Source organism: Actinoplanes sp. NPDC049599 (assembly GCF_044465625.1).
Lineage (GTDB): Bacteria > Actinomycetota > Actinomycetes > Mycobacteriales > Micromonosporaceae > Actinoplanes.
On record NZ_JBITLX010000001.1, the window covers coordinates 557,111 to 611,814 of the forward strand.

General features: G+C 68.8%; 64 protein-coding genes, 4 tRNA genes and 1 pseudogene (1 of these 69 cut by a window edge). 60 read left to right on the forward strand and 9 right to left on the reverse strand.

The window, feature by feature from the left end; all coding sequences use genetic code 11:
- The 8 genes from ACIBQZ_RS02605 to ACIBQZ_RS02640 form a co-directional block, all read left to right on the forward strand.
- Window positions 1-249 (forward strand): hypothetical protein (locus ACIBQZ_RS02605; RefSeq protein WP_396086682.1); only part of this gene is annotated, 249 nt, incomplete at its 5' end.
- Between the two features lie 1,221 nt (window positions 250-1,470).
- Window positions 1,471-2,409, forward strand: a complete 939-nt coding sequence (htpX, locus tag ACIBQZ_RS02610) for a zinc metalloprotease HtpX (RefSeq protein WP_396086683.1) — start codon at window positions 1,471-1,473, stop codon at window positions 2,407-2,409.
- Between the two features lie 120 nt (window positions 2,410-2,529).
- On the forward strand, window positions 2,530-3,795 hold the full coding sequence (locus ACIBQZ_RS02615; protein WP_396086684.1) for an MFS transporter: 1,266 nt from the start codon (window positions 2,530-2,532) through the stop codon (window positions 3,793-3,795).
- Between the two features lie 72 nt (window positions 3,796-3,867).
- Window positions 3,868-4,332 carry a DUF1707 domain-containing protein gene (locus ACIBQZ_RS02620; RefSeq protein ID WP_396086685.1) on the forward strand — a complete coding sequence of 155 codons (465 nt, stop codon included), beginning with the start codon at window positions 3,868-3,870 and terminating at the stop codon, window positions 4,330-4,332.
- A gap of 63 nt (window positions 4,333-4,395) precedes the next feature.
- Complete coding sequence (locus ACIBQZ_RS02625) at window positions 4,396-4,989, forward strand: TetR family transcriptional regulator (RefSeq protein ID WP_396086686.1); 594 nt, start codon at window positions 4,396-4,398, stop codon at window positions 4,987-4,989.
- The gene (locus tag ACIBQZ_RS02630; RefSeq protein ID WP_396086687.1) at window positions 4,986-6,002 is read left to right on the forward strand and encodes an LLM class flavin-dependent oxidoreductase; all 1,017 of its coding nucleotides are present in this window, start codon (window positions 4,986-4,988) and stop codon (window positions 6,000-6,002) included. The genes ACIBQZ_RS02625 and ACIBQZ_RS02630 overlap by 4 nt, the downstream gene beginning before the upstream one ends.
- 36 nt (window positions 6,003-6,038) lie before the next feature.
- On the forward strand, window positions 6,039-6,863 hold the full coding sequence (locus ACIBQZ_RS02635) for a GNAT family N-acetyltransferase (protein ID WP_396086688.1): 825 nt from the start codon (window positions 6,039-6,041) through the stop codon (window positions 6,861-6,863).
- Complete coding sequence (locus ACIBQZ_RS02640) at window positions 6,860-7,522, forward strand: MOSC domain-containing protein (RefSeq protein ID WP_396086689.1); 663 nt, start codon at window positions 6,860-6,862, stop codon at window positions 7,520-7,522. Before ACIBQZ_RS02635 ends, ACIBQZ_RS02640 begins: the two co-directional genes overlap by 4 nt.
- 10 nt (window positions 7,523-7,532) lie before the next feature.
- Here ACIBQZ_RS02640 and ACIBQZ_RS02645 read toward each other — a convergent pair whose 3' ends face one another.
- Together ACIBQZ_RS02645 and ACIBQZ_RS02650 are read right to left on the reverse strand one after the other, a co-directional pair.
- Window positions 7,533-7,904, reverse strand: coding sequence for an ArsR/SmtB family transcription factor (locus ACIBQZ_RS02645; protein ID WP_396086800.1), 372 nt, complete (start codon window positions 7,902-7,904; stop codon window positions 7,533-7,535).
- A pseudogene (locus ACIBQZ_RS02650) lies at window positions 7,878-8,180 on the reverse strand (ArsR/SmtB family transcription factor); the annotation flags it as partial. The pseudogene ACIBQZ_RS02650 and the gene ACIBQZ_RS02645, both read right to left, overlap by 27 nt.
- A 97-nt stretch (window positions 8,181-8,277) precedes the next feature.
- On the opposite strand from ACIBQZ_RS02650, the gene ACIBQZ_RS02655 reads away from it, so the two are divergent.
- Together ACIBQZ_RS02655 and ACIBQZ_RS02660 are read left to right on the forward strand one after the other, a co-directional pair.
- A complete protein-coding gene (locus ACIBQZ_RS02655) occupies window positions 8,278-9,777 on the forward strand; it encodes an FAD-dependent oxidoreductase (protein ID WP_396086690.1) in 1,500 nt (499 codons plus the stop codon).
- Entirely contained in the window at window positions 9,774-11,012 is a 1,239-nt protein-coding gene (locus tag ACIBQZ_RS02660; protein WP_396086691.1) for an MFS transporter, read from the forward strand. The genes ACIBQZ_RS02655 and ACIBQZ_RS02660 overlap by 4 nt, the downstream gene beginning before the upstream one ends.
- On the opposite strand, the gene ACIBQZ_RS02665 is transcribed toward ACIBQZ_RS02660, so the two are convergent.
- The 4 genes from ACIBQZ_RS02665 to ACIBQZ_RS02680 are packed head-to-tail and all read right to left on the reverse strand — an operon-like array spanning window position 10,993 to window position 13,377.
- Window positions 10,993-11,466, reverse strand: coding sequence for a hypothetical protein (locus ACIBQZ_RS02665; RefSeq protein ID WP_396086692.1), 474 nt, complete (start codon window positions 11,464-11,466; stop codon window positions 10,993-10,995). The two genes, ACIBQZ_RS02660 and ACIBQZ_RS02665, sit on opposite strands and share 20 nt — an antisense overlap.
- A gap of 26 nt (window positions 11,467-11,492) precedes the next feature.
- Window positions 11,493-12,293 carry a hypothetical protein gene (locus tag ACIBQZ_RS02670; RefSeq protein WP_396086693.1) on the reverse strand — a complete coding sequence of 267 codons (801 nt, stop codon included), beginning with the start codon at window positions 12,291-12,293 and terminating at the stop codon, window positions 11,493-11,495.
- Window positions 12,294-12,307: 14 nt separating this feature from the next.
- A complete protein-coding gene (locus tag ACIBQZ_RS02675) occupies window positions 12,308-12,628 on the reverse strand; it encodes a hypothetical protein (protein ID WP_396086694.1) in 321 nt (106 codons plus the stop codon).
- 2 nt (window positions 12,629-12,630) lie between these two features.
- Window positions 12,631-13,377, reverse strand: coding sequence for a hypothetical protein (locus ACIBQZ_RS02680; protein ID WP_396086695.1), 747 nt, complete (start codon window positions 13,375-13,377; stop codon window positions 12,631-12,633).
- Between the two features lie 245 nt (window positions 13,378-13,622).
- On the opposite strand from ACIBQZ_RS02680, the gene ACIBQZ_RS02685 reads away from it, so the two are divergent.
- Entirely contained in the window at window positions 13,623-15,866 is a 2,244-nt protein-coding gene (locus tag ACIBQZ_RS02685) for a galactose oxidase-like domain-containing protein (protein ID WP_396086696.1), read from the forward strand.
- 101 nt (window positions 15,867-15,967) lie between these two features.
- Here the strand turns inward: ACIBQZ_RS02685 and ACIBQZ_RS02690 are convergent, their stop codons facing one another.
- Both ACIBQZ_RS02690 and ACIBQZ_RS02695 read right to left on the reverse strand, forming a co-directional pair.
- Window positions 15,968-16,192 carry a hypothetical protein gene (locus ACIBQZ_RS02690; RefSeq protein WP_396086697.1) on the reverse strand — a complete coding sequence of 75 codons (225 nt, stop codon included), beginning with the start codon at window positions 16,190-16,192 and terminating at the stop codon, window positions 15,968-15,970.
- Window positions 16,193-16,581: 389 nt separating this feature from the next.
- Window positions 16,582-16,665: transfer RNA gene (locus ACIBQZ_RS02695), tRNA-Tyr, on the reverse strand.
- Between the two features lie 149 nt (window positions 16,666-16,814).
- Between ACIBQZ_RS02695 and ACIBQZ_RS02700 the strand changes: the two genes are divergently transcribed.
- Genes ACIBQZ_RS02700 through ACIBQZ_RS02710 form a run of 3 tightly spaced genes read left to right on the forward strand, consistent with a single transcriptional unit; the run spans window position 16,815 to window position 18,517 of the window.
- Window positions 16,815-17,309 (forward strand): YajQ family cyclic di-GMP-binding protein, encoded by a 495-nt coding sequence (locus ACIBQZ_RS02700; RefSeq protein ID WP_396086698.1) that lies wholly within the window; start codon window positions 16,815-16,817, stop codon window positions 17,307-17,309.
- A 30-nt stretch (window positions 17,310-17,339) separates the two neighbouring features.
- Window positions 17,340-17,654 carry a hypothetical protein gene (locus ACIBQZ_RS02705; RefSeq protein WP_396086699.1) on the forward strand — a complete coding sequence of 105 codons (315 nt, stop codon included), beginning with the start codon at window positions 17,340-17,342 and terminating at the stop codon, window positions 17,652-17,654.
- A 14-nt stretch (window positions 17,655-17,668) separates the two neighbouring features.
- Window positions 17,669-18,517, forward strand: coding sequence for a sulfurtransferase (locus ACIBQZ_RS02710; RefSeq protein ID WP_396086700.1), 849 nt, complete (start codon window positions 17,669-17,671; stop codon window positions 18,515-18,517).
- 147 nt (window positions 18,518-18,664) lie between these two features.
- Here ACIBQZ_RS02710 and ACIBQZ_RS02715 read toward each other — a convergent pair whose 3' ends face one another.
- Window positions 18,665-19,060 (reverse strand): hypothetical protein, encoded by a 396-nt coding sequence (locus ACIBQZ_RS02715; protein ID WP_396086701.1) that lies wholly within the window; start codon window positions 19,058-19,060, stop codon window positions 18,665-18,667.
- Between the two features lie 257 nt (window positions 19,061-19,317).
- Here ACIBQZ_RS02715 and ACIBQZ_RS02720 point away from each other — a divergent pair, with 257 nt between their 5' ends.
- The 46 genes from ACIBQZ_RS02720 to ACIBQZ_RS02945 all read left to right on the forward strand — a co-directional run.
- Window positions 19,318-19,488, forward strand: a complete 171-nt coding sequence (locus tag ACIBQZ_RS02720) for a hypothetical protein (RefSeq protein WP_396086702.1) — start codon at window positions 19,318-19,320, stop codon at window positions 19,486-19,488.
- Window positions 19,489-19,553: 65 nt separating this feature from the next.
- On the forward strand, window positions 19,554-22,088 hold the full coding sequence (locus ACIBQZ_RS02725) for a putative bifunctional diguanylate cyclase/phosphodiesterase (RefSeq protein ID WP_396086703.1): 2,535 nt from the start codon (window positions 19,554-19,556) through the stop codon (window positions 22,086-22,088).
- Between the two features lie 102 nt (window positions 22,089-22,190).
- A tRNA-Thr gene (locus ACIBQZ_RS02730) sits at window positions 22,191-22,266 on the forward strand.
- A 61-nt stretch (window positions 22,267-22,327) separates the two neighbouring features.
- A tRNA-Met gene (locus ACIBQZ_RS02735) sits at window positions 22,328-22,400 on the forward strand.
- Between the two features lie 128 nt (window positions 22,401-22,528).
- Complete coding sequence (gene rpmG, locus ACIBQZ_RS02740; protein ID WP_067495822.1) at window positions 22,529-22,696, forward strand: 50S ribosomal protein L33; 168 nt, start codon at window positions 22,529-22,531, stop codon at window positions 22,694-22,696.
- An 88-nt stretch (window positions 22,697-22,784) separates the two neighbouring features.
- Complete coding sequence (locus tag ACIBQZ_RS02745) at window positions 22,785-23,231, forward strand: MaoC family dehydratase N-terminal domain-containing protein (RefSeq protein ID WP_396086704.1); 447 nt, start codon at window positions 22,785-22,787, stop codon at window positions 23,229-23,231.
- A 2-nt stretch (window positions 23,232-23,233) separates the two neighbouring features.
- Window positions 23,234-23,629, forward strand: a complete 396-nt coding sequence (locus ACIBQZ_RS02750) for a MaoC/PaaZ C-terminal domain-containing protein (RefSeq protein ID WP_396086705.1) — start codon at window positions 23,234-23,236, stop codon at window positions 23,627-23,629.
- 97 nt (window positions 23,630-23,726) lie between these two features.
- Window positions 23,727-23,799 (forward strand) — tRNA-Trp (locus tag ACIBQZ_RS02755).
- Between the two features lie 126 nt (window positions 23,800-23,925).
- A complete protein-coding gene (gene secE, locus ACIBQZ_RS02760) occupies window positions 23,926-24,288 on the forward strand; it encodes a preprotein translocase subunit SecE (RefSeq protein WP_396086706.1) in 363 nt (120 codons plus the stop codon).
- Window positions 24,289-24,315: 27 nt separating this feature from the next.
- Window positions 24,316-25,044, forward strand: coding sequence for a transcription termination/antitermination protein NusG (gene nusG / locus ACIBQZ_RS02765; protein WP_396086707.1), 729 nt, complete (start codon window positions 24,316-24,318; stop codon window positions 25,042-25,044).
- 68 nt (window positions 25,045-25,112) lie between these two features.
- A complete protein-coding gene (rplA, locus tag ACIBQZ_RS02770) occupies window positions 25,113-25,832 on the forward strand; it encodes a 50S ribosomal protein L1 (RefSeq protein WP_396086708.1) in 720 nt (239 codons plus the stop codon).
- Window positions 25,833-25,899: 67 nt separating this feature from the next.
- Window positions 25,900-26,754 (forward strand): ATP-binding cassette domain-containing protein, encoded by an 855-nt coding sequence (locus ACIBQZ_RS02775; protein ID WP_396086709.1) that lies wholly within the window; start codon window positions 25,900-25,902, stop codon window positions 26,752-26,754.
- A gap of 4 nt (window positions 26,755-26,758) precedes the next feature.
- The gene (locus ACIBQZ_RS02780; RefSeq protein WP_396086710.1) at window positions 26,759-27,460 is read left to right on the forward strand and encodes a hypothetical protein; all 702 of its coding nucleotides are present in this window, start codon (window positions 26,759-26,761) and stop codon (window positions 27,458-27,460) included.
- Between the two features lie 267 nt (window positions 27,461-27,727).
- Window positions 27,728-28,273 carry a 50S ribosomal protein L10 gene (rplJ, locus tag ACIBQZ_RS02785; RefSeq protein WP_396086711.1) on the forward strand — a complete coding sequence of 182 codons (546 nt, stop codon included), beginning with the start codon at window positions 27,728-27,730 and terminating at the stop codon, window positions 28,271-28,273.
- 57 nt (window positions 28,274-28,330) lie between these two features.
- The gene (gene rplL / locus ACIBQZ_RS02790) at window positions 28,331-28,714 is read left to right on the forward strand and encodes a 50S ribosomal protein L7/L12 (protein WP_396086712.1); all 384 of its coding nucleotides are present in this window, start codon (window positions 28,331-28,333) and stop codon (window positions 28,712-28,714) included.
- A gap of 608 nt (window positions 28,715-29,322) precedes the next feature.
- Window positions 29,323-32,763, forward strand: a complete 3,441-nt coding sequence (locus ACIBQZ_RS02795; RefSeq protein WP_396086713.1) for a DNA-directed RNA polymerase subunit beta — start codon at window positions 29,323-29,325, stop codon at window positions 32,761-32,763.
- Between the two features lie 93 nt (window positions 32,764-32,856).
- On the forward strand, window positions 32,857-36,747 hold the full coding sequence (locus tag ACIBQZ_RS02800) for a DNA-directed RNA polymerase subunit beta' (RefSeq protein ID WP_396086714.1): 3,891 nt from the start codon (window positions 32,857-32,859) through the stop codon (window positions 36,745-36,747).
- A 90-nt stretch (window positions 36,748-36,837) separates the two neighbouring features.
- On the forward strand, window positions 36,838-37,176 hold the full coding sequence (locus ACIBQZ_RS02805; protein ID WP_396086801.1) for a hypothetical protein: 339 nt from the start codon (window positions 36,838-36,840) through the stop codon (window positions 37,174-37,176).
- Window positions 37,177-37,265: 89 nt separating this feature from the next.
- Window positions 37,266-37,757 carry a hypothetical protein gene (locus ACIBQZ_RS02810; protein ID WP_396086715.1) on the forward strand — a complete coding sequence of 164 codons (492 nt, stop codon included), beginning with the start codon at window positions 37,266-37,268 and terminating at the stop codon, window positions 37,755-37,757.
- A gap of 398 nt (window positions 37,758-38,155) precedes the next feature.
- Window positions 38,156-38,530, forward strand: coding sequence for a 30S ribosomal protein S12 (rpsL, locus tag ACIBQZ_RS02815; RefSeq protein ID WP_014440718.1), 375 nt, complete (start codon window positions 38,156-38,158; stop codon window positions 38,528-38,530).
- Window position 38,531: 1 nt separating this feature from the next.
- Window positions 38,532-39,002 (forward strand): 30S ribosomal protein S7, encoded by a 471-nt coding sequence (gene rpsG / locus ACIBQZ_RS02820; RefSeq protein ID WP_023358162.1) that lies wholly within the window; start codon window positions 38,532-38,534, stop codon window positions 39,000-39,002.
- A 90-nt stretch (window positions 39,003-39,092) separates the two neighbouring features.
- Window positions 39,093-41,189 (forward strand): elongation factor G, encoded by a 2,097-nt coding sequence (gene fusA, locus ACIBQZ_RS02825; RefSeq protein ID WP_396086716.1) that lies wholly within the window; start codon window positions 39,093-39,095, stop codon window positions 41,187-41,189.
- 130 nt (window positions 41,190-41,319) lie between these two features.
- Entirely contained in the window at window positions 41,320-42,513 is a 1,194-nt protein-coding gene (tuf, locus tag ACIBQZ_RS02830; protein ID WP_396086717.1) for an elongation factor Tu, read from the forward strand.
- A gap of 370 nt (window positions 42,514-42,883) precedes the next feature.
- Window positions 42,884-43,192 carry a 30S ribosomal protein S10 gene (gene rpsJ / locus ACIBQZ_RS02835; protein WP_097322778.1) on the forward strand — a complete coding sequence of 103 codons (309 nt, stop codon included), beginning with the start codon at window positions 42,884-42,886 and terminating at the stop codon, window positions 43,190-43,192.
- Between the two features lie 11 nt (window positions 43,193-43,203).
- Window positions 43,204-43,857 carry a 50S ribosomal protein L3 gene (gene rplC, locus ACIBQZ_RS02840; protein ID WP_396086718.1) on the forward strand — a complete coding sequence of 218 codons (654 nt, stop codon included), beginning with the start codon at window positions 43,204-43,206 and terminating at the stop codon, window positions 43,855-43,857.
- Window positions 43,854-44,504, forward strand: coding sequence for a 50S ribosomal protein L4 (gene rplD / locus ACIBQZ_RS02845; protein WP_396086719.1), 651 nt, complete (start codon window positions 43,854-43,856; stop codon window positions 44,502-44,504). Before rplC ends, rplD begins: the two co-directional genes overlap by 4 nt.
- The gene (rplW, locus tag ACIBQZ_RS02850; RefSeq protein WP_396086720.1) at window positions 44,501-44,803 is read left to right on the forward strand and encodes a 50S ribosomal protein L23; all 303 of its coding nucleotides are present in this window, start codon (window positions 44,501-44,503) and stop codon (window positions 44,801-44,803) included. The genes rplD and rplW overlap by 4 nt, the downstream gene beginning before the upstream one ends.
- 13 nt (window positions 44,804-44,816) lie before the next feature.
- The gene (rplB, locus tag ACIBQZ_RS02855) at window positions 44,817-45,656 is read left to right on the forward strand and encodes a 50S ribosomal protein L2 (RefSeq protein ID WP_396086721.1); all 840 of its coding nucleotides are present in this window, start codon (window positions 44,817-44,819) and stop codon (window positions 45,654-45,656) included.
- Window positions 45,657-45,669: 13 nt separating this feature from the next.
- Entirely contained in the window at window positions 45,670-45,951 is a 282-nt protein-coding gene (gene rpsS / locus ACIBQZ_RS02860) for a 30S ribosomal protein S19 (RefSeq protein ID WP_020513590.1), read from the forward strand.
- A 31-nt stretch (window positions 45,952-45,982) separates the two neighbouring features.
- Window positions 45,983-46,447, forward strand: a complete 465-nt coding sequence (rplV, locus tag ACIBQZ_RS02865; protein WP_396086722.1) for a 50S ribosomal protein L22 — start codon at window positions 45,983-45,985, stop codon at window positions 46,445-46,447.
- Complete coding sequence (rpsC, locus tag ACIBQZ_RS02870) at window positions 46,447-47,301, forward strand: 30S ribosomal protein S3 (protein WP_396086723.1); 855 nt, start codon at window positions 46,447-46,449, stop codon at window positions 47,299-47,301. The genes rplV and rpsC overlap by 1 nt, the downstream gene beginning before the upstream one ends.
- 3 nt (window positions 47,302-47,304) lie before the next feature.
- The gene (gene rplP / locus ACIBQZ_RS02875; protein WP_396086724.1) at window positions 47,305-47,730 is read left to right on the forward strand and encodes a 50S ribosomal protein L16; all 426 of its coding nucleotides are present in this window, start codon (window positions 47,305-47,307) and stop codon (window positions 47,728-47,730) included.
- Window positions 47,730-47,966, forward strand: a complete 237-nt coding sequence (gene rpmC / locus ACIBQZ_RS02880) for a 50S ribosomal protein L29 (RefSeq protein ID WP_212987325.1) — start codon at window positions 47,730-47,732, stop codon at window positions 47,964-47,966. Before rplP ends, rpmC begins: the two co-directional genes overlap by 1 nt.
- The gene (rpsQ, locus tag ACIBQZ_RS02885; protein ID WP_396086725.1) at window positions 47,963-48,238 is read left to right on the forward strand and encodes a 30S ribosomal protein S17; all 276 of its coding nucleotides are present in this window, start codon (window positions 47,963-47,965) and stop codon (window positions 48,236-48,238) included. Before rpmC ends, rpsQ begins: the two co-directional genes overlap by 4 nt.
- 100 nt (window positions 48,239-48,338) lie before the next feature.
- On the forward strand, window positions 48,339-48,707 hold the full coding sequence (gene rplN / locus ACIBQZ_RS02890; protein ID WP_023358185.1) for a 50S ribosomal protein L14: 369 nt from the start codon (window positions 48,339-48,341) through the stop codon (window positions 48,705-48,707).
- Window positions 48,704-49,024: a 50S ribosomal protein L24 gene (rplX, locus tag ACIBQZ_RS02895; protein WP_396086802.1), complete on the forward strand. Its 321-nt coding sequence runs from the start codon at window positions 48,704-48,706 to the stop codon at window positions 49,022-49,024. The genes rplN and rplX overlap by 4 nt, the downstream gene beginning before the upstream one ends.
- Window positions 49,024-49,593 carry a 50S ribosomal protein L5 gene (gene rplE, locus ACIBQZ_RS02900; protein WP_125811506.1) on the forward strand — a complete coding sequence of 190 codons (570 nt, stop codon included), beginning with the start codon at window positions 49,024-49,026 and terminating at the stop codon, window positions 49,591-49,593. Before rplX ends, rplE begins: the two co-directional genes overlap by 1 nt.
- 2 nt (window positions 49,594-49,595) lie before the next feature.
- Window positions 49,596-49,781 (forward strand): type Z 30S ribosomal protein S14, encoded by a 186-nt coding sequence (locus tag ACIBQZ_RS02905; protein WP_014440734.1) that lies wholly within the window; start codon window positions 49,596-49,598, stop codon window positions 49,779-49,781.
- 77 nt (window positions 49,782-49,858) lie between these two features.
- A complete protein-coding gene (gene rpsH / locus ACIBQZ_RS02910) occupies window positions 49,859-50,266 on the forward strand; it encodes a 30S ribosomal protein S8 (protein ID WP_106130631.1) in 408 nt (135 codons plus the stop codon).
- 13 nt (window positions 50,267-50,279) lie between these two features.
- Entirely contained in the window at window positions 50,280-50,822 is a 543-nt protein-coding gene (rplF, locus tag ACIBQZ_RS02915; RefSeq protein ID WP_023358196.1) for a 50S ribosomal protein L6, read from the forward strand.
- An 8-nt stretch (window positions 50,823-50,830) separates the two neighbouring features.
- Window positions 50,831-51,214, forward strand: a complete 384-nt coding sequence (gene rplR, locus ACIBQZ_RS02920; protein WP_396086803.1) for a 50S ribosomal protein L18 — start codon at window positions 50,831-50,833, stop codon at window positions 51,212-51,214.
- Between the two features lie 12 nt (window positions 51,215-51,226).
- A complete protein-coding gene (gene rpsE / locus ACIBQZ_RS02925) occupies window positions 51,227-51,853 on the forward strand; it encodes a 30S ribosomal protein S5 (protein ID WP_396086726.1) in 627 nt (208 codons plus the stop codon).
- Window positions 51,853-52,035, forward strand: a complete 183-nt coding sequence (rpmD, locus tag ACIBQZ_RS02930; RefSeq protein ID WP_023358201.1) for a 50S ribosomal protein L30 — start codon at window positions 51,853-51,855, stop codon at window positions 52,033-52,035. The genes rpsE and rpmD overlap by 1 nt, the downstream gene beginning before the upstream one ends.
- The gene (gene rplO, locus ACIBQZ_RS02935; protein ID WP_396086727.1) at window positions 52,035-52,478 is read left to right on the forward strand and encodes a 50S ribosomal protein L15; all 444 of its coding nucleotides are present in this window, start codon (window positions 52,035-52,037) and stop codon (window positions 52,476-52,478) included. Before rpmD ends, rplO begins: the two co-directional genes overlap by 1 nt.
- Window positions 52,479-52,753: 275 nt before the next feature.
- Window positions 52,754-54,100, forward strand: a complete 1,347-nt coding sequence (gene secY, locus ACIBQZ_RS02940) for a preprotein translocase subunit SecY (RefSeq protein WP_396086728.1) — start codon at window positions 52,754-52,756, stop codon at window positions 54,098-54,100.
- Between the two features lie 74 nt (window positions 54,101-54,174).
- Window positions 54,175-54,704, forward strand: partial view of an adenylate kinase gene (locus ACIBQZ_RS02945; protein ID WP_125804098.1) — the 5' portion only. Its footprint extends 124 nt past the window's final position; the window shows 530 of its 654 coding nt (coding positions 1-530); the start codon lies at window positions 54,175-54,177; the stop codon falls past the right edge of the window.

The following is a 54,704-nucleotide window of genomic DNA, read 5'->3' on the forward strand; positions in this document are numbered from 1 at the left end:
GTGCCGCGTGCCGCGTGCCGCGTGCCGCGTGCCGCGTGCCGCGTGCCGCGTGCCGCGTGCCGCGTGCCGCGTGCCGCGTGCCGCGTGCCGCGTGCCGCGTGCCGCTGGATCTTGTCGCGCTGCGGTTCGCTCTCCGAATCTTTTGCGTGGTTGGTGTATCGGGCGATGGCAATAGCCCGCCGGAGTGACGTGGGCCGCGCGCCGACCGCCGCCGACGCGCAAGATTTCGTTCTTGTTGATGTGGTGTGAGCTCCGAACCTCTCGACTTTCGCCATGTGGCGGAGCCCTTAAGCGCCTTGACTTTCGGCGTCCGCGGAGGTCGGGCAGCGTCTCGAAGTTCTCGCCGAGGATTTCGAGACCTCGGGTCGACCGGCGCGATGCAAGATTCACTTCAAGGGCCGGCTGAGCTGAGCGTCCTTCTTGGGGTAACGACGACAGCCCGCAACCAGCTCTCGGGCACCCGCAGTGGCCGACGATGTCTGACATCACCCATATGGCGCTCGCACCGAGGGGCAGCAGCCGACCGCCTCACAGATCTTGGAAAGCAGGGGCGGTCGACTTTCACCATTCAGTGCCGTCGCAGCCTCAGCGGCAGCTTTCCCGCAGATCTTGATGAGCTAGAACGTTTTAGCCGCACCCCACCGTTACAAGGTCCACTACTCGTGCCCCTTTCCTCCTGAAATGAACCCCTCAACCTCCACTACCACCATTCCGCATACCGGACGAACCCGGCAACGGGCTGGATCACCGGGGGACCGTGATCCAGAAATGGCGAAAGTCGAGCGAACCTTAAGTCCACAAGATCGACAATCCACTGCTCGCTTCGTGACTTTTATGCTCTTTGTTCCGTTAGGAGTTCCGTGATGTGAGAGTCCTGCTCAATATGTGGGCCGGTGCTGTGGGTTCGGCGGTGGGCTGGCCTCCGGCAATGCTTGGCGCGGCCGTTTCGGCGCGGCAGAAGCGTGTCGCCCGCCCGGGGGATGGCGATCGATCATCACACCAGCCATGCAAAAGACTCCTCCGCGCCCTAGCGCGACAAGATCCAGCCGGGCGAGACGGGGTGTGGCGGGTGCGGGTTGGCCAGGCCAGGTGAGGTAGAGCGCTGGGCGGCGGGGCGCGGCGGGCGTGGCTGGGCGTTGCGTGTGGGGCCGCTCGGCCGAGGTCGCGCCGGCTCTGCTCGGTGGCGGTACTGCCGATCACCTGGGAGTTGGTGGGGCGCTGCAGGTTGGTGGAAAGCAGCGGTGTGAGTTTGTGAGCGCCTTGCTAGGTGCTCCGGCGGATGATGTGACGCCGTGGCCGGCTCCGCACCCCAGCGCGACAAGCCCACCCTGCAACCAGCGCAACCAAGACGAAAAATGCAACCACCCTGCGTTCGGCGGGAGCGACGGTCAGCACCATGCAACCAGGCACGACAAGGAAGTCACCAACAGCGAACTCACAGCCACCGTTGGATGAATCCACACCTACCCGATGTTCCATCAGACGTGGGCCCGAGCGGCCCCATCGCTGAAGGAGTACATCGTGCACAGCCATCACAACGGTCTCAAGACGGCCGCTCTGCTGGGCTTGCTCACCGCCATGATTCTCGCCGCCGGTTACTGGCTCGGCGGCAGCGGCGGGCTGGTCTTTGCCGTCGTTCTCTCGCTGGCGCTCAATGCCGGCAGTTACTTCTTCTCCGACAAGATCGCCCTGCGGTCCATGCGGGCCCGCCCGGTCTCCGAGGCCGAGTTTCCCGCGCTGTACCAGATCGTGCGTGAGCTGGCGACCGAGGCCGGGCAGCCGATGCCGCGTCTTTACGTCAGCCCGGCCCTGCAGCCGAACGCCTTCGCGACCGGCCGCAACCCGGAGCACGCCGCCGTCGCGGTCACCGTCGGGATCACCCGGTTGCTGGATCGGCGGGAGCTTCGCGGTGTCATCGGGCATGAGCTTTCGCACGTCTACAACCGCGACATTCTGATCTCCAGTGTTGCCGCCGCGCTGGCCGGCATCATCACGATGGTCGCCCAGCTGGCGATCTTCCTGCCGCTGGGTGGGTCGGATGATGAGGACGGGCCGAATCCCGCTTCGTTGCTGCTCATGCTGATTCTCGGTCCGCTGGCCGCGTCGGTGATCCAGCTGGCGATCAGCCGGAACCGGGAGTTCCAGGCCGATGCCTCCGGTGCGAGGCTGACCCGGGATCCGCTGGCGCTGGCCAGTGCGCTGGAGAAGATCCAGTACGGCGCGCAGCGGCTGCCGCTGCCGGCCGACGGCCAACTTGCCGGCTCGGCGCATCTGATGATCGCCAACCCGTTGCGGTCCGGTGGGCTCGCGGCGCTCTTCTCGACGCACCCGCCGATGGCCGAGCGGGTGAAGCGGCTGCACCAGCTGGCCGCGGTCACCGGCACCGGGCCGGTGCAGTTCCAGCGCTGAGTTCACCCCGTCTCCTCCGGGAGGCGGGGTGACGTCTGTGACATGGGCTCTATTTCGCGTGTGTTACGCGCCGGTTGACGGTTACGTTGGGCGCCCCGGCACCGCAGGAGGTGGACCCCGATGACCGCACTGCGTCAGTACCTTGGCGTGTGGCAGATGCCGGGTGGCCGGGTCCTCCTGATCGTCGGCATTCTCGCCCGGCTGGGCATCGGCATGACCCCGCTCGCCCTGCTGCTGCTGGTCCAGCAGAGCACCGGCCGGTATGCGGCCGCGGGCCTCGCCGGCGGCCTGTACGCGCTGGCCGGCGCCGCGATCAGCCCCGTTGCCGGGCGGCTCGCCGACCGGATCGGCCCGTCGCCCGTGCTGTGGGCCACCGCGGTGCTGCACCCGCTGGCGCTCGTCGGCCTGTTGCTGGTGAGCCGGGGTGGCGAGGCCGCGCTGCCGGGCATCTTCGTGGCGTCCGCGCTCGCCGGTGCGACCTATCCGCCGCTGACCGCCGCGATCCGCCGGGCCTGGACCGAGGCCACCGCCGTGGGCAGCGGCCGGCACGGGCTGCGGGAGGCCGCGATGGCCGCCGAGACCTCGCTGTTCGAGCTGGTCTTCGTGCTGGGGCCGATGCTGGTCGCGGCCCTCATCGTGATCATCGGGGATCCGGCGGCCGCGCTGGTCGCCTCGGCCGTGGCGACGTTCTTCGGCACGTTGTGGATCGCGTCGCTGCCGATCATGCGGCACTGGGTGCGGCACGTGGACGCCGTCACCACCCGTGGGCTGGGCCCGCTGAAGGTGGGCGGCTTCCCGGCCCTGCTGGTCTGCGTCGCCGCGCTCGGCATCGGCTTCGGTGCCGCCGGCGTCATCGTGCCGGCCTATGCCGGGCAGCACGGTGGCGGCGACGGCCTCGGTGGTGTTCTGCTCGGGGTCTGGGGTGTGGGCAGCGCGATCGGTGGCATCTGGTTCGGCACCCGGCGGCCCGCGATGGCGCTGCACCGGCAGTTCGCCTGGCTGCTCAGCGCTGTCGCGGCGAGCTTCCTGGTGCTGGCCGTCATGCCGAATCCGCTGGCGCTGGGCATCGCCCTGGTCGTCGGCGGCGCCACCATCGCGCCGGCGCTGACGGTGGAGACCAACCTGGTCGGGCGGATCGCCCCGGCGGGGATGCTGAACGAGGCGTACACCTGGATCGTGACCGTGTCCGTCGCGGGCAGCGCCGCCGGTGGTGCGGTGGCCGGGGTCATTGTGGACCAGCCCGGCGGGTTGCCGTGGGCGTTCGTGTTCGCGGCGGTGGTGCTGGGCCTGGCCTCGACGGTGGCCGCGGTGCCGTCCGGGCCGATGGCCCGGGCCGACCGCCGGGCGGCGGAACGCCTGCAGCAGGCCATGGCCACGGTGCACTGAGCGCGAGGCGGGGTCGGACGGCCGACACGTCCGGGTCTGGAGCGGATCGGGTGGCTGGATTAGCCTGATCCCATGCCCAAGGACGTGGTGCCGCGCCCCGATGCCGAGACGCTGCGCGCGGCCGACGCCGACCGGCACCAGATCGCCGACCGGATCAAGGCGGCTCTCGACGAGGGCCGCCTCTCGCTGAGCGAATACGACGACCGGGTGCGCCAGGCGTACGCGGCCCGCACCTACGCCGAGCTGCTGGTGCTGGTGGCCGACCTGCCCAAGCCGGGGCTGAGCGCCGCCGAGGTCACCGCCCGCCGCGAGGCCGAGGCCCGCCGCGCCGCCCGCAAGATGCCGTTGGCCCTGATGGTCCTCTGGACGGTGTGGGGCTCGCTGATGGCCGTCAACCTGATGGTCTGGTTCCTGGTCTCGGTCACCGTCGCGGGTGACGTCTATCCGTGGCCGATCTGGCTGCTCGTGCCCGGTGCCGCGCTCGGCGCCGCCACGGTCGGCGTGCAGGTGATCCGGGGGCAGCAGCGCCGGCGCTGACTGTGGCGCAGTTCATGCACCGAGTGCAAGTTGCACCAAGTGCAACCGGCGTACGGTCGAGACGTGGTGCTGCTGTCCAGCCCGGTCCGGGCCCGTAAGAAGCGCGAGACCTGGCGTCTTGTGCACGCCGCCGCGCTGCGGTTGATGACCGAGCGGGGCTTCGACGCCGTGTCGGTCGACGACATCGTGGCCGCCGCCGGCATCTCCCGGCGCACCTTCTTCAACTATTTCGCGGGCAAGGAGGCGGTGGTCTTCGACCCCGACCCCGACGATCCCGCGCTCTGGGCCGCCCTGCTGGCCGAACGCCCGGCCGGCGAGCCGCTCTGGGTGTCGCTGCGGGAGGTGCTGCTCGGCTACACCGCGGCCGCCGCCGACCGGATGGTGCTGCAACGCCGGGTCCGGCTGGCCTCACCCGAGCTGGCGGGCTGCTCCCGTGAGCTGGCCGACCAGTTCTGGGAGGCGGTGCGGGAGTGGGCCGCCGACCGGGCCGACCTCGACGAGCTGCGGCTCGACCTGACCATCAACGCCGCCCGTACGGTGCTGAACACCTCCTGCCCGCACTGGGCCGCCGAGTCCGGCGTCGCCGGCCTGCACGAGCTGATCCGCACCGGCTTCGCCTTCGTCACGCCATCATCTCCGGAACGGATCACCTCATGAGTCGCGTACCCCTGTCCGTGCTCGACCTCGCCACCGTGCGCGAGGGACACGACAGCGCCGACGCCCTGCGCGGGACGACCGAGATCGCCCAGGCCGCCGACGACCTCGGCTACTCCCGCTTCTGGGTCGCCGAGCACCACAACATGCCGGCTGTCGCGTCCACCTCGCCGCCGGTGCTGATCGCCCACCTCGCCGCGAACACCCGGCGGATCCGGGTCGGCTCCGGCGGCGTCATGCTGCCCAACCACATGCCGTTCGTGGTGGCCGAGCAGTTCGCGCTGCTGGAGGCCCTGCACCCGAACCGGATCGACCTCGGCATCGGCCGCGCGCCGGGCACCGACCAGGCCACCGCGACCGCGCTGCGCGGGGTGTCGCCGCACCTGACCGTCGAGCAGTTCCCCGACCATCTCGGCATGGTGCTGGCCCTGCTCGGTGACGACCGGGTCGCGGCCGACCGGATCGAGCGGCTGCGGGCGACGCCGGCGCCGCGGACCTACCCCGAGGTGTGGATGCTGGGCTCGTCGACGTACGGGGCCCAGGTGGCGGCGGCGCTGGGGTTGCCGTTCTGCTACGCGTACCACTTCGCGATGAGTTCCGATGTGGACACCGCGGCGCGGATCTACCGGTCCGGGTTCCAGCCGTCCCCGCGCTTCCCCGAGCCGCACCTGATGGTCAGCGCCTCGGTGATCGCCGCCGAGACGCACGAGGAGGCACAGTTCCTGGCCGGCCCGAGCCGGATCATGGCGCTGAGCCTGCGCACCGGCCGGCTCGGCCCGATCGTCTCGCCCGAGCAGGCGGCCACCCGCGAGCTGTCCGATCTGGACCGCAGCCTGCTGGGCCAGCTCCCCGGCACCCAGTACGCGGGCACCGCCGACGAGGTGGCGGAGAACCTGGACCAGCTGGTCGAGCGCACCGGCGCCAACGAGCTGATCCTGGCCGGCACGGTGTACGACCCGGCCGCCCGGCGCGACTCGCTGGCCCGGATCGCGAAGGCCTGGGGCCTGCCGAATTAGGATGCGCCGCCGGCCGGCACCGCCGAGGATGACGGGATGGCCTGGCGCATCACGGAAGACGTCGAGGAGTTCCTGGCCGGTGCGGGCGATTTCCTGCGCGCCCGGCCGGTCGAGCACACGCTGCTGCTGACGATCGCGGACACGGTACGGCTCCGCGGCCCGCACACGTACGGCGCCGGCACCCCGGTCTTCGGCTGGTGCGACGACGGCGTCTTCGTCCGCACGCCGCCGCGCGGTGCCGTGCTCTCCGGGATGCCCGCGGACGCCGCCACGGCCCTGGCCGGCAGCCTCGCCGACACCGACCTGCCGAGCGTCGGCGGCCCGGAACCCGCCACGGAGGCCTTCGCCGCCGAGTGGCACCGGCTCACCGGCGCCACCCCGCGGGTCGCCGACCGCCAGCGGCTGTACCGGCTGGCCGAGCTGACCCCGGCGGAGCCACCGCCGCCGGGCGCCGGACGGGTCGCCGGGCCCGCGGACCGCGACCTGCTCGTGGACTGGATGACCACCTTCCAGCGGGACCTGGGTGACCAGCCGCACCGCACCGCGGAGGGCATCGACGACACGCTGTCGTACGGGGGTCTGCTGCTGTGGGAGGACGCCGGGCGGCCGGTCTCGATGGCCGGGGTCACCCGCCCGCTGGACGGGATGGTCCGGGTGACCGCGGTCTACACCCCGCGCGAGCACCGTGCCCGGGGCTACGGGGGCGCGGCCACGGCGGCGGTCACCCGGGCGGCGCTGGACGCGGGCGCCACCGACGTGGTCCTCTTCACGGATCGCAGCAACCCGACCAGCAACGCCCTGTACCAGCGTCTCGGCTACACCCCGATCGAGGACCGTCGCACCGTGGAGTTCGCCGCATGAGCACAGCCACCGTCCTGCAGGTCAACCTGGCCGTCCCGGAGCTGAGCAACGCCAAGAGGGTGGGCCGGACCGGCATCAACAAGCAGCCGGTCGACCACCCGGTCGCGGTGCGCGCCCCGGGCCCGAAGCGGACCGGCCTGCACAGCGGCCTGGTCGGCGACCAGATCTTCGACATCGACCACCACGGCGGCGACGACCAGGCGGTCTACGCGTACGCCCGGGAGGACTACGACTGGTGGGAGCGGGAGCTCGGCCGGGAGCTGGCGGGCGGGCTGTTCGGCGAGAACCTGACCACCGCGGGCCTCGATGTCAACGGCGCGATCCTCGGCGAGACCTGGCGCGTCGGCGACGAACTGGTGCTGCAGACCACCTTCGGGCGCATCCCGTGTGCGACGTTCCAGTGGAAGATGGGCGAACCCCGCTGGGTGAAGCGGTTCGGCGCCGAGCGGCGGCCGGGCGCGTACCTGCGGGTGGTGCGGCCCGGCAACGTCCGGGCCGGTGACCGGGTGGAGATCCTGGACCGGCCGGCGCACGGCGTGACGATCGCGGAGAGCTTCCACGCGTGGCTGCACGACGCGGCCCGGCTCCGCGAGTATCTGGAGCTGGACGGCCTGCCGGAGGGCCTGCGCGCCGACATCAACCGCAAGCTCGGCCGCTGACGGAGGCGTGTCAGCAGTCCCGGAAGTCGGCGGCGTGGGCGCGCGCGTGTGCGGCCAGATCGGCGAGGTGCAGGGCAGCGCCCTGGAGGACCTCCGGTACGAGCCGGTAGTACGTGAAGCGCCCGCGTGGCTCGGTCACCACGACGCCGGCCTCGCGCAGCAGCTTGAGGTGACCCGAGACGTTCGGCTGCTTGGCGCCGGTGTCGGCGACCAGGTGGGAGGTGCAGGCCGGGCCGTCGGCCAGCAGCCGGACCAGCTCGGCGCGCAGCGGATCCGCCAGCAGGCGGACGACATCAGGATTCGGTGATATCAGTTCTGCCTGATGTGTCTCGGTGGGCGGGGCGGCCGGCGCCAGCAGCAGGCTGCCCAGCTGGTCGAGCACCTGCTCGCGGATGCGGTAGTAGACCCAGGTGCCGCGCCGCTCGGTGGCGACCAGCCCGGCCTCCCGCAGCACGCGCAGGTGGTGCGAGATCGTCGCGCCGGTGACGTCGAACGCGTCGGTCAGGTCGCAGACGCAGATCTCGCTCGTCGAGGCGATCAGCGAGAGCAGCCGCAGCCGGATCGGGTCGCTGAGCGCCTTGAACATCGGCGCCAGCCGGGCGGCGGGCGCCGGCGCGAGCGCCTGCACCGACAGCGGCGGGCAACAATCCACGGTCATCCGAATAGCTTGACACTCGTCTAAGTCCGAGGCAAGCTGGGACGGTCGGTTCGACAAGAATCGAAATGACATCACGGTTACCCGAGGAGAGACACCGATGAGCGAGAACACGCTGCCGGTAGCGGTGATCGGCGCGGGCCCGGTCGGGCTGGCCGCCGCCGCACACCTGCACGAGCGAGGCCTGCCGTTCGTAGTGCTCGAGGCCGGCACGACCGCCGGTGCGGCCGTCGCGGCCTGGGGCCACGTACGGCTGTTCTCACCCTGGCGCTACAACCTCGACCACGCCGCCCGCCGCCTGCTCGAGGCCGCCGGTGGCTGGACCACTCCCGACCTCGACGTGCTGCCCACCGGCGGCGAGCTCGTTGAGGCGTACCTGCGGCCGCTGGCGAAGCTGCCGCAGCTGGCCGGGCACATCCGCTACGACGCCCGGGTCACCGCGATCGGCCGGGTCGGGGTCGACCGGGTCAAGACCGCAGGCCGGGAGCACGCCCCCTTCGTGGTGCGCCTGCACACCGGCGAGGACGTGCTGGCGTCCGCGGTCATCGACGCCTCCGGCACCTGGCACACCCCGAACGTCCTGGGCGCCAACGGCCTGCCCGCGCACGGCGAGCACACCGCGGCCGCCCGGATCGGATCAGCGCTGCCTGATGTCCTCGGCGCCGACCGGGACGCGTACGCCGGCAAGCACACCGTGGTCGTCGGCGCCGGGCACTCCGCCGCGAACACCCTGCTGTCGCTGGCCGAGCTGGCCGAACAGGAGCCGGGGACCACGATCACCTGGGCCACCCGCGGCGGCAGCATCGACCGGGCGATCGGTGGCGGCGACGCCGACGCGCTGCCCGGCCGCGGCGCCCTGGGCAGCGGCCTCAAGCTGCTCGTCGACTCCGGCCGGATCACGCTGGTCACCGGCTTCGCGGTCACCGCGGTCCGGGACACCGGCAGCCGCGTCGAGCTGAGCGCCGGCGACGGCCGTACCCTGTCCGCCGACCGGGTGGTCGCCGCGACCGGCTTCCGGCCCGACCACGGCATCGCGGAGGAACTGCGGCTCGACCTGGATCCGGCGCTCGGCTGCACCCGGGCCCTGGCGCCGCTGATCGACCCGAACGAGCACTCCTGCGGCACGGTGCGCCCGCACGGCATCGACGAGCTGACCCAGCCGGAGCCGGGCTACTACGCCGTCGGCATGAAGTCCTACGGCCGGGCGCCGACGTTCCTGCTGGCCACCGGCTACGAGCAGGTCCGCTCGATCGCGGCGGCGCTGGCCGGCGACTGGGCCGCCGCCCGCGACGTGCGGCTCGACCTGCCGGAGACGGGCGTCTGCTCGACGACGCTGGGCTACGAGGCGATGCTCAACGACGCCGCGGCCCGGCACGGCCTGGCCCCCGAGATCCCGGCCCGGTTCGTCGCCGCGACTGTCCGGCACCGGGCCACCGAGGGCACGGTCGCCGCCGCGGCCCGCGCGGCCGCCGCCGAACTCGGGATCGACGAGAAGGTGGCCCTGAGCCTGGCCGCCCTCGCCGCCGACGAGCTCGACACCGCCGCCGGCGACCGGCTCAACCTCGTCACCGTGCCGGCCGCGGGCGGCTGCTGCGGGTGACGTCCCAGGTCCCGCCGGTCCCCGCCGACCTCATCGGCGAGGACCGGCACCCCGGCCGGGGGCGGCGACTGATCGCGGGCCTGGCCGTCACCCAGACCATCGCGTACGGCACGCTCTACTACGCGTTCGCGGTGCTGCTCACCCCGCTCGCCGCCGACCTGCACACCTCGACGACCACGGTCACCGGCGCGTTCACCGCGAGCGTGCTGACCGGTGCGCTGCTGGCCGTACCGATCGGCCGATGGCTGGACCGGCACGGCGGCCGGGTCCTGATGACCGCGGGTTCCCTGGCCGGGGCGCTGCTGCTGGTCGCCCTGGCCAACGTCACCACCGTGACCCAGCTGTACGTGGTGCAGATCGGCATCGGCGCCGCGGCCTCGGCCAGCCTCTACGAGGCCGCGTTCGCCGTCGTCATCGCGTTCTTCACCGCGGACCGGCGGGCGGGCGCGGTGCTCGCGATCACCGTCGTCGCGGGCTTCGCCAGCAGCATCTTCCTGCCGCTGACCGGCTGGCTGGTCGACGCGTACGGGTGGCGCGAGGCGGTGCTCGTGCTGGCCGCGGTGCAGGCGGTCACGGTTCCGGTGCACGCGATCCTGGTGCGCCGGCCCGCGTACCGGATCACGCCCGCACCGCGGCCCGGCCGCGGCGCCGGAGCGGTCCGGACGGTCCTGGCCGACGGTGGTTTCTGGCTGCTCGCGGTGGGCTTCACCGCGCACACCGCCGCGGTCAGCACGCTCAGCGTGCACCTGATCGCCGCCCTGATCTCCTGGGGACAGCCACCCACCTTCGCGGCCGGCATCGCCGGGCTGCTCGGCGTGCTGTCGGTCACGGGCCGCCTGCTGAGCACGGGCCTGCAACGCCGCTTCCGCACGACCAGGGTCACGGCGGCGGTGTTCGCGGTCCAGGCGGTCGCGGCCCTGCTGCTGCCGGTCATCGGCGCCCGCACGGCGGGCGCGATCGGCGCGGTCATCGGCCTCGGCATCGGTTTCGGCGTGGCGACGATCGCGAAGCCGGTCATTCTGGCGGAGCGCTACACCACCCTCCGGTACGCGACGATCGCGGGCGTCCTGGTGGTGCCGATGACCCTGGCGAAGGCGACGGCACCGTTGGCGGCGGCCGGGTTGCACGCGTCCACCGGCAGCTACACACCGGTCCTGGTGGCGGTGGCGGTGTGCTGCGGGCTGGGCGCCACCGCGATCGCCACGGCGCCCGTCACTAGGTCGCTTGTGGATTGAGGCTCTGCTCCTGGGCCGCCCGCATCGCCTTGCTGCCTCGTGCCAGGAAGAACAGCCCGATGCCGACGAGGCACGCCGTGGCGAGACTCCACGGATCACCGAGCACGAGCCGGACGACCCCGTACCCGAGGAGCGCGACCAGCGTCCCGAGCACGACGCGCCGGACCCACCCGGTCGTCCGGTGCGCCGAGGCCAGCGACGACCGCGCCACCGACCGGTCGTCCAGCGTGCGGCGGATCCGCAGCGTGGCGACGACGAGGACGATGGCGGCGATCTGCAGCACCGTGCCGCCGACCGCCAGCGGCAGCCCGGCGAGCTCACCGGCCGCCAGCAGCGTGCCGCCACCGACGGTGAAGAACATGGTCAGCACCACCACCAGCACCAGGGCCACGGTCATGCGCCGGCCGGCGCGCCGCATGAGCGCGGGATCAGGTACGCGGACACGGTCAGTCATGGGATCTCCTACCGCCGGGCCGACGGTCACGCCGTGCGAACGTGCCAGTTGGTGGTGTTGTCGCCGGTCAGGCTGCCGTCGGCGATGACGTCGTTGGTCGAGCGTGGCCAGTGCCCGCCGGGGAAGCCGTCGTTGTTCTCGACCCGCTGCAACAGGTCCTTGTACTGGCTGGAGATCGCGGTGAGGTAGGTGATGGCCGCGGTGACAACGGCGGTGATGATGCCGAGCACCTTCAACGTGGACGCACCGGCCCCGGCCGCCGCGGGCGGCGCACCGACCCCGGTGGAAGCGGCGGCGCCCCACCCGGTGAGCTCGATGATGTACGGCACGATCGCCGCCAGCACCCCGAGCCAGAACGCGATGATGCCGCCGGCCACCTTGGTGAGGGCGTCGTCGATGTCGGCGGTCGCGGCCACGATCGCCGCCAGCGCCTTGCCCTGGTCCGGCAGGGTGCCCAGGTACGCGGTGGCAGCAGGCCCCTGCCACCGCTCGTCGATGTCGGTCTGGCCGGTGGTGGCCTGCGAGATCAGATCACTGACGGGATTGCCCACGTCCTTGACCCAGTCGGTGCCGTGGTTCCACAGCGTCCAGGGCACACCCGGCCGGGTGAAGAACTTGCCGATCTCCGAGAGCACCTTCTTGACCAGCTCGACAAACCGGTTGAGCAGATCCTCCACGTCATCCCAGAGCGGCCCGAGCCACTGACCGACCCGGTTGCAGGCATCCACGATGGAGTTGGTCAGCTCAACAACCTTGTCCATGCCCTCGTCGACCCGGCGCAGCGCATCATTGAACTCGCCCTCCGACAGCGGCAGCGCGACTCCCATATCCGTCCCCCCGGTCAGTAGATACCCGTCAAGCGGTGCACGGCATTGATCTCGTCCTGCTCATAACCGTCGGCGGCATCCCGCAAGGCGCCGGACAACGCGGTGAAGTTGGCGGCGCCCTCGTTGAGCAGCGTGGCAAGCCGCTGCTGCAGCTGCTGATAAACCTCGGTGAGACCGAGCTGATCAGCGATATAGGAGAAATGCAAGGCACTCAACTCAAGCCGGGCGGCGACGGCAGCCGCATCAACGAGCTTGTCGCTGCCGGCGGCCCAGGTGTCAGCATCCTTGCGCAGGGCTTGAACGGCGGCCTGAATCTGCTGATCCGTCGGTGGCATGCCTACTCCTGTCGAGAATCGTCGGACAGCCCGAGCGTCGCCAACAGGGCGGCGGGGCTGCCGCTGAGCCGGTCCAGATCGGGGAACGGCCACTGGTCGGCGGACTGACGGGCCTGCTCGTCCACCAGGGCGTACCCGTCGGCGACGGCCCTGGTCAATGCGGTGCCGACTGCGCGGCCGTCGGCCTTGGCGGCCCACTCCTCGTCCAGAGTCAGAGCGGTCAGCTCACCCCCGGTCAGGGAGACGGTGACGTGCCCACCGGGGTCGCGACCGCTGGTCACTGCCCGGCTGCGCGCCTGGGCATCCCGCACCACATCGTCCAGCCGGTCGGTGGCGTCCTGAAGCAGGTACCAGAGCCGGCGAATCGACTCGGGTGAGGCCGCACCCGCTGGAACGGTGACTTGCGGGTGGGGCTCATGCGCCGCCTGGGTGCCGGTGTCGGGCCGGCCGATCTCGGCGGCCCAGGTCTCCACCCGGCGTCGGCCGGCCTCCTGATAGGCCGCCAGCACGGCGGCGCCGAGCTCGCCGGGGCTGATCCGGGAACGCCACTGCGGCTCGACCTCAACGGAGGCGATCCGGCCGAGGGCGGCGAGGAGGACGCGCACCTGCTCGGAGGGGTCCCTGCCGGAGGCCTCGGCAGCGGCGGTCTCGGCGGCCTGCAACTTGCCTGCGAGGACTGCGGCATCCCGCTGCAGGTCCCTCAACTCGGGGAAGAAGCCGGGAGGTGCCGCACCGGTTGACTCTGCCACAGAAGAACTCCGAACTCGCCGGACAAGAAGACGCCCACCGTAACGGACCAGCACCGGGGGCCGCTGCCCCGAGCTGCCTCACTGTCCCTACGCCACCTCCGGCCGGAGCCCCGCCGATCTCAACGCCGCCGGCAGTGACAGCGGGGGGTCCCGCTGTCGCGCACATCGATGACCGTACGATCGACCGGCGTCGTATCGACGTCCGATGTGGGGAACTCTCGACAGGAGCAGAAATGGTTCGCGGAATGTCGGGTCTCGGTCGCCGGTTGATGGCGGGAGCCACGGTGGCGGCCACGGTCGCCGGAAGTACGGCGCTGTCGCCGGGCACCGCGCAGTCGGTCGAGCAGAACCACTCGGCTCACCAGGCGCTCGCGGCCTTGGCCGGCGCAGCCCAGGTAACGGTCGGATCCGGCCGGATCGCCCTGAAACAGCCCGCCGACCCCTACCTCGGCAAGATCCTCCCGGGGTCGACCGCCCATGTCACCGGCGTCTACTCGTCGCAGGTCGCCTGGCCGCTGATCGGCATCCACATGGCGCTGCTGCCCAACGGTCACGTGGTCAGCTACGGGACCCCGCCGGGCGAGGCGAAGCACGGCGGCTTCTCCTACGACGACTGGAACCCGGCCACCGGGGTCGGCGCCGGCGCGCACCGGCAGGCGGCGTCCATGCACTCGTACGACGCCTTCTGCAACTCGCTGGAGCGGCTGCCCGACGGCCGGCTACTGATGGTGGGCGGCAACTCCACAACCGCGACCATGATCTACGACCCGGCCACCGGCGAACAGACGATGGGCGCCCAACTCAACCGCCAGCGGTGGTACGCCACGGTGCTGCGCCTGCCCGACGACCGGATGCTGACCCTCGGCGGCGGCAACTCCTACAACGTCAACGCCTACCAGAAGCCGAACGACAACACGACCGTCGCCACCACCCCCGAGATCAGCAACGGGACCGCGGCGTGGACCAGGCTGACCGGCGCGGACAGCACGGTGGCGTTCGGCGCGCGGGACAACCGCTGGTGGTACCCGCGGGCGTACGTCGCGCCGGACGGCAAGGTCTTCGGCGTCTCGTACGACCAGATGTGGAAACTCGACCCTTCCGGTGCGGGCGAGGTCACCTCGCTGGGCACGCTGCCCGTGGCGATCGGCGTCTCCGGCTCCTCGGCGATGTACGCGCCCGGCAAGCTGCTGTTCGCCGGCGGCGGCCAGTACAACAACGGGAGCAGCCAGGTCGCCACCAACCGGGCCACCGTCGTCGACATCAACGGCGCCACCCCGAAAACCGCCGGGACCAGCGCGATGCGGCTCGCCCGTAACTGGCTCAACCTGACGGTCCTGCCCAACGGCGAGGTGCTCTCCAACGGTGGCACCCGGGTCGGCACCCAGTCAGGCGCGGCCAATTCCACGTACGACTCCGAGATCTGGAACCCTGTCACCGGCAAGTGGCGTAACGCCGCCAAGGCGAAGCGGATCCGCAGCTACCACTCCACCGCATTGCTGATGCCGAGCGGTTCGGTGCTGACCGCGGGCGGCGGGGTGCCCGGCCCGGAGGACAACTTCAACGCCGAGATCTACTACCCGCCGTACCTGTTCACCAAGGGCACCGACGGCCGGGTGCGCTGGGCGAACCGGCCGCAGATCACCGGCATCAGCGGCTCGCTGACCTACGGCGGCACGGTGTCGCTCGGCCTCTCCGACAGCCGCAAGCTGTCGTCGCTGTCGCTGATCCGGGCCGCCAGCGTCACCCACTCCTACAACACCGACCAGCGTCGCGTGCCGCTGTCGTTCCGCCAGTCCGGCAACACCGTGACCGCGACGATGCCGGCCAACGCGAACCTGCTGCCGCCCGGCGCGTACCTGCTGTCCGGTGTGGACAGCAAGGGTGTGCCGACTCCGGCGCAGTCGGTCACGATCAAGAGGTCCGGCGCGGGCACGGTCACCGTCTACGAGAAGGACCGCACTGCCGCCGACTTCACCGGCCCGAGCGTGAAGGTGCGCTTCCCGGTCACCGCTGGTTACATCAAGGCGGGCCAGAGTCTCCGTGTCGAGGCCGGTGACGCCAACCGGATCACCGGCACCGAGCTGCTGATCAACGGCAAGCGCCAGCCCTCGCTGCGCTGGGACCCGGCGGCCAAGAACGGTACGGCGACGATGACCGTCCGCGTCTACGACTCTCTGAACAACGTCACGGTGGTCTCCAGGAAAGTGGTCGTCGACAACAAGAAGCCGACCCTGCGGATCACCAGCGCGCCGCCGAAGAACAGCAAACTGAGCACCAAGGTGACCATCAAGGCCACCGCCACGGACAAATCCGGCGTCAACCGGGTCGAGCTGCTGATCGACGGCAAGGTGGTCGCCGTCGACAAGAAGGCCGCCTACCGGCTGGTCCTGAACCCGAAGAAGTACGGCAAGAAGTTCACCATGCGGCTCCGGGCGTACGACCGCGCCGGAAACGTCGTGTACAGCGCGAAGCGCACCTACCGCCGCTGACCTAGGGGGAACGTCTTGAACCGCACCGGCCGCAGTCGCGTCAGCGCTCGCCGTGGGTGCGGTGCTCAAGTCAGGATGGCGTGATGCCTGGCGGCTCGCCGTCAGGCGATGGCTCCTGACGCACGCGCGGCTTCGAAAAGCGCATCGATCCCGGGCTGGTCGCCAGTCAGGACCCGTTCGAGGGGCACCCACCACGTCTGGGTGAAGCCGTCGAATGATCCGCCGACGGACTTGAACACTGCGACCTGCTCGTCAAACGTTGGTTCGCCAGCGTTCCGAATGATCAGGTTGAAGTGAGCGGGCTCGGGAGCGCCGGGTGTCGTCATCACCCGAGGCTGGCGGATGAGCTGTGGCTCTTCAACATCATCATTGGCATGCAGCGCATGCTGTCAACGCCCTGCCGAGGCGTTGACCATGCTGACCCGATGCGGCAAGGCGTACGCCTTGCCGACGTCTTGGCCCACGTCTTCCTTACCTACTGGCCTCCCCTGCCGGCTGTCACTCGGTGGGAACCGCCACATCGACGGCCGGCGCGTGAGCTTCTGAGGGCCGGGAGCTAAGGGTGCGGCCGGTCCAGTTGGGGCAACGCCGGAAGCGGCCTCAGCGTGTTCCCGTGGGAGGGCCGCGGACGGCCGGGACCCTGCCGGACTGGCTGGATCACAACGAGAACGGCCCCGGAGCGCGTTTCCGCAGCTCTCGGGGCCGTTCTTCTGCCTGGTGGCGGGTAGAGGATTCGAACCTCTGTAGCTTTCGCGACGGATTTACAGTCCGCTCCCATTGGCCGCTCGGGCAACCCGCCTGGGCATGCCGCTGCGGTCCCCCGCAGCGACGAAGAACAGGATAGCCATAGCCGCGGTGGCTTTCACAACCGGGTACGGTCGGCATGTCGGGGGCCCCTCGCGGCCCTTCGCGGACATCGATACGTGGCCCACCAGCAGGAGTCTCATCATGGCAGCCAGCCCGTCGTTCGACATCGTCAGCAAGGTCGACGGCCAGGAGGTGGACAACGCCTTCCACCAGGCGGAGAAGGAGCTCGGGACCCGGTTCGACTTCCGGGGGACCGGGACCGTCATCGCCAAGTCGGGGGAGAACGGCGTGACCATCACCTCCGAGACCGAGGAGCGGGCTGTTGCCGCGCTCGACGTCTTCAAGGAGAAGCTGGTCAAGCGGAACATCTCGTTGAAGTCCCTGGAGGCTGAGGACCCGCGGCAGTCCGGGAAGACGTACAAGATCGATTGCAAGGTTGTCGAGGGCATCGAGACCGACAAGGCCAAGGCGATCAGCAAGAAGATCCGGGACGAGGGTCCCAAGGGTGTGCAGGCGCAGATCCAGGGCGACCAGCTGCGGGTCACCGGTAAGAAGCGGGACGACCTGCAGGCGGTCATCGCGCTGCTCAAGGCCGAGGACTTCGGCGTCGCGCTGCAGTTCACCAATTACCGGTAAGGCGGTCGGCGGCGGCGCAGACTGAGGTTCATGGACCTCAGTACGGCGACGCTGCTCGTCGGCGGCGCGATCGGTCTCGCCCTCGCGCTGTTCGGGGTGCGGATGTTGGTCACCGGCCGCGCCCCGGCCGGCACCCTGCGCACCTTCACCGGTGTTCGCCCCGCCGCCCTTTACCACCTGCTGTTCGGCCTGGCCCTGCTGCTCATCGTGGTGGGTCAGGTGCTGTTCACCGGCGTGCCGGGACTGGCCGCGAACGTGTTGGCGGTCATCATGATCGGCGTTGCGCTCGCGCGGTATCGCCCGCGCCGCCGCCGGCCCGTGGATGACGGGCGCACAGGTATATAGAGAGGGAGCGGCACGTGATCGATCCGGTGGTCGACCCCGATTGGGTGCGGGAGCAGGGTGACCGGGTGGTTCTTGCCGACGTCCGCTGGTATCTGGACGGGCGCTCCGGGCGCGCCGCGTACGACTCGGGGCATCTGCCGGGTGCGGTTTTCGTTGATCTCGATCGGTGGCTGGCACGGCCCGGCTCGCCGGCCGACGGCCGGCATCCGTTGCCGGATCCCGAGGTCTTCGCGGCGGGACTGGCCGCGGCGGGCATCGGCGACGACGACACGGTGATCGGGTACGACGACGCCGGCGGCACCGTCGCGGCGCGACTGGTCTGGATGCTGCGCGCCACCGGGCATCAGGCTGCGCTGCTCGACGGCGGGCTGGCCGCGTACCCGGGTGAACTGGTCCGTGATCAGCCGGACCGGCCGCCCGCGGTCTTCACCCCGCGGCCCTGGCCCGCGGAGCGGCTGGCGAGCATCGACGATGCGGCCGGCGGTTCCTTCGTGGTGCTCGACGCTCGCGACGGGGCGCGCTTCCGCGGCGAGACCGAGCCGGTCGATCCGCGGGCGGGGCACATCCCGGGCGCTCGCAGCCTGCCGTGCCGGGAGAATCTCGGTGCGGACGGTCGCTTCCTGCCCGCCGCCGAGCTGCGGGAGCGTTTCGTCTCGGCCGGCGTGCGCGACGGCGCGGAGGTCGTTTCCTACTGCGGTTCGGGGGTGACCGCCTGCCACAACCTGCTCGCCCTGGAACGGGCTGGTCTCGGCCCGGGCCGGCTCTACCCGGGCTCCTGGTCGCCAATACAGCGCGACCGACCGCCCGGCCGCGACCAACTGAGCAGGGCAAGCGCGACAGGCCGCCCGGCGGCGATCGGCTGAGCAGGGCAAGCGCGACAGGCCGCCTGGCGGCGATCGGCTGAGCTGGGCAAGCGCGACAGGCCGCCTGGCGGCGACCGGCTGAGCAGGGCAAGCGCGACAGGCCGCCTGGCGGCGACCGGCTGAGCTGGGGTCCGGACGGGGGCAGGGTCAGTCCGGGCGGCCGGCGAGGCCGCGGGCCGTGTCGGCCTCGGTCGGGTCGAGGCCGACGAAGCCGGTGAGCTCGTGCTGGCGGGCCTGCTCCTCGATCCACCGGTTGTGCGCTTCCCAGGCGGCCTGCTTGCTGGTGCCGAGCGCCGCGCCGATCTGGTTCCAGGAGGCGCCGCTGCCGCGGGCGGAACGGACCATCGCCTGCCGCCCGTAGCCGGCCTTGCGGATGACGACCTCGCTGAGCGCCAGCAGCTCCAGCGTCTCCTCGCGCGACAGCGGCGGGTTGTCGGCGTCGCCGGCCATCGCGGCCAGGGCGTCCCGCATCCTCAGCTCGTCGTAACGCGTTGTGGCGGTGGAGAGCGTGTGCTGTTGCTCCAGTTCGTCAGGAGTGGTCATGAATAGCAGTCTTCCGTCAGGTTCGCCTGACGTCAAGCTGGCCTGACAAACCGAAGTGAATTGCGCTCACTTCTCGCGATAAATCGGGCTCAAAGGCCTCAATTTTGTGGGCTGGAGTTGCATGAACACCTCAGCCGTTCAGTCAAGATTTCGGGATGTGCGGCTCTGACGCGCCATTCGCCGCTGTCTGACGCACTCAGCGTGTGGCACCATCATGGAACCCCACCCCGACTGACACCTCAGTACAGGAGCCATAGATGTCCGCAAAGAAGCTCGGCCGTTTCGCCGCCGGCTTGTTCGTGGCGCTCGGTCTGGCGTTCGGAGGCTCGTTCCTCGCCGCCGCCGGCGGAAGTGGTTCGGCACCCGTTGCTGCCAATTCGGCACCCATCATCGCCGACGCGATGAAGGTCGAGGTGGAGTGGCACTGATGCGGCAGCCCGGCGAGGCGAGCCCGTCATCACGTGTGGAGTTCAGCGACCGGTAGGGGCGTGGGATGTCTGAGCGTCAGTCGCCACCGCGTCGGTCCCCCGAGTACGTCTGGCTGATCACTGGGACCCTGACGGCGCTGGCCGTCGTGTTCAGTGTGCTGCTGGCCGTCCGTCATCCCGGCTGGTCCGACCACTGGCTGGCCGCCCTGCTCGCCCTGCCCTTCTTCATCGTGCTCGGCATCGGGCTGCGCTACGTGCAGATCCGCCGGCACGGGGTGGCCCTCGGCCTGCTCGAGATTCCGCTGGTCATCGGCTTCTACTTCGCGCCGGCCGTGCTCGTGGTGATGGTCAGCGCGACCGCCATGCTCATCAAGCAGTTCCGGCTGAACCGCAAGCCGCCGCCGGACAAGCTGGCCTTCAACGTCGCCCGCGCCGCCGCCGCCGCGGCCACCGCCGGCATCGTGCTCGAGATCCTCCCGCCGATCAACGGCACCGGCCCGATGACCTGGATCGTCCTGGGGGTGGCGGTCACCGTCCACACCCTGGTGACCCTGTTCGCGGTCGCCGCCGTGATGGCGGCCGTGCAGGGTTTGCAGGCCGGTGTGGAGACCATCCGGGTGGGCTGGGTGGCTCTGCTCGCGGCCGAGGTGTGCATCGTCATCGGGCTGGTCTTCACCATCGCGCTGGACACCACGTGGTGGGCCGCCGTGCTGCTCTTCGTGCTCGCCGCGGTGCTGACCCTGGCGTACCGGTCCTACTCGGACTTCCTCCGCCAGCACCACACCCTCGCCGAGCTCTACGAGCTCGCCAACGCCGTGGTCGAGTCCGGTCAGGACGTCACGCTGATCGACTCCCTGCTGGTCCGGGCCCGGGCGCTCATGCAATCCGAGTACGCGACGATCCGGCTGCCCGCCTCGGGCCGCTACCCCGAGGTCCTGCTCACCTCCAAGATCGAGGCGCAGGGTCTGCTCGACTTCAGCCCCACCCCGGCCGCGCTCACCGAGCGGGCCACCGCCGGGCGGCGCAGCGTCGCCGTCGGTTCGCAGATCGCCACCGACCAGGATCTGCTGCCCGTCGTGCGGGAGGCGAAGGTCAAGGACTGCATCGTGGTGCCGCTGCGCTCCGGGCAGGCGGTGATCGGCACGCTGGAGATGGTCAACCGGCTCGGCGACCTCAAGCACTTCACCACCTCGGACGTCCAGGTCGTGGAGACGATCGCCGCGCACGCCGCCGCGGCCGTGGAGAATTCCCGGCTGGTCGAGCGGCTGCGATACGACGCCTACCACGACCGGCTCACCGCGCTGCCCAACCGGCGCCGGGTGATCGACGCGCTCACCGAGGCCGTCAAGATCCGCACCGGTGGTGAGGTGGTGGCGGTCATCCTCTTCGACGTCGACGGGTTGCGCGACGTCAACGAGTCGATGGGCCACGACGCCGGTGACAAGCTGCTCGCCGAGGTGGCCGGGCGGCTGGGCAAGATCGCCGGCCCCGGTGCGCTGGTCGGCCGGATCGGCGGTGACGAGTTCGTGGTCACGCTGCGGGCGGAGAGCACCGAGGAGACCGTACGGCTGGCCACCGAGATGCGGGAGCAGCTGCGTGGCCCGATGGCCGTCGGCACCCTCACCCTGGACGTGGACACCGCCGCCGGTGTCGCCGTGCAGCCGGACCACGGCGACGACCCGGACGCCCTGCTGCGCCGCGCCGAGCTGGCTGCCAACGCGGCCAAGGCGCTGCCGTACGGCGTCCAGCTCTTCCACCCGGCCCTGGAGTCGCGGGCAGTGCGCCGCCTCGGGCTCGCCGCCGATCTGCGCCGGGCGCTGGACTCGGGCCAGCTCGAGGTGCACTTCCAGCCGAAGGTGACCATTCAGGACCGGCACCTGATCGGGGTCGAGTGCCTGGCCCGCTGGCAGCACCCCGCGCACGGCGAGGTCTCCCCGGAAGACTTCGTCGCCGTCGCCGAGCACACCGGCCAGCTGCACCGCCTCACCGAGGTGGTGCTCACCGCGGGCCTGCGGCACTGCCAGGAATGGGCCGACGCCGGCCGGCCGCTCTCCATCGCGGTCAACCTGTCCGCCCGCACCCTGCTGGACCCGCGCTTCCCCGACCAGGTCCACGAGCTGCTGAAGCAGTACCGGGTCCCGCCGCACCAGGTGACCTTCGAGATCTCCGAGCCGAACATGCTCGGCGAGATCGAACGGGCCCTGCCGACGCTGTACCGGCTGCGGGACCTCGGCGTCCGGCTCTCGGTCGACGACTTCGGCACGGGCGCCTCGTCACTGTCCTACCTGCGGCAGCTGCCGGTGCACGAGGTCAAGATCGACGACAGCTTCGTGCAGGGGATGGCGACCGACTCGGGCGACCTGGCCATCGTGCGGGCGGTGATCGGGCTCTCCCGCGAGTTCGGCCTCACCGTGGTCGCCGAGGGCATCGAGAGCGAGCTCACCTTCGACCTGCTGGCCGAGCTCGGCTGTGAGATCGGCCAGGGCTACTTCTTCAGCCGGCCGCTGCCGGTGGAGCGGCTGAACACCTGGCTCAGCGCCCAGACCGAGCCGGAGGAGACCCCCACCGGTGAGGTCCGGCGCCTGCGTGCGGTCGGATGACAACGCTCTGAACTGCGATTTCGCCGCACCGGGGAGGCGATTTCACCTCGGCTGCGGTGCCGTGTAAGCTTCATCCTGCGCATCACGCGAGAGATCGCGCGCGCCCCCTTAGCTCAGTCGGCAGAGCGTCTCCATGGTAAGGAGAAGGTCTACGGTTCGATTCCGTAAGGGGGCTCCAACCGGGTTCTTCCTTCGCCCTCGCCAAGATCGGTGAGGGCGTTCGATCGTGAGCCTGGCGCGGCGGTGTAGCTCAGATGGCAGAGCAAGCGGCTCATAATCGCTGTGTCGCCGGTTCAAGTCCGGCCACCGCTACTCATCCGGGACCCGTCCCGGATGCCGTACGAACCCGGGCATCTGTCCGCCGGTTTTGCATGTCCGCGAGACTTGCGTCTACGCTGGTATGTCGTATGTGAATCCCGTGAGCAGGAAGGCACCCCGCCGTGGCCAAGGCGACCGACGTCCGTCCCAAGATCACCTTGGCGTGTACGGAGTGCAAGGAGCGGAACTACATCACCCGCAAGAACCGCCGTAACGACCCGGACCGCATCGAGCTGAAGAAGTTCTGCCCCCGGGACGGCAAGCACACCCTGCACCGCGAGACCCGCTGATCTTCCGTACCACGGCGTGGCGGTGACCCTCTCGGGGTCGCCGCCACTTCTGTTTACCTCCGGATGTGCCGGCAGGTAGTTTCGGCTCATGCCCCTCGACTCGTCCTTCGTCGGCCGCAGCTGGCCGGCCACCCCGCCCTACCTCGTGGGCCGCGAGAAGATCCGTGAGTTCGCCGCCGCGATCGGCGCCACCGACCCGGAGTACCACGACCCCGAGGCGGCCCGCGCCGCCGGCTATCCGGACGTGGTCGCGCCGCCCACCTTCCCCGTCGTGGTGACCATGGCGGCCAGCCGGCAGATCGTCGCCGACCCCGCCCTCGGCCTGGACTACAGCCGGGTGGTGCACGGCGACCAGAAGTTCGCCTACACCCGTCCGGTGGTGGCCGGCGATTCCCTCGTCTGCGTGAACACGGTGGACGAGATCACCTCCCGGGGCGGTCACGACTTCCTGACCACCCGCACCGAGGTCACCACCGAGGCCGGCGAGCCCGTCGTCACGGTCTGGTCCAAGCTCGTCCAGCGCGGGGAGGAATGATCATGGCTGACGCACTGCCCACCCAGACCTTCCGGGTCACCAGGGCCGACCTGGTGCGCTACTGCGGCGCCTCCGGCGACTTCAACACGATCCACTGGAGCGACCGGATCGCCAAGAGCGTCGGCCTGCCCGGCGTGATCGCCCACGGCATGTACACGATGGCGCTGGCCGGCCGGGCCGTCGCCGTGTGGGCCGGCGCCCCCGACGCGGTCGTGGAGTTCGGCGTGCGGTTCACCCGGCCGGTGCCGGTGCCGGACACCGACGAGGGCACCGAGGTGGTCATCAGTGGGGTGATCAAGGAGGTCACCGACGACGGGCTCACCAAGCTCGAACTCACCGCGACCTGCAACGGCGACAAGGTGCTGTCGCTCGCGAGGGCCACCATCCGCAAGAGGTAGGCCCGGGTTGGGAATCACGCGGACCTACCCGTACACTGGTCCGCCGTGGGGTAGTGAACCCTGCCTTTCGCGCTGCGACGGGCAGGATGCCTCACAAAGGGGTGTAGCTCAATTGGCAGAGCAGCGGTCTCCAAAACCGCAGGCTGCAGGTTCAAGTCCTGTCACCCCTGCGCACCGATCGGCCCAGTAACCGGACCGGCCTCGCGGCCGGTTCGCCCGGCGGCGGGCGGCCGGCTTGACCGACCGCCGCATACGGCGCCGATGCGACACCCCATCGACGACGGAAGAGGGCGGAAGTGGCCGAGAGGAAGCGACCCGGTGACGACGCTGCAGGCGACCGCCCCGAGGACGAGGCCTACACCGACAGCGATCTCCAGGACGACGCTGTCGAGTCGGCCGACGAGCCGGCGAGCCGTGGCGGCGACAAGGCCGAGTCCGGCAGCGTAGCGACCAAGAAGGAAGGCCGGCGCGGTGGCAACCGCATCAGCGGTTTCTTCCGCGAGGTCGTCAGCGAGCTGCGTAAGGTCATCTGGCCGACCCGCAAGGAGCTGCTGACCTACACGGGCGTGGTGATCGCGTTCGTGACCGTGATGACCACGATCGTGGCGCTCCTGGATTACGGGTTCGGCAAGGCCATCCTGGCGTCGTTCGGCAACTGAAGCTGATAGTTACGGAAGTGAGCAAGCGTGCCTGAGTACGACGACGAGACCGCCCTGACCGCCGACGAGCAGTCCGCGGTCGCGACGGCGGAAGACGCCGAGTCGGTCGAGGCCGCCAGCGCAGAGCCAGTCGCCGAGGCGGAAGCCCCGGAGGCGGACGAGAACTACGACCCGGTCGCGGAGCTGCGGCAGAAGCTGCGGTACGCCCCGGGCGACTGGTACGTGGTGCACTCGTACGCCGGCTACGAGAACAAGGTCAAGACCAACCTCGAGACCCGGATCACCAGCCTCGACATGGAGGAGTTCATCTTCCAGGTCGAGGTGCCGACCCGCGAAGAGGTCGAGGTCAAGAACGGCAAGCGCCTCCAGGTGCAGAACAAGGTCTTCCCCGGCTACATCCTGGTCCGGATGGATCTCACCCCCGAGTCGTACTCGTGCGTGCGCAACACGCCCGGCGTGACCGGCTTCGTGGGTGCCACCGACCGGGTGGACCGGCCGGCGCCGCTCTCGCTCGACGAGGTGCTCAAGTGGCTCGCCCCGGCCGTCGAGGCCGAGGAGAAGAAGGCCAAGCCGGAGATCCGCGTGCTGGACTTCGAGGTCGGCGACTCGGTCACCGTCACGGACGGCGCATTCGCGTCGCTGCCGGCCTCGATCAGTGAAATCAACGCCGACCAGCAGAAGTTGAAGGTGCTGGTCTCCATCTTCGGTCGCGAGACGCCGGTGGAGCTCAACTTCAACCAGGTCGCCAAGATCTGACAACGACAGCAGTCGTGGGAGGGGCGCGAACAGCGCGCCCCGCCATCTACCACAGGAGCAACAGAGAAATGGCACAGCGCAGCAAGGCCTACCGCAAGGCCGCCGAGCAGATCGACGTCACCAAGCTCTACGAGCCCGCCGACGCCGTGAAGATCGCCAAGGGCGCCAGCCCGACCAAGTTCGACGCCACGGTTGAGGTCGCCATGCGCCTCGGCGTGGACCCCCGTAAGGCCGACCAGATGGTCCGCGGCGTGGTCAACCTGCCGCACGGCACCGGCAAGGTCTCCCGCGTGATCGTCTTCGCGCAGGGCGCCAAGGCCGAGGAGGCCGTCGCGGCCGGCGCCGACGAGGTCGGCACGGACGAGCTCGTCGCCCGCATCCAGGGCGGCTGGCTCGACTTCGACGCCGCCATCGCCACCCCGGACCAGATGGCCAAGATCGGCCGGATCGCCCGCATCCTCGGCCCCCGTGGCCTGATGCCGAACCCGAAGACGGGCACGGTCACCATGGACGTGACCAAGGCGGTCTCGGACATCAAGGGCGGCAAGATCACCTTCCGGGTGGACAAGCACTCCAACCTGCACCTGATCATCGGCAAGGCCTCGTTCTCCGAGGAGCAGCTGGTGGAGAACTACGGTGCGGTCCTCGACGAGGTGCTGCGCGCCAAGCCGTCCGCGGCCAAGGGCAAGTACCTCAAGAAGGTCACCGTCAGCACCACCATGGGCCCCGGCGTGCCGGTCGACCCGAACATCGTCAAGAACCTGCGCGGCGACCACCCCGACGCCTGACGATCCAGCTCCACAGGAAGCCCCCGGGGATCACCCCGGGGGCTTCTTCTGTGCGACGCTGTCCGGCGTGCGATTCGACCAGGTCTGGTTCCGGTACGCACGCCGCGCGGAGTGGGCCCTCAGGACGGTGAACGCCACCGTGGAGCCAGGCGCCACTGTGGTCGTGCTCGGCCGCAACGGCGCCGGCAAGTCGACGCTCCTCCAACTCGCCGCCGGGGTGTTGCGCCCGCACCGGGGAGCGGTCCGCGACCGGCCGCGCACCGTGGGCTGGGTCCCCGAACGCTTCCCGGCTGACCAGCCCTTCACCGCCGGGCAGTACCTGCGCCGGATGGCAGCCCTGCGCGGCCTGCGCGGCACCGCCGAGATCGAGCACTGGGTCGAGCGGCTCGGCCTGGGTGAGCACCGTCATACCCGGCTGGCCGGCCTCTCCAAGGGCACCGCACAGAAGGTCGGCCTGGCCCAGGCGCTGCTGGTCCCGCCCGGCCTGCTCGTGCTCGACGAGCCGTGGGAGGGCCTCGACTCCGTGGCCCGGACGCTGATCCCGCAGATCGTCGCCGAGGTCACGGCCGCCGGGGGAGCGGTGCTGGTCAGTGACCACCGCGGCGAGATCACCGGCCTGCCGGAGGCGATCCGCTGGACGGTCGCCGCCGGCGCGGTGCACACCGGCGGGCCGGCGGAGAGCGACGCGGACGAGGTCGTGGTCGAGGTCGCCGTCCGCCGCGCGGACGCCGACGACACGGTGGCCCGGCTCCGTGCCGAAGGCCACCAGGTCCTGGGGGTACGCGACCCGGAACGCCCACAAGCCGACAGCACCGACCGACCTCCCGCCACCGCCCCGAACCGCACGCCGAACCCGGCAGGAGCGCCGAACGTGGCAGGAACGCCGGACGCGGCGGGCGTGCCGAAGCCGACGGGGCGGTGATCGGGTGATTGCCCTGGTCCGGATGCGGCTGGCTGCCTTCGTCCGTGGCGGTCGCGCGCTGGCGCCCATGATCACCGCCCTGGCCCTGCTCGGCGTGATCCACGGCGGCGGCCAGTCGGCGGCCGCCCCCGCCTATGGCTACTCCGCCGTGATGCTCTTCCCGGTGCTGGCCTGGCAGGCCAAGCTGCTGCTCGACGCGGAGCCGGACGTGCAGCGGCAGCTGGCCCGCCTCACCGTCGGCAGCCGCCGGGAAGCCGCTGCCGGGCTGCTGGCCGCCACCGTGCCGGCCCTGGCCTTCTGCGCGGTAGCCATGCTGGCGCCGTGGTGGCCCTTCCACGCCATCCGCGGCCCGCAGCCGGGCTCCGCCGAGCCGTCCCTGGCCGTGGGTGTAGCGCTCGGCGCCCTGGCCCATCTGCTCGCTGTGCCGGCCGCTGTGGCCCTGGGCGCCCTGGCCAGCCGGGCTGTCACCCGCACCGTCCGCAACGGCGTCACCGTGCTGGTGACCGGTTCCGTCCTCGCGATCGTGCTCGGGCTCGGCGGGTCGGTGGCACCGTGGCTGGCGCCCCCGGTGATGGCCACCGCGCGGGCGCTGACCGCCGCCGAGCTGCCCGGCGCCGGCCGGTTCTGGCTGCTGGCCGGCTGGGCGGTGCTCTGGTGCGCGGCCGTGCTCGGCGGCTACGGGTGGATGCGCCGGAGCCGGTCATGACGGCGATTTGGCGACGGCTGGCGCGCTCGCGTACAGTCTGACTACAAGTTCCACCCATAGACCGCTGGTCGTCGCGATCGCCGTCGTCAGACGGAGGTCCCGGTCGAAGGTCCCGCAGCATGCGGGCGGCCCGCGCAGGGGAGAACGGTTCGTGATCATGTCGACGCGGCAACGCGTCCATGTCCCGCCCCGTGCGCCCTGCGCCGGGGCGTTTCTCATGTGCGGCCTCTGCACCGATCAGCGGCTGAGCACTGAGAGAGGAGGGACATGGCGGACAAGCCGGTCCGGGCCGATAAGGCCTCTGCCGTTGCCGAGCTCACGGACCACTTCCGTAGCTCCGCGGCGACCCTGCTGACGGAGTACCGCGGCCTCACGGTCTCGGAGATCACCGAGCTGCGGCGCTCGCTGGGCAACGACACCAAGTACTCCGTGTCGAAGAACACGCTCGCCAAGCGGGCGGCGAACGACGCGGGTATCGAGGGTCTGGACGCTCTGTTCACCGGTCCTACCGCGCTCGCCTTCGTGAGCGGTGACCCGGTCGAGGCGGCCAAGGGGCTTCGTGCCTTCGCCAAGGCCCACCCGGTCCTGGTCATCAAGGGCGGCGTCTTCGAGGGCAAGGCCATCTCGGCCGCTGAGGTCAGCAAGATCGCGGACCTCGAGTCCCGCGAGGTGCTGCTGGCCAAGCTCGCCGGCGCCATGAAGGGCAACCTGACCAAGGCGGCGGCCACGTTCCAGGCCCCGCTCGCTCAGGTCGCTCGCCTGGCTGCGGCTCTGCAGGACAAGCGCGCACAGGACGGTTCCGCCGAGGCCTGAGCAGGCCCGCGCGGAGTTTGACTTTCCATCAACAGAAACAACGAAAGGTTGCCAGACATGGCGAAGCTCAGCACCGACGAGCTGCTCGACGCGTTCAAGGAAATGACCCTGATCGAGCTCTCCGAGTTCGTGAAGCAGTTCGAAGAGGTCTTCGAGGTCACCGCCGCCGCGCCGGTCGCGATCGCGCAGGGTGGCGGCGGCGCCGCCGCTGCCGAGCCCGAGCCGGAGAAGGACTCGTTCGACGTTGTCCTCGAGGGCGACGGTGGCAAGAAGATCCAGGTCATCAAGGTCGTGCGCGAGCTGACCGGCCTGGGCCTCAAGGAGGCCAAGGACGCCGTTGAGGCCGCCCCCAAGGCGATCCTCGAGGGTGTCAACAAGGAGAAGGCCGAGGCCGCCAAGGCCAAGCTCGAGGGCGAGGGCGCCAAGGTCACCCTCAAGTGACCTGAGCTCCACCGTTTCACCGCTGTGCCGGCGAGGACCCGCAAGGGTCCTCGCCCGCGCTGTTTCCGGGGCATGAACGCCCAGGTCAGAGGCGGTTTGGCCGGCCGTCGGAAGGCCGACGGACAAATGCCGCCATGGCCCGCTTTTCGTACGCTAAAGTCGCTGTGCCGCGTCCGGTGGGCGACGGCGTACGACCGACCCACGTCGCAGCCCTTGACTGTGTGTCCCCTGACAGGCACGCTGACATCAGCAAGTTTCCGCGCTTGCGACAGCCGTCCTGCGGGTAAACCGGTTTCGACCGGGATCCGCAGTCGGCACCCGAGGGAGAGACGCCGCGTTCCGAGCGGCCCCGCACGAGGCACTGACCAGAAAGCGCAGGTCAGCGGCCGCGGGGATGCGTTCCGCAGGCCCCCTCCGGTGTGGGCTGGACAGCGGTTAGCCGAGCGGCTACACTGCTAGTTTGCGCTGCCTTCTGTCTTGAGCCCTGCAGGAATATCCAGCCGGATAATTTCCTGGGGGTCCATTGGAGTGCACGCAGACAAGTGACGCAGACAGTTGCATCAGCAGCTCAGCCGCATCAGCAGCACCGGTCCTCGGAAGGACGCATCTTGGCAGCTTCCCGCCCTGCGAAGACCAGTCGTACGTCGAGCGCTTACGCTCCCCGCCGTATCTCGTTCGGCAGGATCACCGAGCAACTCGAAGTCCCCAACCTCCTCGCCCTCCAGACGGAGTCCTTCGACTGGTTGGTCGGGAACGAGGCTTGGCAGACGCGCTCTACGGACGATCCACATGCCCACTCGGGCCTCGCAGAGATCCTCGAAGAGATCAGTCCCATTGAGGACTTCTCCGGCACCATGTCGCTGTCCTTCTCAGCGCCGCGCTTCGACGAGGTCAAGGCCTCGATCGAGGAGTGCAAGGAGAAGGACCTGACCTACTGCGCACCGCTGTTCGTGACCGCGGAGTTCACCAACAACACCACTGGCGAGATCAAGAGCCAGACGGTGTTCATGGGTGACTTCCCGATGATGACCCCCAAGGGGACGTTCGTCATCAACGGCACCGAGCGCGTCGTGGTGAGTCAGCTCGTCCGCTCGCCGGGCGTGTACTTCACCAAGGAGCCGGACAAGACCTCCGACCGTGACCTCTCCAGTGTCAAGGTCATTCCGAGCCGGGGCGCCTGGCTCGAGTTCGACATCGACAAGCGCGACACCGTCGGTGTCCGCATCGACCGCAAGCGCCGGCAGGCCGTCACCGTCCTGCTGAAGGCGATCGGTTGGTCGGCGGACCAGATCCGGGAGCGGTTCGGCTGGTCCGAGCTGCTCATGACGACGCTCGAGAAGGACCACATCGGTGGGCAGGACGAGGCCCTGCTCGACATCTACCGCAAGCTCCGCCCTGGCGAGCCGCCGACGCGGGAGAACGCGCAGACCCTGCTCGACAACCTCTTCTTCAACCCGAAGAGGTACGACGTCGCCAAGGTCGGCCGCTACAAGTTCAACAAGAAGCTCGAGATCGACGTCCCGATCGTCCGGGGCACGCTGACCGAGGAAGACATCGTCAAGACCGTGGACTACCTCTGCCGGCTGCACGCCGGTGAGGAGGGCTACGAGGCCGACGACATCGACCACTTCGGCAACCGGCGCCTGCGCACCGTGGGCGAGCTCATCCAGAACCAGGTCCGCGTGGGCCTGTCCCGGATGGAGCGCGTCGTCCGCGAGCGGATGACGACCCAGGACGTCGAGGCGATCACGCCGCAGACCCTGATCAACATCCGCCCCGTGGTGGCGGCGATCAAGGAGTTCTTCGGCACGTCGCAGCTCTCGCAGTTCATGGACCAGACCAACCCGCTGGCGGGCCTGACCCACCGGCGCCGGCTGAGCGCGCTCGGTCCGGGTGGCCTGTCCCGTGAGCGGGCGGGCTTCGAGGTCCGTGACGTACACCCGTCCCACTATGGCCGGATGTGCCCCATCGAGACGCCGGAAGGCCCGAACATCGGCCTGATCGGTGCCCTCTCGACGTTCGCACGGGTCAACCCGTTCGGGTTCATCGAGACCCCGTACCGCAAGGTTTACGACGGCCGGGTCAGTGACCAGGTCGACTACCTCACCGCGGACGAGGAGGACCGGTTCGTCAAGGCGCAGGCGAACGCCACGCTGGCGGCCGACGGCACCTTCGCGCAGGATCGTGTCCTGGTCCGCCGTAAGGGCGGTGAGGTCGACTACGTGCCCGGCACCGAGGTCGACTACATGGACGTCTCGCCGCGGCAGATGACCTCGGTCGCGACGGCGATGATCCCGTTCCTCGAGCACGACGACGCCAACCGCGCCCTCATGGGTGCGAACATGCAGCGTCAGGCTGTTCCGCTGGTCAAGGCGGAGGCGCCGCTGGTCGGCACGGGTATGGAATACCGTGCCGCGGTCGACGCCGGCGACGTGGTCGTGGCCGAGGTCGGCGGTCTGGTCGAGGACCTGTGCGCCGACTACGTCACGGTGCACCAGGACGACGGTCACCGCCGCACCTACCTGCTGCACAAGTTCCGCCGCTCGAACGCCGGCTCCTGCGTCAACCAGAAGCCGGTCGTCTTCGAGGGTGACCGGGTCGAGGCCGGCCAGGTCATCGCCGACGGTCCGTGCACCGACGAGGGGGAGATGGCCCTCGGCCGGAACCTGCTCGTCGCGTTCATGTGCTGGGAAGGCCACAACTACGAGGACGCGATCATCCTGTCGCAGCGCCTCGTGCAGCAGGACGTCCTCACCTCGATCCACATCGAGGAGCACGAGGTCGACGCCCGCGACACCAAGCTCGGCCCGGAAGAGATCACCCGCGACATCCCCAACGTCAGCGAGGAAATGCTCGCCGACCTGGACGAGCGCGGCATCATCCGGATCGGTGCCGAGGTCGTGCCCGGTGACATCCTGGTCGGCAAGGTCACGCCCAAGGGCGAGACCGAGCTGACCCCGGAGGAGCGGCTGCTGCGCGCGATCTTCGGTGAGAAGGCCCGGGAGGTCCGGGACACCTCGCTGAAGGTGCCGCACGGCGAGACCGGCACGGTCATCGGCGTCCGCACGTTCTCGCGGGAGGACGGCGACGAGCTGCCCCCCGGCGTGAACGAGCTGGTCCGGGTGTACGTGGCGCAGAAGCGCAAGATCCAGGACGGTGACAAGCTCGCGGGCCGGCACGGCAACAAGGGCGTCATCTCCAAGATCCTGCCGATCGAGGACATGCCGTTCCTGGAGGACGGCACCCCGGTCGACATCGTGCTGAACCCGCTGGGTGTGCCCTCGCGCATGAACATCGGCCAGGTCCTGGAGACCCACCTCGGGTGGATCGCCAAGACGGGCTGGGAGGTCGAGGGCGACGACGCCGACTGGAAGCGGCAGCTGCGGGCCATCGAGGCCCACGAGTCGCCCAAGGACAGCAACGTCGCGACCCCGGTCTTCGACGGCGCCCAGGAAGACGAGATCAAGGGTCTCCTGGGTTCGACGCTGGTCAACCGCGACGGTAAGCGGCTGGTCAACAACGACGGCAAGGCGCAGCTGTTCGACGGCCGTTCCGGTGAACCGCTGCCGGATCCGGTCTCGGTCGGCTACGTCTACATCCTGAAGCTGAACCACCTGGTCGACGACAAGATCCACGCTCGCTCGACCGGCCCGTACTCGATGATCACGCAGCAGCCGCTGGGTGGTAAGGCGCAGTTCGGTGGCCAGCGGTTCGGCGAGATGGAGTGTTGGGCGATGCAGGCCTACGGTGCGGCCTACGCACTGCAGGAGCTGCTCACCATCAAGTCCGACGACGTCCTGGGCCGCGTGAAGGTCTACGAGGCCATCGTCAAGGGCGAGAACATCCCGGAGCCGGGAATCCCCGAGTCCTTCAAGGTGCTTCTCAAGGAGCTCCAGTCGCTGTGCCTGAACGTCGAGGTGCTCTCCAGCGACGGTGTTGCCCTGGAGATGCGCGAGACGGACGACGAGGTCTTCCGGGCCGCGGAAGAACTCGGCATCGACCTGTCACGTCGCCCGAACGAGGGCGTCAGCAGCGTCGAAGAGATCTGACGGAGTGCGGCCCCCGGCAGCGCGTGACGCTGCCGGGGGCCGCCCCGCCGGCCTGGAATTTATCCGAGCAACGAAACACGAGGGATAGTCCAAGTGCTCGACGTCAACTTCTTCGACGAGTTGCGCATCGGCCTTGCTACCGCTGACGACATCCGGCAGTGGTCGCACGGTGAGGTCAAGAAGCCCGAGACGATCAACTACCGCACGCTCAAGCCCGAGAAGGACGGACTCTTCTGCGAGAAGATCTTCGGTCCTCAGCGGGACTGGGAGTGCTACTGCGGCAAGTACAAGCGGGTCCGGTTCAAGGGCATCATCTGTGAGCGCTGCGGCGTCGAGGTGACCCGGTCCAAGGTCCGTCGTGAGCGCATGGGCCACATCGAGCTGGCCGCGTCGGTCACGCACATCTGGTACTTCAAGGGTGTGCCGAGCCGGCTGGGCTACCTGCTCGACCTGGCCCCCAAGGACCTCGAGAAGATCATCTACTTCGCCTCGTACGTGATCACGAGCGTGGACGCCGAAGCGCGTCACCGCGACATGTCCACGATCGAGAACGAGATCTTCGCCGAGAAGCGGCAGTCCGAGAACAGCCGCGACTCCGAGATCGAGAAGCGCGCCGCCAAGCTCGAGCAGGACCTTGCCGAGCTGGAGGCCGAGGGCGCCAAGGCGGACGTGCGCCGCAAGGTCAAGGAGGCCGGCGAACGCGAGATGCGCCAGATCCGTGACAAGGCGCAGCGCGAGATCGACCGCCTCGACGAGGTGCTCGACACCTTCCGCAAGCTCGACAGCAAGCAGCTGGTCACCGACGAGCTGCTCTACCGCGAGCTGCGCGACCGCTTCGGTGAGTACTTCACCGGCGGCATGGGTGCCGAGGCCATCAAGGCCCTGCTGGAGAACATGGACCTCGACGCCGAGGCCGAGTCGCTGCGCGAGACCATCCGCAGCGGCAAGGGCCAGCGCAAGATCCGGGCGCTCAAGCGGCTCAAGGTCGTCGCCGCGTTCCTGAACACCCGCAACTCGCCGCTCGGCATGGTCCTGGACTGCGTCCCGGTAATCCCGCCGGACCTGCGCCCGATGGTGCAGCTCGACGGTGGCCGCTTCGCCACGTCCGACCTGAACGACCTCTACCGCCGTGTGATCAACCGGAACAACCGGCTCAAGCGGCTGATCGACCTCGGCGCCCCCGAGATCATCGTCAACAACGAGAAGCGGATGCTGCAGGAGGCCGTCGACGCGCTGTTCGACAACGGCCGCCGCGGCCGGCCGGTCACCGGCCCGGGTAACCGTCCGCTGAAGTCGCTGTCCGACATGCTCAAGGGCAAGCAGGGCCGGTTCCGGCAGAACCTGCTCGGCAAGCGCGTCGACTACTCCGGCCGTTCCGTCATCGTCGTCGGCCCCCGGCTCAAGCTGCACCAGTGCGGCCTGCCGAAGCAGATGGCGCTGGAGCTGTTCAAGCCGTTCGTGATGAAGCGCCTGGTGGACCTGAACCACGCGCAGAACATCAAGTCGGCCAAGCGCATGGTCGAGCGGCAGCGCGCGGTCGTGTGGGACGTCCTGGAAGAGGTCATCAGCGAGCACCCGGTGCTGCTGAACCGCGCACCGACGCTGCACCGCCTGGGCATCCAGGCCTTCGAGCCGCAGCTGGTCGAGGGCAAGGCGATCCAGATCCACCCGCTCGTCTGTACGGCGTTCAACGCCGACTTCGACGGTGACCAGATGGCGGTGCACGTGCCGCTGTCGGCCGAGGCGCAGGCCGAGGCCCGGATCCTGATGCTGTCGTCGAACAACATCCTCAAGCCGGCCGACGGCAAGCCGGTCACCATGCCCACCCAGGACATGGTCATCGGCCTCTACTACCTGACCCACCTCACCAAGGGTGGCAAGGGTGAGGGCCGGGTCTTCAGCTCGGACGCCGAGGCACGGATGGCGTTCGACAACGGCGAGCTGCACCTGCAGTCGCTGGTGAAGATCCGCCTGCCCGAGGTGCTCGAGGTCGACAACGGCGCGGGCCAGCCCGCCTGGTCCCGGCCGGAGGGCTGGGAGACGGGCGACAAGCTGCTCGTCGAGACCACCCTGGGACGGGTGCTCTTCAACGAGACGCTGCCGCCGGGCTACCGCTACGTCAACTACGAGATCCGCAAGGGTCAGCTCTCCGCGATCGTCAACGACCTCGCCGAGCGTTTCCCCAAGGTCGCCCTGGCGGCGACCCTGGACGCGCTCAAGGAGGCCGGCTTCCACTGGGCCACCTGGTCCGGTGTGACGATCGGCATGGGCGACGTGATCGGCCCTCCGCGCAAGCCGGAGATCATCGCCCGCTACCAGGGTGAGGCCGACCGCATCGACAAGCAGTACCAGCGGGGCCTGATGACCGCCGAGGAACGTCGCGGCGAGCTCATCGACATCTGGACCAACGCGACCAAGGACATCTCGAAGGAGATGGAGACGGCGCTGCCGCAGGAGAACCCGCTCTGGGTCATGATCAACTCCGGCGCCCGCGGTAACCTGCTCCAGCTCCGGCAGATCGCCGCGATCCGTGGTCTGGTGGCCAACCCCAAGGGCGAGATCATCCCGCGCCCGATCACCTCGTCGTACCGCGAGGGTCTGACCGTGCTGGAGTACTTCATCTCCACGCACGGTGCCCGTAAGGGTCTGGCCGACACCGCGCTGCGTACCGCCGACTCGGGTTACCTGACCCGGCGTCTGGTGGACGTCTCGCAGGACGTCATCATCCGCGAGGAGGACTGCGGCACCGACCGCGCGATCCCGATGCAGGTGGCGGACCGCGAGCCGGACGGCACCCTGGCTGTGCACACGCACGCCGAGACCGGGGTGCACGCCCGGACGCTGGCCGACGACATCGACGACGCCCAGGGCAACCGGGTGGTGTCGCGTGGCGACGACCTCAACTCGATCATGGTCGACAAGCTGGTCGCGGCCGGCGTGGAGACGGTCCGGGTGCGCAGCGTCCTGACCTGTGAGTCGAAGCTGGGCGTCTGCGCCGCGTGCTACGGCCGCTCGCTGCCGACCGGCAAGGCGGTCGACATCGGCGAGGCCGTCGGCATCATCGCGGCCCAGTCCATCGGTGAGCCCGGTACGCAGCTGACCATGCGTACCTTCCACACCGGTGGTGTCGCGGGTGAGGACATCACCCAGGGTCTGCCGCGTGTGCAGGAGATCTTCGAGGCCCGCGTGCCCAAGGGCAAGGCGCCCATCGCCGACACCCCGGGACGCATCCGCATCGAGGACGGCGAGCGCTCGCGGAAGATCATCGTGATCCCGGACGACGGCAGCGAGGAGATCGTGTACGACAAGATCTCCAAGCGGGTCAAGCTGCGGGTCCACGACGGCGCCCACGTCGGTGTCGGCGAGAAGCTCACCGAGGGCACCATCGACCCGCACGAGCTGCTGCGCATCATGGGCCCGCGCGCGGTCCAGGTCCACCTGACCAGTGAGGTCCAGGAGGTCTACCGCTCGCAGGGTGTGCTCATCCACGACAAGCACATCGAGATCATCATCCGCCAGATGCTCAAGCGGGTCACGGTCATCGATTCCGGCGCGACCGAGTTCCTGCCGGGCGTGCTGGTCGACCGGGCGCTCTTCGAGTCGGAGAACCGCCGGCTCGTGGGCGAGGGTGGCGAGCCCGCCGCCGGTCGTCCGGTGCTGATGGGTATCACCAAGGCCTCGCTGGCGACCGACTCCTGGCTCTCGGCGGCCTCCTTCCAGGAGACCACCCGGGTGCTCACCGACGCTGCGATCAACTCGCGCAGCGACTCGCTGGTGGGCCTCAAGGAGAACGTCATCATCGGCAAGCTCATCCCGGCCGGTACGGGCATCAGCAAGTACCGCAACATCCGGGTGGAGCCGACCGAGGAGGCCAAGGCGAAGGTGTACTCGATGACCGGGTACCCCGAGACCGACTACGGCTTCGGGCCGGCCAGCGGGCAGGCCGTGCCGCTGGACGACTTCGACTTCGGGTCGTACCGCTAAGGGTTTCTGATCATCGCCGCAGGGCGGCCGCGCTGACCATGCGCGGCCGCCCTGCGGTGTTCCTAAGATGGATGGGTGACGTTCCCCGCGATGACCGCACCCACCCGCCACCCGAGGGATCCGGACCCGGCGCCGTCGACCAAGGCCCGGGCCGTCTTCGCGCTCGGGCTGGTGGCGCTGCTGACCGGGGCGCTGGTCGGCGGGGTGATTCCCGCCACCGTCGCGCTGCTGCTGGCCCGCCAGGTACGGCGGCAGGCCTACGCCGCCGGCGGCTACCTGATCGGCGCCTCCTGGGTGCGCCGCGGCGAGCGGCTGGCCTGGGCCGGGATCGTGCTGGCGCTGACCGCGCTGGTGGTCGCGTCGATCGCCGGGCTGCTCCACCTGGCGGCCGCGCCGGGCGGCCAGGACTTCGACTCGAACACCGACTGAACGCCCGTCAGCGGCCCCAGGGCTGCGCCGGACCACGTACGGGTGACATGCTCGACGATCAAGGGGTACGTGGCGGGAGGAACGGTTCGGTGACGCAGTTACCAGGTTCGTGGCAGCCGGCCGGACCGCCGGCGCCGATGCCCGGCCCACCGCCGGTGCTGCCGCCCAAGCCGAGCGAGGCGTGGACCCCGGAACGGGTCGAGCCGGTGCCGGGCACGGAGTTCGGCCTGGTCCAGCTCAAGGTGGCGCCGATCACCTCGGGCCTGGCCACCGGTTCGCTGATCGGGGGCATCGCCGCGATCCTGGTCTCCACCCTGGTGCTCTGCTTCGGCATCTCCGGGCTGTCGGACGGCTGGGGTGCCGTGGTCGCCGGCGCGTTCGCGCTGCTCGGGGTGCTGCTCGGCGGCGGCTCGGCCGGGCTGGGGCTGGCCGCCCGGCGGCAGATCCGGCGCTCCGGCAAGGACGGCCGGGTCCGTTTTGTCGGACGGGGACTGGCCACCGCGGGCATCTCCTGCGGCGCGGCAGGGCTGGGAATCGCGGCGCTGACCCTGTTGTTGGTAGTCGTGCTGCAGGTCTCGTGAAGCCCGGAGACGCGGGATCCGACACCGAGGCATCGTCACCCCGAGGCACCCGGTACACTTGTTAGCTGGAGATGTCCATCATGGGAAGCAGTCAGATGAGTTCCTCGTTTTGACCTGTGTCCCCGTGGTGGGTACTCTTTCCCCTCGTGCCCGGGCTCGCCCGGGCAACTCGTGCGTGCGCCCGAGTCTGTAGTAACCGACGGGGCAGTGGCACGACAGGGTTACAGCCCTGACAAAGACAACACTCGCGGCGTGTGTCAAGCGCGCGGCGGGACCGTGAGCGGGCGACACGCCCGACCGCGGGTGCCGGAGGATCCAAACGGGGTTCTTCGGTGCCATAAGGCAGAACGAAGACGGTGCGGCCGCTGAAGGGCGGCCGAAGGGAGCGGAGAAACCCGGTGCCCACGATCCAGCAGCTGGTCCGAAAGGGCCGACAGGCGAAGACGAGCAAGACCAAGACGCCGGCGCTGAAGGGAAGCCCTCAGCGGCGCGGCGTGTGCACGCGCGTGTACACCACTACCCCCAAGAAGCCGAACTCTGCGCTGCGCAAGGTCGCTCGTGTGAAGCTCAGCAGCCAGATCGAGGTGACGGCGTACATCCCGGGCGTCGGCCACAACCTGCAGGAGCACTCGATCGTGCTCGTGCGTGGCGGTCGGGTGAAGGACCTTCCGGGCGTCCGCTACAAGATCGTCCGCGGTTCGCTGGACACCCAGGGTGTCCGTAACCGCAAGCAGGCCCGCAGCCGTTACGGCGCGAAGAAGGAGAAGAGCTGACATGCCGCGTAAAGGCCCCGCTCCGCGCCACCCCGTGGTCCCGGACCCGGTTTACAACTCACCGCTGGTCACCCAGCTGGTGAACAAGATCCTGGTCGGCGGCAAGCGTCAGCTCGCCGAGCGCATCGTCTACGGCGCGCTCGAGGGTGCCCGCGAGAAGAGCGGCACCGACCCCGTGGTGACGCTCAAGCGCGCCATGGACAACGTCAAGCCGACCCTCGAGGTCCGCAGCCGCCGTGTGGGTGGCGCGACCTACCAGGTGCCGGTCGAGGTGCGTACGCCGCGGCAGACCACCCTCGGTCTGCGCTGGCTGGTCCAGTACTCCAAGGCCCGCCGCGAGAAGACCATGATCGAGCGGCTGCAGAACGAGCTGCTCGACGCCAGCAACGGCCTCGGCGCAGCGGTGAAGCGGCGCGAGGACACCCACAAGATGGCGGAGTCCAACAAGGCCTTCGCGCACTACCGCTGGTAAGACCCGCTGCCGGCCCGGTTCCCGCCGGGCCGTCGCAGTTCAGTCGTACCGGTCCTGCAGAGACGACGACGAAGAAGAGTAGGGATTGAAGTGGCTGCCGCAGACGCGCTCGCCAAGGTACGCAACATCGGCATCATGGCGCACATCGACGCTGGTAAGACCACGACGACCGAGCGGATCCTGTTCTACACCGGTATCACGTACAAGATCGGTGAAGTCCACGAGGGCGCGGCCGTCATGGACTGGATGGAACAGGAACAAGAACGCGGCATCACGATCACCTCCGCCGCCACGAAGTGCGAGTGGAAGGGCTACACGATTCAGATCATCGACACGCCCGGCCACGTCGACTTCACGGTCGAGGTCGAGCGGTCGCTGCGGGTGCTCGACGGTGCCGTCGCGGTCTACGACGGTGTCGCCGGCGTGGAGCCGCAGACCGAGAACGTGTGGCGGCAGGCGGACAAGTACCACGTCCCGCGCATGTGCTTCGTCAACAAGCTCGACCGGACCGGTGCCGACTTCTTCCGCTGCGTGCAGATGATGATCGACCGGCTCAACGCCACCCCGCTCGTGCTGCAGATCCCGATCGGGCTCGAGGGCGACCACATCGGCGTCGTCGACCTGATCACCATGAAGGCGCTCACCTGGCGTGGGGAGACCCAGAAGGGTGACGACTACCAGATCGAGGAGATCCCGGCAGCTCTGCTGGACTCCGCGACCGAGTGGCGCGAGAAGCTCATCGAGACGCTGGCCGACGTGGACGACGACGTCATGGTCAAGTACCTCGACGGCGTCGAGGTGCCCCAGGACGAGATCAAGGCCGCCATCCGGCGTGCCACGATCGCCAGCAAGGCGAACCCGGTGCTGTGTGGTTCGGCGTTCAAGAACAAGGGCGTACAGCCCATGCTCGACGCCGTGGTCGACTACCTGCCCTCGCCGCTGGACGTCCCGGCCATCGACGGCACCGCGACCGACGGCGAGACGCCGATCATCCGCAAGCCGTCGAACGACGAGCCCTTCTCCGGCCTGGCGTTCAAGATCCAGACGGACAAGCACCTCGGCAAGCTGACCTACGTCCGGGTCTACTCCGGCACGCTCGAGTCCGGTTCTCAGGTGGTCAACTCCACCAAGGACCGCAAGGAGCGGATCGGCAAGATCTACCAGATGCACGCCAACAAGCGTGAAGAGCGTCCGACGGCGTGGGCCGGCGACATCATCGCCGTCCAGGGTCTCAAGCAGACCACCACCGGCGACACGCTCAGCGACCCGGCAAACCCGGTCATCCTCGAGTCGATGACCTTCCCGGAGCCGGTCATCCAGGTCGCCATCGAGCCGAAGACCAAGTCGGACCAGGAGAAGCTGGGCGTGGCGATCCAGCGCCTGGCCGAGGAGGACCCGACCTTCCGGGTCTTCAACGACGAGGAGACCGGTCAGACGGTCATCGCCGGCATGGGCGAGCTCCACCTGGACATCCTGGTGGACCGCATGCGCCGTGAGTTCAACGTCGAGGCGAACATCGGTAAGCCGCAGGTGGCATACCGTGAGACGATCCGCGGCAAGGTGGAGAAGCTCACCTACGTGCACAAGAAGCAGACCGGTGGCTCGGGCCAGTACGCGAAGGTCGTCGTCACCGTGGAGCCGCTTGAGCTCGCCACCGACGGCCCGACCTACGAGTTCGTCAACGCGGTGTCCGGCGGTCGCATCCCGAAGGAGTACATCCCTTCGGTCGACGCGGGCGCGCAGGACTCCCTGCAGTACGGCGTCCTCGCCGGCTACCCGATGGTCGGCGTCAAGCTGACCCTGGTGGACGGTCAGTTCCACGAGGTCGACTCGTCGGAGATGGCATTCAAGATCGCCGGCTCGATCGTGATGAAGGAGGCGGCCCGCAAGGCCGACCCCGCGCTGCTCGAGCCGATGATGGCCGTTGAGGTCACCACCCCTGAGGACAACATGGGTGACGTCATCGGTGACCTCAACTCCCGCCGTGGCATCATCCAGTCGATGGAGGAGCGCTCCGGCGCTCGGGTCATCAAGGCGCTGGTGCCGCTCTCGGAGATGTTCGGCTACGTCGGCGACCTGCGGTCGAAGACTCAGGGCCGGGCCAGCTACAGCATGCAGTTCGACTCCTACGCCGAGGTTCCTCAGAGCGTGGCGAAGGAGATCATCGCGAAGGCCACGGGCGCGTAAGCACCCAGGCTTGATGAGGCACGTGCGGTCCGTCGAGGACCGCACGTGCACGAGCAGTCGACAGAGTCCCTGAACGCCGTCACCGGCGTGCCGGGCGATAAGCAAAGATCCAGTCCACAGGAGGACACCAGTGGCGAAGGCGAAGTTCGAGCGGACTAAGCCGCACGTCAACATCGGCACCATTGGTCACATCGACCACGGTAAGACGACGCTGACTGCGGCCATCACGAAGGTCCTGCACGACGAGTACCCGGACCTCAACCCCTACACGCCGTTCGACGAGATCGACAAGGCGCCGGAGGAGAAGGCCCGCGGCATCACGATCTCGATCGCGCACGTCGAGTACCAGACCGCGACGCGGCACTACGCGCACGTGGACTGCCCCGGCCACGCGGACTACATCAAGAACATGATCACCGGTGCCGCGCAGATGGACGGCGCGATCCTGGTGGTTGCCGCGACCGACGGCCCGATGCCGCAGACCAAGGAGCACGTGCTCCTGGCCCGCCAGGTCGGCGTTCCGTACATCGTTGTCGCCCTGAACAAGAGCGACATGGTCGAGGACGAGGAGCTCCTGGAGCTCGTCGAGCTCGAGGTTCGCGAGCTGCTCAGCACCTACGAGTTCCCGGGCGACGACCTTCCGGTCGTGCGTGTCTCGGCGCTCAAGGCGCTCGAGGGCGACGAGGCGTGGACCGGCAAGCTCATGGAGCTGATGAACGCGGTCGACACCGCGATCCCGCAGCCTGAGCGTGACACCGACAAGCCGTTCCTCATGCCGATCGAGGACGTCTTCACGATCACCGGTCGCGGCACGGTCGTCACCGGCCGGGCCGAGCGCGGCATCCTCAAGCCGAACGAGGAGGTCGAGATCGTGGGTATCCGCGAGAAGTCGACCAAGACCGTTTGCACCGGCATCGAGATGTTCCGCAAGCTGCTCGACGAGGCCCGCGCGGGCGAGAACGTCGGCCTCCTGCTGCGCGGCATCAAGCGCGAGGACGTCGAGCGCGGCATGGTCGTCGTGAAGCCGGGCTCGAGCACTCCGCACACGGAGTTCGAGGGCCAGGTCTACATCCTCTCGAAGGAAGAGGGCGGCCGGCACACGCCGTTCTTCCAGAACTACCGCCCGCAGTTCTACTTCCGCACCACGGACGTCACCGGCGTCGTCACGCTGCCCGAGGGCACCGAGATGGTCATGCCGGGCGACTCCACCTCGATGTCGGTCAAGCTGATCCAGCCGATCGCCATGGAGCAGGGCCTGAAGTTCGCGATCCGTGAGGGTGGCCGCACCGTCGGCGCCGGCACGGTCACGAAGATCAACGTCTGAGGTAGGTAACCCCGATTAGCATTGCCGGGATCGATACGGCATACTAGTCAGGTTGCGTCCGCGCAGGGTGGTTGGCTGCTCTCGCTTTCGAGAGAGGGCGGCCGGCCACCCTCGCCGGGTGTCCGGCGTGGTTCCAACAGCCGCCGGCATCCCCGATCCCGACGGATCAAGGGTTCCTCTCCCGAGGGTCCCTTGCGGGCAAGATCGCTCCGGAGCCTTGGGGCGGAGCCTGGTCAGCAGAGTTTTCTGCCGACTGGCGCGACACGCCCGACCGCGGGGGTCGGACATCGCAGGACCAACGGTCCTGCGGGCATGCGAGGGCCACAGCTTTCGCACGTAGCGGCATCGAGAGAAGGAAACAGAAGCCACCATGGCGGGACAGAAGATCCGCATCCGGCTCAAGGCCTATGACCACGAGGTCGTTGACTCGTCGGCACGCAAGATCGTTGAGACGGTCACGCGTACCGGAGCTTCGGTCGCGGGCCCGGTGCCGCTGCCCACGGAGATCAACCGTTTCTGCGTCATCCGTTCGCCGCACAAGTACAAGGACTCGCGCGAGCACTTCGAGATGCGCACGCACAAGCGTCTGATCGACATCATCGACCCGACTCCGAAGACGGTCGACTCGCTGATGCGCCTCGACCTTCCGGCTGGCGTCGACATCGAGATCAAGCTGTAGGGATCCGGACAATGGACAGGCAAGTGAAGGGCATCCTGGGCGCCAAGCTCGGCATGACCCAGGTCTGGGACAACAACAAGGTCGTCCCGGTAACCGTGGTGCAGGCCGGCCCGTGCGTCGTGACCCAGGTCCGCACCACCGAGACTGACGGCTATACCGCGGTTCAGCTGGCGTACGGCGCCATCGACCCGCGCAAGGTCAACAAGCCGGAGGGCGGACACTACGCGAAGGCGGGTGTGTCGCCGCGGCGCCACCTCGTGGAGCTGCGCACCACCGACGCCACCGAGTACGAGCTCGGCCAGGAGGTCACCGTCGAGGCGTTCGCGGTCGGCACGCCGATCGACGTCACCGGTAAGACCAAGGGCAAGGGCTACGCCGGTGTCATGAAGCGGCACGGCTTCCACGGCCTGAAGGCGAGCCATGGTGTCGAGCGCAAGCACCGCTCGCCCGGCTCGATCGGCGCCTGCGCGACGCCCGGCCGGGTCTTCCGGGGCACCCGGATGGCGGGTCGCATGGGCAACAAGCGCTTCACCGTGCAGAACCTGACGGTGCAGGCGGTCGACCTCGAGAACAACCTGCTGCTGGTCAAGGGCGCGGTGCCCGGTCCCAAGGGCGCGCTGATCCTGGTTCGCACGGCGGCGAAGAAGAAGGGTGGTGCCAAGTGAGCTCGGTTGATGTGATCAACGCCGAGGGCACGAAGGCCGGCTCGGTCGAGCTGCCCGACGACATCTTCGACGTGCAGGCGAACATCCCGCTGATGCACCAGGTCGTCGTGGCCCAGCTCGCCGCCGCCCGTCAGGGCACGGCCAAGGCCAAGACGCGCGGTGAGGTCGCCGGCGGCGGCAAGAAGCCGTACAAGCAGAAGGGCACCGGTCGCGCCCGTCAGGGCTCGATCCGCGCGCCGCAGTTCACCGGTGGTGGCGTCGTGCACGGCCCCGTGCCGCGCGACTACAGCCAGCGGACCCCGAAGAAGATGAAGGCTGCCGCCCTGCGCGGTGCCCTCTCGGACCGGGCCCGCGACGGCAACGTCCACGTGATCGAGGCCTTCATCGCCGGCGAGACGCCGTCGACCAAGGCCGCCATCGCGGCGCTGCGCAAGGTGACCGACTCCACCAAGGTCCTGGTCGTGCTGAGCAGCTACGACGAGCTGAACTGGATCTCGCTGCGGAACGAGCCGACCGTGCACCTCATCGAGGCCGGCCAGCTCAACACGTACGACGTGCTGGTCGCCGACGTGGTCGTTTTCACCAAGGAAGCCCTCGACGAGTTCCTGGGCGTGCCGGCCGAGGCTGCCGAGGAGGGGGACAAGTGAGCACGATCGCCGACCCGCGCGACATCATCTTCGCGCCCGTGGTCTCCGAGAAGAGCTACAGCGTTCTCGACCAGAACTGGTACACGTTCCTGGTCCACCCGGACGCGAACAAGACCGAGATCAAGATCGCGATCCAGCAGATCTTCGATGTCCGGGTGCTGACGGTGAACACCATCAATCGCCAGGGCAAGCGCAAGCGCACCAGGACGGGCTTCGGTCAGCGTAAGGCGACCAAGCGTGCCCTCGTGAAGCTGGCTGACGGTGACCGCATCGAGGCCTTCGGCGGCCCGGTCAGCTAAGGGGTTGTAAATCATGGCTATCCGTAAGTACAAGCCGACCACGCCGGGCCGTCGTGGCTCCAGCGTCGCCGACTTCGCTGAGATCACCCGGTCGACGCCGGAGAAGTCTCTGCTCGCCCCGCTGCCCCGCAAGGGTGGTCGCAACGTCCACGGCCGCATCACCACGCGGCACCAGGGCGGCGGCCACAAGCGGCAGTACCGGCTGATCGACTTCCGGCGCAACGACAAGGACGGTGTGCCGGCCAAGGTCGCGCACATCGAGTACGACCCGAACCGTACGTCCCGCATCGCACTGCTGCACTACGCCGACGGCGAGAAGCGCTACATCCTCGCGCCGAAGGACCTCAAGCAGGGCGACCGGGTCGAGTCGGGTGTGGGCGCGGACATCAAGCCGGGTAACAACCTGCCGCTGCGCAACATCCCGGTCGGTACGACGGTGCACGGCGTGGAGCTCCGCCCCGGCGGTGGCGCCAAGCTGGCCCGTTCGGCCGGCGTCGGCATCCAGCTGCTCGGCCGTGAGGGTGTGTACGCCACGCTGCGTATGCCCTCCGGCGAGATCCGCCGTGTCGACATCCGCTGCCGCGCGACCGTCGGCGAGATCGGCAACGCTGAGCAGTCGAACATCAACTGGGGCAAGGCCGGCCGCATGCGGTGGAAGGGCAAGCGCCCGACCGTCCGTGGTGTCGCCATGAACCCGGTCGACCACCCGCACGGCGGTGGTGAGGGTAAGACCTCCGGTGGTCGCCACCCGGTCAACCCGGCTGGTAAGCCGGAAGGCCGTACCCGCCGTAAGGGCCAGGAGAGCGACCGCATGATCGTTCGCCGCCGCTACGCCACCCGCAAGCGCGGATAACGGGAGTTAAGAGATGCCTCGCAGCCTGAAGAAGGGCCCGTTCGTCGACGACCACCTGCTCAAGAAGGTGGAAGTCCAGAACGAGAAGAACTCGAAGAACGTCATCAAGACCTGGTCGCGGCGCTCGACGATCATTCCCGACATGCTCGGGCACACGATCGCGGTGCACGACGGGCGCAAGCACGTCCCGGTGTTCATCACCGAGGCCATGGTCGGTCACAAGCTCGGCGAGTTCGCTCTGACCCGCACGTTCAAGGGTCACGAGAAGGACGACCGCAAGAGCCGTCGTCGCTAACCAGTCCACGGATCAGAAAGGGGTTACAGCGATGCCAGTCAAGAGCGATGCTCCGGCGCTTCCGGGCGCTCGGGCAGTTGCGCGCCACGTGCGCATCTCGCCGAACAAGGCGCGCCGTGTGATCAACCTCGTCCGCGGTCTGCCCGCGAAGGAGGCTCTCACGGTCCTGCAGTTCGCGCCGCAGGCCGCGAGTGAGCAGGTTTACAAGGTGCTCGCGAGCGCGATTGCGAACGCCGAGAACAACGAGCGGCTCGACCCGGACGCGCTCCTGGTCAGCGAGGCTTTCGTGGACGAGGGTCCGACGCTCAAGCGGTTCCGGCCGCGGGCGCAGGGCCGGGCGTACCGGATCCGTAAGCGCACCTGCCACATCACCGTGGCGGTCGAAGCGGTCCAGGTGACCACGCCGGCTCGCAAGGCGACGGCCAAGAAGGCCGCGCCGGCCAAGAAGGCTGCTCCGGCGGCCGAGCCGCAGAGCAGCACGGAAGGTGCCGAGTAATGGGTCAGAAAGTTCACCCCACCGGGTTCCGTCTCGGCATCTCCACCGACTGGAAGAGCCGCTGGTTCGCGGACAAGCTCTACAAGGACTACATCGGCGAGGATGTCAAGATCCGCCGGATGATGTCCAAGGGCCTGGAGCGCGCCGGCATTTCCAAGGTGGACATCGAGCGCACCCGCGACCGGGTCCGCGTGGACATCCACACCGCCCGGCCGGGCATCGTCATCGGCCGTAAGGGTGCGGAGGCCGACCGGATCCGCGGCGAGCTCGAGAAGCTCACCGGCAAGCAGGTCCAGCTGAACATCCTCGAGGTGAAGAACCCCGAGTCGGACGCGCAGCTCGTGGCGCAGGGCGTCGCCGAGCAGCTGTCCAGCCGGGTCAGCTTCCGCCGGGCCATGCGCAAGGCGATGCAGTCGGCGATGAAGAACCCGATCTGCAAGGGCATCCGGGTGCAGGTCTCCGGCCGCCTCGGTGGCGCGGAGATGAGCCGCACGGAGTTCTACCGTGAGGGTCGCGTCCCGCTGCACACGCTGCGCGCGAACATCGAGTACGGCTTCTTCGAGGCCCGTACGACCTTCGGCCGCATCGGCGTGAAGGTCTGGATCTACAAGGGCGACGCCGTGCCGGGTCGCGAGGTTGCCCCCGAGGCGCCCGCGCGTCCGCGCCGTGACCGTGCCGAGCGCCCGGACCGTCCGCGTCGCGGCCGTTCCGGTTCGTCCGGCACGACCGCGGGCGGCACCGAGGCCGGCCGGGCCGCTCAGGCCGCGGCTGCTTCCCCCGCTCCGGCGGAGGCCGCACCCACGACCGACACCGCCGTTGCTCCGGCTGCGGCCGAATCGCAGCAGGAGGGCTGACACATGCTGATGCCGCGTAAGCCCCCGAAGGGCTTCCGCAAGCCGCACCACCCGGACCGCCACGGCGCGTCCAAGGGCGGCAACCGGGTGGTCTTCGGCGAGTTCGGTATCCAGGCCCTGGAACCGGCATACGTGACCAACCGGCAGATCGAGTCAGCTCGTATCGCCATGACCCGCCACATCAAGCGTGGCGGCAAGGTGTGGATCTCGATCTTCCCGGACCAGGCACTGACCAAGAAGCCCGCCGAGACCCGCATGGGTTCCGGCAAGGGCTCACCGGAGTGGTGGGTGGCGAACGTCAAGCCGGGACGCATTCTCTTCGAGATGTCGTTCCCGAACGAGACGATCGCGCGCGAAGCGATGCGTCGCGCGATCCACAAGCTCCCGATGAAGTGCCGCATCGTGACGCGCGAAGGGGCTGAAAGCTGATGGCAGCCGGCGTTAAGGCTTCCGAGCTGCGAGAGCTCTCCGAAGAGGAGCTGATCTCGCGGCTGCGCGAATCCAAGGCGGAGCTGTTCAATCTCCGCGTGCAGGGTGCGACCGGTCAGCTCGACAACCACCGTCGTCTGCAGGTCGTCCGCAAGGACATCGCGAAGATCTACACGATCATGCGTGAGCGTGAGCTGGGGCTCTCGGCCGCGCCGACTGAGGTGACTACAGCATGAGCGAGAACGCAGCTGCTGCGCCGCGGACCCAGCGCAAGACGCGCGAGGGCCTCGTGGTCAGCGACAAGATGGACAAGACCGTCATCGTCGAGGTCGAGGACCGCGTCAAGCACGCCCTTTACGGCAAGGTCCTGCGGCGCACCCGCAAGCTCCAGGCACACGACGAGCAGAACGCGTGCGGCGTCGGCGACCGGGTCACCCTGATGGAGACCCGTCCGCTGTCCCGCACCAAGCGGTGGCGTGTCGTAGAGATCCTCGAAAAGGCCAAGTGAGTTGGCTGGGCCGGCCGGGACACCCCGGTCGGCCCGGCGGACCATCGTTCCGCCAAGCTTCGGCGAGTTGCCGGAGAACTGGCAGACATAGGAGACAGACGTGATCCAGCAGGAGTCGCGACTGCGCGTCGCCGACAACACGGGTGCCAGGGAAATCCTGTGCATCCGGGTTCTGGGCGGCTCCGGTCGCCGTTACGCGAGCATCGGTGACGTCATCGTGGCCACGGTCAAGGACGCCATTCCGGGTGCCGGTGTGAAGAAGGGTGACGTCGTCAAGGCGGTCATCGTTCGTACGGCCAAGGAGCGGCGCCGTCCCGACGGCTCGTACATCCGCTTCGACGAGAACGCCGCCGTCATCATCAAGGACGGTGGCGACCCCCGCGGTACGCGCATCTTCGGCCCGGTCGGCCGCGAGCTGCGCGACAAGCGGTTCATGAAGATCATCAGCCTGGCGCCGGAGGTGCTCTGACCGTGAAGATCAAGAAGGGCGACACGGTCGTCGTCATCGCCGGCAAGGACAAGGGCGCCAAGGGTAAGGTCATCGCGGCCTTCCCGCGGCGGGACAAGGTCCTGGTCGAGGGCGTCAACCGTATGAAGAAGCACGAGAAGATCCGCACGACGCAGCGCGGTTCCAAGACCGGCGGCATCGTCACGCAGGAAGCCCCGATCCACATCTCGAACGTGCAGCTCGTGGACTCCGAGGGCAAGCCGACTCGCATCGGTTTCCGGCGGGACGAGAACGGCCAGAAGGTCCGCATCGCGCGTAGCACCGGTAAGGACCTGTGATGACTGCCGCTACCGAGCCCAAGACCCTGCCCCGGCTGAAGCAGAAGTACCGCAGCGAGGTCATTCCTGCGCTTCAGGAGCAGTACAAGTACGGCAACCCCATGCAGCTCCCCGGCCTGGTCAAGGTCGTCGTGAACATGGGTGTTGGCGAGGCCGCGCGCGACGCCAAGCTGATCGACGGCGCCGTGCGGGACCTGACCACCATCACGGGCCAGAAGCCGCTGGTGCGGCGGGCGACCAAGTCCATCGCGCAGTTCAAGCTGCGTGAGGGCATGCCGATCGGCGCGAAGGTCACCCTGCGCAACGACCGGATGTGGGAGTTCCTGGACCGGCTGCTGTCGATCGCGCTGCCGCGTATCCGTGACTTCCGCGGTCTGGACGGGCGCAAGCTCGACGGCCACGGCAACTACACGTTCGGTCTGACCGAGCAGTCGGTGTTCCACGAGATCGACCAGGACCGGATCGATCGGACCCGGGGCATGGACATCACGGTGGTCACCACCGCCACGACCGACGAGGAGGGCCGGCAGCTGCTCAAGCTCCTGGGCTTCCCGTTCAAGGAGAACTGAGCATGGCTAAGAAGGCGCTGATCATCAAGGCGGCCGCGAAGCCGAAGTTCGCCGTTCGGGCGTACACCCGCTGCCAGAAGTGCGGACGGCCGCACTCGGTCTACCGCAAGTTCGGTCTGTGCCGGGTCTGCGTGCGGGACATGGCTCACCGGGGCGAACTGCCCGGCGTGTCCAAGGCTTCCTGGTAACCCAAGCTTGTACTACCGCTTCGCCGTAGGCCCGGGGAAACCCTGGGAACCCCGGCGAGAAAGGTTGACGAATACCCATGACGATGACGGACCCGATCGCAGACATGCTCACGCGTCTGCGTAACGCCAACCAGGCGTACCACGACAAGGTGACCATGCCCTTCTCGAAGATCAAGGCGAACATCGCCGAGGTCCTCAAGGCAGAGGGATACATCGCCTCCTGGTCGGCCGAGGAGCCCGCGGAAGGCGAAGTCGGCAAGCGCCTGGTCGTAGAGCTCAAGTACGGCCAGAACCGCGAGCGCAGCCTCGCCGGCATCAAGCGCGTGTCCAAGCCCGGCCTCCGGGTGTACGCCAAGTCCGACGAGCTCCCCCGGGTGCTCGGTGGCCTGGGTGTCGCGATCGTTTCGACGTCCCAGGGGCTGCTGACCGACCGGCAGGCCCGCAAGCGGAGCGTTGGCGGGGAAATCCTCGCCTTCGTTTGGTAACGGAGACTTAGACATGTCGCGAATCGGACGTAAGTCGATCCCGGTCCCGGCCGGCGTCGACGTCACCATCACGGGCCAGACCGTCAAGGTCAAGGGCCCCAAGGGCGAGCTGTCGCACACCGTGGCCGAGCCGATCACCGTCGAGAAGGCGGAGAACGGCGAGCTGGCGGTCAACCGGCCCAACGACGAACGTCGGGCCAAGGAGCTGCACGGCCTCTCCCGTACCCTGGTCGCCAACATGATCGTCGGCGTCACCGAGGGCTACAAGAAGACGCTGGAGATCAACGGCACCGGTTACCGCGTGACCGCCAAGGGCAAGGACCTCGAGTTCGCCCTGGGCTTCTCGCACCCGGTCAACGTGGTCCCGCCGGCCGGCATCACCTTCTCGGTGGAGCGGCCGACGCAGTTCACGGTCACCGGCATCGACAAGCAGCTCGTCGGCGAGGTCGCCGCGAACATCCGGAAGATCCGCCCGCCGGAGCCGTACAAGGGCAAGGGCGTCAAGTACCAGGGCGAGGTCATCCGCCGCAAGGCCGGAAAGGCAGGTAAGAAGTGACCGCCACGCTGCTCAAGCGCCGCAATGGCGGCGGTGCGTCGTACAAGCGCGCCGTCGGCAAGGCTCGTCGGCACTTCCGGGTCCGCAAGAACGTCCGCGGCTCCGCCGAGCGTCCCCGCCTCGTCGTCACCCGGTCCACGCGGAACATCACCGCGCAGATCGTCGACGACCTCAAGGGCCACACGCTGGCGTCGGCCTCCACGCTCGACGCCACCCTGCGTGGCACTGAGGGTGACAAGAGTGCCCTGGCCACCAAGGTCGGCACTCTCCTCGCCGAGCGGGCCAAGGCCGCAGGCGTATCCAAGGTCGTCTTCGACCGCGGTGGCAACCGGTACGCGGGGCGGATCGCCGCGCTTGCCGACGCTGCCCGCGAAGCCGGACTCGAGTTCTAGGAAGGAATACCAATGCCTGGTCAACAGCGCCGTGGCGGCGGCTCCGGCTCCGGCGGTAACAACGAGGGTGGACGCCGCGACAACCGTCGTGAGGGCGGCCGTAACGCGCCCGTCGAGAAGACCCCGCATCTTGAGCGGGTCGTCGCGATCAACCGGGTCGCCAAGGTCGTCAAGGGCGGTCGTCGCTTCAGCTTCACCGCCCTGGTGATCGTGGGCGACGGTGACGGCACCGTCGGTATCGGCTACGGAAAGGCCAAGGAGGTGCCCGCGGCGATCGCCAAGGGCGTCGAGGAGGCCAAGAAGCACTTCTTCAAGGTGCCGCGCATCGCCGCGACGATCCCGCACCCGATCCTGGGTGAGGCCGCCGCCGGTGTCGTGCTCCTGAAGCCGGCGTCCGCCGGTACCGGCGTCATCGCCGGTGGCCCGGTGCGTGCCGTGCTGGAGTGCGCGGGCATCCACGACGTGCTCTCCAAGAGCCTCGGCTCGTCCAACCCGATCAACATCGTGCATGCGACGGTGGCGGCCCTCAAGGGCCTGGAGTCCCCGGAGGCCGTTGCGGCCCGCCGTGGCCTCCCGGTCGAGGACGTCGCCCCCGCGGCCATGCTGGCGTCTCGTGCGGAAGCGGCGGTGGGACACTGATGGCACGCTTGAAGGTCACCCAGCTCCGGTCCGGCATCGGCCGTAAGCAGAACCAGCGGGACTCCCTGCGGTCGCTCGGGCTGAAGCGGATCAACGATGTGGTGGTCAAGGAAGACCGTCCCGAGATTCGGGGCATGATCTTCGCCGTCAACCACCTCGTCAGCGTCGAGGAGGTCGAGTAATGGCGATCAAGGTCCACCACCTGCGTCCGGCGCCCGGCGCCAAGACCGCGAAGACCCGAGTGGGTCGCGGTGAGGGCTCCAAGGGCAAGACCGCCGGTCGCGGCACCAAGGGCACCAAGGCGCGTTACCAGGTTCCGGCCCGGTTCGAGGGTGGGCAGATGCCCATCCACATGCGCCTGCCCAAGATGAAGGGCTTCAAGAACAAGAACAAGGTCGTCTTCCAGGTCGTGAACCTGGACCGGCTCGCCGAGCTGTTCCCCAACGGCGGCGAGATCGGTCCGCTGGAGCTGGCCGACGCCGGCGCGGTCCGTCGTGGCCAGCCGGTGAAGGTTCTCGGCTCCGGCGAGCTGGGTGGCGTGACGCTGCAGGTCTCGGCGCACGCGTTCAGCGAGTCGGCCAAGGAGAAGATCGCCGCAGCTGGTGGTTCCGCCACCGAGCTGTGAGTTTTTCCGGGGATGCTGGCCCGGGCATCGCGAGATGCTCGGGCGGCATCCCCGTTGTGGCGTCTGACCTGGCACTTTGCCGGGCCGGGCGCGGCCGCTCCACCGGTCGCCCGGTTGCCCTTCGTCCCAGGGTGTTGCACATAGGGCGACCGTGCCTCACAACCGGCACGTCAGACTGTTAAAGTCCGTTCCCAGCTAGGGATATCGGTCGTCCGGACCGATGCCTCCCCCCATCCGCCGGATTCCAGGCGGTCACCTCGCGCAGGAGGAAGAAGTTGCTCTCCGCCTTTTCCAGTGCGTTCCGGACGCCTGACCTGCGCAAGAAGTTGCTGTTCACAGTAGCGATCATCGCGGTCTACCGGCTCGGTGCCACTCTGCCCAGCCCAGGCGTGTCCTACACCAACGTCCGCAACTGTCTGGACGTCGTGAACAGCACCAACGCCGGCGGCGGGGTGTTGAACCTCCTGAACCTCTTCTCCGGCGGTGCGCTGCTCCAGCTCTCCGTGTTCGCGCTCGGCATCATGCCGTACATCACGGCATCGATCATCCTGCAGCTGCTGACCGTGGTGATTCCCCGCCTCGAGCAGCTCCGCAAGGAGGGTCAGTCCGGCCAGGCCAAGATCACGCAATACACCCGGTACCTGACGCTGGGCCTCGCGGTCCTGCAGTCCTCGGCGTTCGTCGCGCTGGCCCGGTCCGGCCAGCTCTTCGCCAACGCCTGCCCGCAGGATCAGGCCAACTTCCAGATCATCCCGGAGAACACCGGGATCCCGGTCTGGCTGACCCTGACCATGCTGGTCATCACGATGACCGCCGGCACCGGCGTGGTGATGTGGCTCGGCGAGCTCATCACCGACCGCGGCGTCGGCAACGGCATGTCCGTGCTGATCTTCACCTCGATCGCCGCCCGCCTCCCCGGCGAGGGCTGGACGATCAAGGAGAGCAGCGGCGTCGCCAAGTTCCTGCTGGTGATCGCGCTCGTGCTGATCGTCATCTGTGCGGTCGTCTTCATCGAGCAGGCCCAGCGGCGCATCCCGGTGCAGTACGCGAAGCGCATGATCGGCCGGCGCATGTACGGCGGCACCTCGACGTACATCCCGCTGAAGGTCAACCAGGCCGGCGTCGTGCCGGTGATCTTCGCGTCCTCGCTGCTCTACCTGCCGCAGCTGTACCTGCAGTTCTTCGACCAGAACAACCTCAAGGGTTATCAGCAGTGGATCCAGAACAACCTGGCGAACCCGAGCCACTGGATCTACATCACCACGTACTTCCTGCTGATCATCTTCTTCACGTACTTCTACGTCTCGATCACGTTCAACCCGACCGAGGTCGCGGAGAACATGAAGAAGTACGGTGGTTTTGTCCCGGGCATCCGGCCCGGTAAGCCGACCGCCGACTACCTGGACTTCATCCTCAGCCGGATCACCCTGCCGGGTGCGCTCTACCTCGGCTTGATCTCGGTCCTGCCGAACTTCTTCTTCATCTGGCTGAACAGCGCGCAGTACCAGAACTTCCCGTTCGGTGGTACGGCGGTGCTGATCATGGTGGGTGTGGGCCTGGAGACGGTCAAGCAGATCGAGAGCCAGCTGATGCAGCGCAACTACGAAGGGTTCCTCCGGTAGTGGGGGCGCGGAGCCGGGGGGCTCTTGCGTCTGTGGTTTGCGAGGCTCGTTCTCACCGAAGCGAGGCGATGTAGGTGCGGCTGGTACTGGTGGGCCCCCCGGGGGCCGGCAAGGGGACCCAGGCTGAGTTCATCGCTGCCCATCTCGCCGTACCGAAGATCTCGACCGGTGACATCTTCCGGGCCAACGTCTCGCAAGGGACACCGCTCGGCGTCGAGGCGAAGCGTTACATGGACGCGGGCAATCTCGTCCCTGACGAGGTGACCATCAACATGGTCCGCGACCGGCTCGCCGAGCCCGACGCCGGCGACGGCTTCCTGCTGGACGGTTTCCCGAGAACCGTCCCGCAGGCGTCGGCGCTCGACAAACTACTGGCGGACCTCGGCATCGCGCTTGATCTGGTGATGGAACTGGTGGTCGACGACGACGAGGTGATCCGGCGGCTCTCGGGCCGCCGGACCTGCCGTGGCTGCGGGAAGATCTGGCACGTCGAGTTCGACCCGACCAGCAAGGAGAACATCTGCGACAGGTGTGGCTCCGAGCTGTTCCAGCGTGACGACGACAAGGCCGAGACCATCGCGAACCGGCTCGTCGAGTACGCGGA

Coding starts and splice junctions, on each gene's coding strand:
- htpX (WP_396086683.1), top strand. CDS start 1,471: ATGTTCCATCAGACGTGGGCCCGAGCGGCCCCATCGCTGAAGGAGTAC.
- ACIBQZ_RS02615 (WP_396086684.1), top strand. CDS start 2,530: ATGACCGCACTGCGTCAGTACCTTGGCGTGTGGCAGATGCCGGGTGGC.
- ACIBQZ_RS02620 (WP_396086685.1), top strand. CDS start 3,868: ATGCCCAAGGACGTGGTGCCGCGCCCCGATGCCGAGACGCTGCGCGCG.
- ACIBQZ_RS02630 (WP_396086687.1), top strand. CDS start 4,986: ATGAGTCGCGTACCCCTGTCCGTGCTCGACCTCGCCACCGTGCGCGAG.
- ACIBQZ_RS02635 (WP_396086688.1), top strand. CDS start 6,039: ATGGCCTGGCGCATCACGGAAGACGTCGAGGAGTTCCTGGCCGGTGCG.
- ACIBQZ_RS02640 (WP_396086689.1), top strand. CDS start 6,860: ATGAGCACAGCCACCGTCCTGCAGGTCAACCTGGCCGTCCCGGAGCTG.
- ACIBQZ_RS02655 (WP_396086690.1), top strand. CDS start 8,278: ATGAGCGAGAACACGCTGCCGGTAGCGGTGATCGGCGCGGGCCCGGTC.
- ACIBQZ_RS02665 (WP_396086692.1), bottom strand. CDS start 11,466: ATGACTGACCGTGTCCGCGTACCTGATCCCGCGCTCATGCGGCGCGCC.
- ACIBQZ_RS02670 (WP_396086693.1), bottom strand. CDS start 12,293: ATGGGAGTCGCGCTGCCGCTGTCGGAGGGCGAGTTCAATGATGCGCTG.
- ACIBQZ_RS02675 (WP_396086694.1), bottom strand. CDS start 12,628: ATGCCACCGACGGATCAGCAGATTCAGGCCGCCGTTCAAGCCCTGCGC.
- ACIBQZ_RS02685 (WP_396086696.1), top strand. CDS start 13,623: ATGTCGGGTCTCGGTCGCCGGTTGATGGCGGGAGCCACGGTGGCGGCC.
- ACIBQZ_RS02690 (WP_396086697.1), bottom strand. CDS start 16,192: ATGACGACACCCGGCGCTCCCGAGCCCGCTCACTTCAACCTGATCATT.
- ACIBQZ_RS02700 (WP_396086698.1), top strand. CDS start 16,815: ATGGCAGCCAGCCCGTCGTTCGACATCGTCAGCAAGGTCGACGGCCAG.
- ACIBQZ_RS02705 (WP_396086699.1), top strand. CDS start 17,340: ATGGACCTCAGTACGGCGACGCTGCTCGTCGGCGGCGCGATCGGTCTC.
- ACIBQZ_RS02715 (WP_396086701.1), bottom strand. CDS start 19,060: ATGACCACTCCTGACGAACTGGAGCAACAGCACACGCTCTCCACCGCC.
- ACIBQZ_RS02720 (WP_396086702.1), top strand. CDS start 19,318: ATGTCCGCAAAGAAGCTCGGCCGTTTCGCCGCCGGCTTGTTCGTGGCG.
- ACIBQZ_RS02725 (WP_396086703.1), top strand. CDS start 19,554: ATGTCTGAGCGTCAGTCGCCACCGCGTCGGTCCCCCGAGTACGTCTGG.
- ACIBQZ_RS02745 (WP_396086704.1), top strand. CDS start 22,785: ATGCCCCTCGACTCGTCCTTCGTCGGCCGCAGCTGGCCGGCCACCCCG.
- ACIBQZ_RS02750 (WP_396086705.1), top strand. CDS start 23,234: ATGGCTGACGCACTGCCCACCCAGACCTTCCGGGTCACCAGGGCCGAC.
- rplA (WP_396086708.1), top strand. CDS start 25,113: ATGGCACAGCGCAGCAAGGCCTACCGCAAGGCCGCCGAGCAGATCGAC.
- rplJ (WP_396086711.1), top strand. CDS start 27,728: ATGGCGGACAAGCCGGTCCGGGCCGATAAGGCCTCTGCCGTTGCCGAG.
- rplL (WP_396086712.1), top strand. CDS start 28,331: ATGGCGAAGCTCAGCACCGACGAGCTGCTCGACGCGTTCAAGGAAATG.
- ACIBQZ_RS02805 (WP_396086801.1), top strand. CDS start 36,838: ATGACCGCACCCACCCGCCACCCGAGGGATCCGGACCCGGCGCCGTCG.
- rpsG (WP_023358162.1), top strand. CDS start 38,532: ATGCCGCGTAAAGGCCCCGCTCCGCGCCACCCCGTGGTCCCGGACCCG.
- rpsJ (WP_097322778.1), top strand. CDS start 42,884: ATGGCGGGACAGAAGATCCGCATCCGGCTCAAGGCCTATGACCACGAG.
- rplC (WP_396086718.1), top strand. CDS start 43,204: ATGGACAGGCAAGTGAAGGGCATCCTGGGCGCCAAGCTCGGCATGACC.
- rplB (WP_396086721.1), top strand. CDS start 44,817: ATGGCTATCCGTAAGTACAAGCCGACCACGCCGGGCCGTCGTGGCTCC.
- rpsS (WP_020513590.1), top strand. CDS start 45,670: ATGCCTCGCAGCCTGAAGAAGGGCCCGTTCGTCGACGACCACCTGCTC.
- rplV (WP_396086722.1), top strand. CDS start 45,983: ATGCCAGTCAAGAGCGATGCTCCGGCGCTTCCGGGCGCTCGGGCAGTT.
- rpsC (WP_396086723.1), top strand. CDS start 46,447: ATGGGTCAGAAAGTTCACCCCACCGGGTTCCGTCTCGGCATCTCCACC.
- rplP (WP_396086724.1), top strand. CDS start 47,305: ATGCTGATGCCGCGTAAGCCCCCGAAGGGCTTCCGCAAGCCGCACCAC.
- rpmC (WP_212987325.1), top strand. CDS start 47,730: ATGGCAGCCGGCGTTAAGGCTTCCGAGCTGCGAGAGCTCTCCGAAGAG.
- rpsQ (WP_396086725.1), top strand. CDS start 47,963: ATGAGCGAGAACGCAGCTGCTGCGCCGCGGACCCAGCGCAAGACGCGC.
- rplE (WP_125811506.1), top strand. CDS start 49,024: ATGACTGCCGCTACCGAGCCCAAGACCCTGCCCCGGCTGAAGCAGAAG.
- ACIBQZ_RS02905 (WP_014440734.1), top strand. CDS start 49,596: ATGGCTAAGAAGGCGCTGATCATCAAGGCGGCCGCGAAGCCGAAGTTC.
- rpsH (WP_106130631.1), top strand. CDS start 49,859: ATGACGATGACGGACCCGATCGCAGACATGCTCACGCGTCTGCGTAAC.
- rplF (WP_023358196.1), top strand. CDS start 50,280: ATGTCGCGAATCGGACGTAAGTCGATCCCGGTCCCGGCCGGCGTCGAC.
- rpsE (WP_396086726.1), top strand. CDS start 51,227: ATGCCTGGTCAACAGCGCCGTGGCGGCGGCTCCGGCTCCGGCGGTAAC.
- rpmD (WP_023358201.1), top strand. CDS start 51,853: ATGGCACGCTTGAAGGTCACCCAGCTCCGGTCCGGCATCGGCCGTAAG.
- rplO (WP_396086727.1), top strand. CDS start 52,035: ATGGCGATCAAGGTCCACCACCTGCGTCCGGCGCCCGGCGCCAAGACC.